At 68.3% G+C, this 55,864-nt stretch carries 49 protein-coding genes, 1 other RNA gene and 1 pseudogene (2 of these 51 cut by a window edge); 14 read left to right on the forward strand and 37 right to left on the reverse strand.

All coding sequences use genetic code 11. The annotated features are described in order from the left end of the window. The 3 genes from BM060_RS05305 to BM060_RS05315 all read left to right on the forward strand — a co-directional run. A protein-coding gene (locus BM060_RS05305; protein WP_074977943.1) for a cytochrome c crosses the window boundary here: on the forward strand, positions 1-822 show its 3' portion. It extends 459 nt beyond the left edge of the window; 822 of the gene's 1,281 nt are visible here — the last part of the coding sequence; its start codon lies off the left edge, out of view; its stop codon occupies positions 820-822. Between the two features lie 120 nt (positions 823-942). Next, a complete protein-coding gene (locus BM060_RS05310) occupies positions 943-3,312 on the forward strand; it encodes a tetratricopeptide repeat protein (protein WP_074977945.1) in 2,370 nt (789 codons plus the stop codon). 100 nt (positions 3,313-3,412) lie between these two features. After that, positions 3,413-3,730 carry a DUF2388 domain-containing protein gene (locus tag BM060_RS05315; RefSeq protein ID WP_043314009.1) on the forward strand — a complete coding sequence of 106 codons (318 nt, stop codon included), beginning with the start codon at positions 3,413-3,415 and terminating at the stop codon, positions 3,728-3,730. A gap of 69 nt (positions 3,731-3,799) precedes the next feature. Here BM060_RS05315 and BM060_RS05320 read toward each other — a convergent pair whose 3' ends face one another. Both BM060_RS05320 and BM060_RS05325 read right to left on the reverse strand, forming a co-directional pair. Then, positions 3,800-4,165: a helix-turn-helix domain-containing protein gene (locus BM060_RS05320; RefSeq protein ID WP_074977948.1), complete on the reverse strand. Its 366-nt coding sequence runs from the start codon at positions 4,163-4,165 to the stop codon at positions 3,800-3,802. A gap of 6 nt (positions 4,166-4,171) precedes the next feature. Then, entirely contained in the window at positions 4,172-4,474 is a 303-nt protein-coding gene (locus BM060_RS05325; protein WP_074977950.1) for a type II toxin-antitoxin system HigB family toxin, read from the reverse strand. A gap of 121 nt (positions 4,475-4,595) precedes the next feature. Here BM060_RS05325 and BM060_RS05330 point away from each other — a divergent pair, with 121 nt between their 5' ends. Further along, entirely contained in the window at positions 4,596-4,922 is a 327-nt protein-coding gene (locus BM060_RS05330) for a DUF2388 domain-containing protein (protein WP_074977952.1), read from the forward strand. A 263-nt stretch (positions 4,923-5,185) separates the two neighbouring features. Here BM060_RS05330 and gcvP read toward each other — a convergent pair whose 3' ends face one another. From gcvP to BM060_RS05380, 10 genes are all read right to left on the reverse strand, one after another. Then, positions 5,186-8,062, reverse strand: coding sequence for an aminomethyl-transferring glycine dehydrogenase (gene gcvP, locus BM060_RS05335; protein WP_074977954.1), 2,877 nt, complete (start codon positions 8,060-8,062; stop codon positions 5,186-5,188). A 100-nt stretch (positions 8,063-8,162) separates the two neighbouring features. Beyond that, positions 8,163-8,552, reverse strand: a complete 390-nt coding sequence (gene gcvH / locus BM060_RS05340) for a glycine cleavage system protein GcvH (RefSeq protein WP_009615120.1) — start codon at positions 8,550-8,552, stop codon at positions 8,163-8,165. Positions 8,553-8,603: 51 nt separating this feature from the next. Beyond that, positions 8,604-9,686, reverse strand: coding sequence for a glycine cleavage system aminomethyltransferase GcvT (gcvT, locus tag BM060_RS05345; protein WP_074977956.1), 1,083 nt, complete (start codon positions 9,684-9,686; stop codon positions 8,604-8,606). Positions 9,687-9,759: 73 nt separating this feature from the next. Further along, complete coding sequence (locus BM060_RS05350) at positions 9,760-11,406, reverse strand: ABC transporter permease (RefSeq protein ID WP_074977959.1); 1,647 nt, start codon at positions 11,404-11,406, stop codon at positions 9,760-9,762. A gap of 112 nt (positions 11,407-11,518) precedes the next feature. After that, positions 11,519-12,520 carry an extracellular solute-binding protein gene (locus BM060_RS05355; protein WP_074977962.1) on the reverse strand — a complete coding sequence of 334 codons (1,002 nt, stop codon included), beginning with the start codon at positions 12,518-12,520 and terminating at the stop codon, positions 11,519-11,521. A 117-nt stretch (positions 12,521-12,637) separates the two neighbouring features. Next, a complete protein-coding gene (locus BM060_RS05360; RefSeq protein ID WP_074978286.1) occupies positions 12,638-13,855 on the reverse strand; it encodes a 2-octaprenyl-3-methyl-6-methoxy-1,4-benzoquinol hydroxylase in 1,218 nt (405 codons plus the stop codon). A gap of 22 nt (positions 13,856-13,877) precedes the next feature. Beyond that, positions 13,878-14,360, reverse strand: a complete 483-nt coding sequence (locus BM060_RS05365) for a DUF4442 domain-containing protein (RefSeq protein ID WP_074977965.1) — start codon at positions 14,358-14,360, stop codon at positions 13,878-13,880. 9 nt (positions 14,361-14,369) lie between these two features. Next, a complete protein-coding gene (gene ubiH / locus BM060_RS05370) occupies positions 14,370-15,554 on the reverse strand; it encodes a 2-octaprenyl-6-methoxyphenyl hydroxylase (RefSeq protein ID WP_074977967.1) in 1,185 nt (394 codons plus the stop codon). A gap of 1 nt (position 15,555) precedes the next feature. After that, positions 15,556-16,890, reverse strand: coding sequence for a Xaa-Pro aminopeptidase (pepP, locus tag BM060_RS05375; RefSeq protein WP_074977970.1), 1,335 nt, complete (start codon positions 16,888-16,890; stop codon positions 15,556-15,558). A gap of 9 nt (positions 16,891-16,899) precedes the next feature. After that, positions 16,900-17,454 (reverse strand): UPF0149 family protein, encoded by a 555-nt coding sequence (locus BM060_RS05380; protein WP_074977972.1) that lies wholly within the window; start codon positions 17,452-17,454, stop codon positions 16,900-16,902. A 172-nt stretch (positions 17,455-17,626) separates the two neighbouring features. Between BM060_RS05380 and BM060_RS05385 the strand changes: the two genes are divergently transcribed. The 4 genes from BM060_RS05385 (at position 17,627) to BM060_RS05400 (ending at position 18,976) form a co-directional block, all read left to right on the forward strand. Then, positions 17,627-17,836, forward strand: coding sequence for a TIGR02449 family protein (locus BM060_RS05385; RefSeq protein WP_009615100.1), 210 nt, complete (start codon positions 17,627-17,629; stop codon positions 17,834-17,836). Beyond that, a complete protein-coding gene (locus BM060_RS05390) occupies positions 17,833-18,147 on the forward strand; it encodes a cell division protein ZapA (RefSeq protein WP_009615099.1) in 315 nt (104 codons plus the stop codon). Before BM060_RS05385 ends, BM060_RS05390 begins: the two co-directional genes overlap by 4 nt. 31 nt (positions 18,148-18,178) lie before the next feature. After that, positions 18,179-18,357: non-coding RNA, 6S RNA (gene ssrS, locus BM060_RS05395), on the forward strand. A 10-nt stretch (positions 18,358-18,367) separates the two neighbouring features. Continuing rightward, the gene (locus BM060_RS05400; protein ID WP_074977974.1) at positions 18,368-18,976 is read left to right on the forward strand and encodes a 5-formyltetrahydrofolate cyclo-ligase; all 609 of its coding nucleotides are present in this window, start codon (positions 18,368-18,370) and stop codon (positions 18,974-18,976) included. Between the two features lie 34 nt (positions 18,977-19,010). Here the strand turns inward: BM060_RS05400 and BM060_RS33230 are convergent, their stop codons facing one another. Further along, the gene (locus tag BM060_RS33230) at positions 19,011-19,142 is read right to left on the reverse strand and encodes a hypothetical protein (RefSeq protein WP_009615095.1); all 132 of its coding nucleotides are present in this window, start codon (positions 19,140-19,142) and stop codon (positions 19,011-19,013) included. Between the two features lie 187 nt (positions 19,143-19,329). On the opposite strand from BM060_RS33230, the pseudogene BM060_RS05405 reads away from it, so the two are divergent. Then, a pseudogene (locus tag BM060_RS05405) lies at positions 19,330-19,782 on the forward strand (EVE domain-containing protein); the annotation flags it as partial. Between the two features lie 364 nt (positions 19,783-20,146). On the opposite strand, the gene BM060_RS05410 reads toward BM060_RS05405, so the two are convergent. The 4 genes from BM060_RS05410 to BM060_RS05425 all read right to left on the reverse strand — a co-directional run bounded on the left by BM060_RS05410 (position 20,147) and on the right by BM060_RS05425 (position 25,628). Beyond that, a complete protein-coding gene (locus tag BM060_RS05410; protein ID WP_074977977.1) occupies positions 20,147-21,271 on the reverse strand; it encodes an ABC transporter permease in 1,125 nt (374 codons plus the stop codon). Positions 21,272-21,274: 3 nt separating this feature from the next. After that, on the reverse strand, positions 21,275-24,016 hold the full coding sequence (gene rbbA / locus BM060_RS05415; RefSeq protein ID WP_074977980.1) for a ribosome-associated ATPase/putative transporter RbbA: 2,742 nt from the start codon (positions 24,014-24,016) through the stop codon (positions 21,275-21,277). After that, on the reverse strand, positions 24,013-25,086 hold the full coding sequence (locus BM060_RS05420) for an HlyD family secretion protein (RefSeq protein WP_074977983.1): 1,074 nt from the start codon (positions 25,084-25,086) through the stop codon (positions 24,013-24,015). The genes rbbA and BM060_RS05420 overlap by 4 nt, the downstream gene beginning before the upstream one ends. Before the next feature lie 137 nt (positions 25,087-25,223). After that, positions 25,224-25,628, reverse strand: a complete 405-nt coding sequence (locus BM060_RS05425; protein ID WP_058072639.1) for a flagellar basal body-associated protein FliL — start codon at positions 25,626-25,628, stop codon at positions 25,224-25,226. A 157-nt stretch (positions 25,629-25,785) separates the two neighbouring features. Between BM060_RS05425 and BM060_RS05430 the strand changes: the two genes are divergently transcribed. After that, positions 25,786-26,766 (forward strand): NADPH:quinone oxidoreductase family protein, encoded by a 981-nt coding sequence (locus tag BM060_RS05430; protein ID WP_074977986.1) that lies wholly within the window; start codon positions 25,786-25,788, stop codon positions 26,764-26,766. Positions 26,767-27,190: 424 nt separating this feature from the next. Here the strand turns inward: BM060_RS05430 and BM060_RS05435 are convergent, their stop codons facing one another. The 7 genes from BM060_RS05435 to BM060_RS05465 all read right to left on the reverse strand — a co-directional run bounded on the left by BM060_RS05435 (position 27,191) and on the right by BM060_RS05465 (position 35,588). Beyond that, positions 27,191-28,714 carry a malonate--CoA ligase gene (locus tag BM060_RS05435; RefSeq protein ID WP_074977990.1) on the reverse strand — a complete coding sequence of 508 codons (1,524 nt, stop codon included), beginning with the start codon at positions 28,712-28,714 and terminating at the stop codon, positions 27,191-27,193. Positions 28,715-28,722: 8 nt separating this feature from the next. Next, the gene (locus BM060_RS05440; protein ID WP_074977993.1) at positions 28,723-30,024 is read right to left on the reverse strand and encodes a malonyl-CoA decarboxylase; all 1,302 of its coding nucleotides are present in this window, start codon (positions 30,022-30,024) and stop codon (positions 28,723-28,725) included. Between the two features lie 23 nt (positions 30,025-30,047). Next, the gene (locus BM060_RS05445; protein WP_074977995.1) at positions 30,048-31,505 is read right to left on the reverse strand and encodes an amidase; all 1,458 of its coding nucleotides are present in this window, start codon (positions 31,503-31,505) and stop codon (positions 30,048-30,050) included. Between the two features lie 160 nt (positions 31,506-31,665). After that, positions 31,666-32,700, reverse strand: a complete 1,035-nt coding sequence (locus BM060_RS05450; protein WP_074977997.1) for an ABC transporter substrate-binding protein — start codon at positions 32,698-32,700, stop codon at positions 31,666-31,668. A 26-nt stretch (positions 32,701-32,726) separates the two neighbouring features. Beyond that, on the reverse strand, positions 32,727-33,533 hold the full coding sequence (locus BM060_RS05455) for an ABC transporter permease (protein ID WP_074978000.1): 807 nt from the start codon (positions 33,531-33,533) through the stop codon (positions 32,727-32,729). Further along, positions 33,533-34,459, reverse strand: coding sequence for an ABC transporter permease (locus tag BM060_RS05460; protein WP_074978003.1), 927 nt, complete (start codon positions 34,457-34,459; stop codon positions 33,533-33,535). Before BM060_RS05460 ends, BM060_RS05455 begins: the two co-directional genes overlap by 1 nt. A 10-nt stretch (positions 34,460-34,469) precedes the next feature. Further along, positions 34,470-35,588, reverse strand: a complete 1,119-nt coding sequence (locus tag BM060_RS05465; RefSeq protein ID WP_074978005.1) for an ABC transporter ATP-binding protein — start codon at positions 35,586-35,588, stop codon at positions 34,470-34,472. A gap of 218 nt (positions 35,589-35,806) precedes the next feature. Here BM060_RS05465 and BM060_RS05470 point away from each other — a divergent pair, with 218 nt between their 5' ends. Continuing rightward, positions 35,807-36,706 (forward strand): LysR substrate-binding domain-containing protein, encoded by a 900-nt coding sequence (locus BM060_RS05470; RefSeq protein WP_009615073.1) that lies wholly within the window; start codon positions 35,807-35,809, stop codon positions 36,704-36,706. 397 nt (positions 36,707-37,103) lie between these two features. On the opposite strand, the gene BM060_RS05475 is transcribed toward BM060_RS05470, so the two are convergent. The 4 genes from BM060_RS05475 to trxA all read right to left on the reverse strand — a co-directional run bounded on the left by BM060_RS05475 (position 37,104) and on the right by trxA (position 41,561). Then, positions 37,104-38,072, reverse strand: coding sequence for a CDP-6-deoxy-delta-3,4-glucoseen reductase (locus tag BM060_RS05475; RefSeq protein WP_024128814.1), 969 nt, complete (start codon positions 38,070-38,072; stop codon positions 37,104-37,106). A 70-nt stretch (positions 38,073-38,142) separates the two neighbouring features. Next, positions 38,143-39,609 (reverse strand): 4-hydroxy-3-polyprenylbenzoate decarboxylase, encoded by a 1,467-nt coding sequence (gene ubiD / locus BM060_RS05480; RefSeq protein ID WP_074978007.1) that lies wholly within the window; start codon positions 39,607-39,609, stop codon positions 38,143-38,145. A gap of 116 nt (positions 39,610-39,725) precedes the next feature. After that, positions 39,726-40,988 carry a transcription termination factor Rho gene (rho, locus tag BM060_RS05485; protein WP_009615070.1) on the reverse strand — a complete coding sequence of 421 codons (1,263 nt, stop codon included), beginning with the start codon at positions 40,986-40,988 and terminating at the stop codon, positions 39,726-39,728. A gap of 246 nt (positions 40,989-41,234) precedes the next feature. Then, entirely contained in the window at positions 41,235-41,561 is a 327-nt protein-coding gene (gene trxA, locus BM060_RS05490) for a thioredoxin TrxA (RefSeq protein WP_009615069.1), read from the reverse strand. A 194-nt stretch (positions 41,562-41,755) separates the two neighbouring features. Here trxA and ppx point away from each other — a divergent pair, with 194 nt between their 5' ends. After that, positions 41,756-43,258 carry an exopolyphosphatase gene (ppx, locus tag BM060_RS05495; protein ID WP_074978009.1) on the forward strand — a complete coding sequence of 501 codons (1,503 nt, stop codon included), beginning with the start codon at positions 41,756-41,758 and terminating at the stop codon, positions 43,256-43,258. Between the two features lie 460 nt (positions 43,259-43,718). On the opposite strand, the gene ppk1 is transcribed toward ppx, so the two are convergent. Then, complete coding sequence (gene ppk1, locus BM060_RS05500; RefSeq protein WP_074978012.1) at positions 43,719-45,929, reverse strand: polyphosphate kinase 1; 2,211 nt, start codon at positions 45,927-45,929, stop codon at positions 43,719-43,721. 22 nt (positions 45,930-45,951) lie between these two features. Continuing rightward, the gene (gene hemB, locus BM060_RS05505) at positions 45,952-46,965 is read right to left on the reverse strand and encodes a porphobilinogen synthase (protein ID WP_074978014.1); all 1,014 of its coding nucleotides are present in this window, start codon (positions 46,963-46,965) and stop codon (positions 45,952-45,954) included. Positions 46,966-47,209: 244 nt separating this feature from the next. On the opposite strand from hemB, the gene BM060_RS05510 reads away from it, so the two are divergent. Further along, the gene (locus BM060_RS05510; protein WP_099049022.1) at positions 47,210-47,773 is read left to right on the forward strand and encodes a DedA family protein; all 564 of its coding nucleotides are present in this window, start codon (positions 47,210-47,212) and stop codon (positions 47,771-47,773) included. Here BM060_RS05510 and BM060_RS05515 read toward each other — a convergent pair whose 3' ends face one another. Beyond that, positions 47,774-49,012, reverse strand: coding sequence for a sterol desaturase family protein (locus BM060_RS05515; protein WP_074978016.1), 1,239 nt, complete (start codon positions 49,010-49,012; stop codon positions 47,774-47,776). 142 nt (positions 49,013-49,154) lie between these two features. Here BM060_RS05515 and elbB point away from each other — a divergent pair, with 142 nt between their 5' ends. After that, positions 49,155-49,808: an isoprenoid biosynthesis glyoxalase ElbB gene (gene elbB, locus BM060_RS05520; RefSeq protein WP_074978017.1), complete on the forward strand. Its 654-nt coding sequence runs from the start codon at positions 49,155-49,157 to the stop codon at positions 49,806-49,808. A 99-nt stretch (positions 49,809-49,907) separates the two neighbouring features. On the opposite strand, the gene BM060_RS05525 is transcribed toward elbB, so the two are convergent. From BM060_RS05525 to BM060_RS05550, 6 genes are all read right to left on the reverse strand, one after another. After that, entirely contained in the window at positions 49,908-50,360 is a 453-nt protein-coding gene (locus tag BM060_RS05525) for a YaiI/YqxD family protein (protein WP_074978018.1), read from the reverse strand. A gap of 68 nt (positions 50,361-50,428) precedes the next feature. Continuing rightward, positions 50,429-52,324: a cytochrome c/FTR1 family iron permease gene (locus BM060_RS05530; RefSeq protein WP_074978019.1), complete on the reverse strand. Its 1,896-nt coding sequence runs from the start codon at positions 52,322-52,324 to the stop codon at positions 50,429-50,431. 77 nt (positions 52,325-52,401) lie between these two features. Beyond that, a complete protein-coding gene (locus BM060_RS05535) occupies positions 52,402-53,031 on the reverse strand; it encodes a LysE family transporter (protein ID WP_074978020.1) in 630 nt (209 codons plus the stop codon). A gap of 366 nt (positions 53,032-53,397) precedes the next feature. Further along, positions 53,398-54,156: a TerC family protein gene (locus tag BM060_RS05540; RefSeq protein WP_074978023.1), complete on the reverse strand. Its 759-nt coding sequence runs from the start codon at positions 54,154-54,156 to the stop codon at positions 53,398-53,400. Positions 54,157-54,195: 39 nt separating this feature from the next. After that, on the reverse strand, positions 54,196-54,756 hold the full coding sequence (locus BM060_RS05545; RefSeq protein WP_074978026.1) for a mechanosensitive ion channel family protein: 561 nt from the start codon (positions 54,754-54,756) through the stop codon (positions 54,196-54,198). Then, positions 54,756-55,864 carry the 3' portion of an ATP-binding cassette domain-containing protein gene (locus BM060_RS05550; protein WP_074978029.1) on the reverse strand. 805 nt of this gene lie beyond the right edge of the window, so 1,109 of the gene's 1,914 nt are visible here — the last part of the coding sequence; its start codon lies beyond the right edge, outside the window — the gene reads right to left on this strand; it ends in the stop codon at positions 54,756-54,758. Before BM060_RS05550 ends, BM060_RS05545 begins: the two co-directional genes overlap by 1 nt.

Below are 55,864 nucleotides of genomic sequence, written 5' to 3' on the forward strand. Positions count from 1 at the left end.
CTGGCCGTCTGGAACGCGCTGTTCCACGACGACCGGCCCTTCCAGCCCAACCCGAAACAGAGCGCGGCCTGGAACCGCGGCGCCTACCTGGTGCAGGGCCTGGCCCACTGCGGCACCTGCCATACCCCGCGCGGCCTGGCCTTCCAGGAGAAGGCCCTGGACGAGAAGGGCAGCGGCTACCTCGCCGGCGCCGCCCTGGGCGGCTGGTACGCCTACAACATCACCAGCGACACCCACGCCGGCATCGGCGGCTGGAGCGACGCCGAACTGGCGCAGTACCTGCGCAGCGGCCGCCTGCCCGGCAAGGCCCAGGCCGCCGGGCCCATGGCCGAGGCCGTGGAGCACAGCTTCCAGTACCTGCGGTCCGACGACCTGCAGGCCATCGCCAACTACCTGCGCAGCGTCAGGGCGGTCGGCGACGGCGAGCGCAAGCCGCGCTTCGCCTGGGGCGGCCCCGCCGACGACGTGGTGACGCTGCGCGGCGAGGACTTCGATGCCCAGACCCGCGACGACGGCGCCCGGCTGTTCCTCGGCAACTGCGCCAGTTGCCACGGCTGGAACGGCCAGGGCACGCAGGACGCCTACTACCCCATGCTCAGCCGCAACACCACGGTGGGCGCGCGGCAGCCGGACAACCTGGTGCAGGTCGTGCTCACCGGCGTGCACCGCGAAAGCGCCGGGCAGGAAGTGTTCATGCCCGGCTTCGCCGGCGCGCTCGACGACCAGCAGATCGCCACCCTGGTCAACTACCTCACGGCGCAGTTCGGCAACCCGGCGGTGAAGGTGGACAGCGCCCGGGTCGCCGCCATCCGCCAGCCCTGAACGCGCCTCATCCTTTCGAGGGGCCGCCGCCACTGCGGCGGAACCGGGTTTGACATACCCCCGGCAGTCACTGAAGCTGCTGCCACCGTGATACATGGCTGCCCGAACAACGGAAGTCGCATGCAGAAGCCTGCCCATAAGAAAGACCGCAAAGGGGCCGCACCGGCCCGACCCACTTCCCCTCCCCGCCTGGCGCGGCGCCTGGCTGCCGCGCTGGTGGCCGTGCTGTTGCTGGCCAGCGCGGGCGCCTGGTGGTACGTCGAGCACAGCGCCCCGTCGCTGCCCGTCGCGACCCCGCCCGCGCCCCCGGCGAAACCCGTGGTGGCCGAGGCGCCGAAGGCCGGCTTCGTCGACGAGCAGCAATGCCAGGGCTGCCACCAGGGCCAGTTCCAGGACTGGCAGGGCTCGCATCACCACAAGGCGATGCAGGTGGCCAACGAAGCCAACGTGCTGGGCGACTTCGCCGACGCCAGGTTCAAGGGCGAGGCCGAAAGCACCCGCTTCTTCCGCAAGGGCGAGGAATTCTGGGTGAACACCCCGGGCGCCGACGGCAAGCCGGCGGACTTCAAGGTGGCCTACACCTTCGGCGTGGCGCCGCTGCAGCAGTACCTGCTGGAATACCCCGGCGGCCGCCTGCAGGCCCTCGGCGTCGCCTGGGATACCCAGAAGCACCGCTGGTTCGAGCTCAACCCCGGGCAGCACGTCGACTTCAAGGACGAGCTGCACTGGACGCGCCCGACGCAGAACGCCAACTTCATGTGCATCGAGTGCCACACCACCGAGTTCAAGCGTAACTTCGACGCCGACAAGAACGCCTTCGCCAGCCACTGGCAGAGCCTGGGCGTCGGCTGCCAGGCTTGCCACGGCCCGGCCTCGCGCCACCTGGAATGGGCGCAGAAGCCCGACGGCGACGCCAGCCGCGGCTTCGACAAGCCGCTGGGCGCCAGCACCGCCGCCAGCGAGCTGGTGGAGAACTGCGCGCGCTGCCACGCCCGCCGCGCGCCCCTGGGCGACGGCTTCCAGCACCGCCACCGGTTCATGGACGACTACCTGCCCAGCCTGCTGACCCGCGAGCTGTACCAGATCGACGGCAAGATCAAGGACGAGGTCTTCGAGTGGGGCTCCTTCACCCAGAGCAAGATGTTCGAGAAGGGCGTGAAGTGCACCGACTGCCACAACCCCCACAGCGGCCAGGTGAAGATCGCCGGCAACGGCCTCTGCCTGCAGTGCCACAACCCGGCCGGCAAGCCGGTGCGCCCGGGCATCGACGGCAAGGGCCTGCTGGCGAAGGACTACGACTCGCCCGAACACCATCACCACCAGAGCGGCACGCCTGGCGCGCAGTGCACGTCCTGCCACATGCCGGGCAAGTACTACATGGTCAACCACTACCGGCATGACCACAGCTTCAGCATCCCCGACCCGCAGCATGCGCAGAAGATAGGCGCGCCGGACGCCTGCATGGGCTGCCACCGCGACAGCGCCTCCAAGGTCAGCGAGCAGTTCCGCCTGTGGTACGCCAGCGACGCCAAGCCGGCCGGCGCCGTGCCGCGCTACGACGACACCCAGTGGAAGGCCCGCAACGGCCAGCCCGGCGCCTCGCGGGCACTGCACCTGCTGCTGGCCAGCAGCGACCTGCCGGCGATCCGCCGCGCCACCCTGCTCGCCGAACTGCCCGCCTATCCCAGCCCGCGCTCCCTGGAACTGGCCGCCCAGGGCCTGAAGGACAACGACCCGCTGGTGCGCAACGCCGCCATAGGCGCGGTCGCCGCCCTGGCCAGCCCGCCGCGCCAGGCGCTGCTGCTGGCCCCGCTGCTGGACGACCCGCTGCGCGCCGTGCGCCTCTCCGCCACCTGGCAACTGGCGCAACTGCCGCCGGAGGTGCGCGCCGGGTTGCAGGCGCCGCTGGCCAAGGGCCTGAAGGAATACGAGGAGGTCCAGCTGAGCCTGGCCGAGCGCGCCGAGTCCAACCTCAACCGCGCCATGCTCTACCAGGTCACCGGCCGCGACGCCGAAGTGGAACCGGCGCTGCGCGCGGCCCTGGTGCGCGACCCCGACTTCTTGCCGGCGCTGGTCAGCCTCTACCAGTGGCTGGAAGCCCGCCAGCGCCCCGACGAAGCCCGCCAGCTGCTGGACGGCGCGCTCAAGCGCCACCCGCAGTCCGGCCTGCTGCACCATGCCCTGGGCCTGGCGCTGATCCGCCAGGGCCAGCGCGACGCGGCGCTCAAGGAGCTGCAGGAAGCGGTGCGCCTGGCCCCGGACAGCGCCCAGTTCCGCTACATCCTGGCCATCGGCCTGCACGACACCGGCCAGGCCGACGCCGCCTGCCGCCAGTTGGAGCAACTGCTGCAACGCCACCCGGCCAACCGCGACGCGCGCCTGGCGCTGATCGCCTACCTACGCGAGATCGGCCAACTGGAGAAGGTGCAGATGCAACTGGCCGAGCTGGAACAGCAGAACCCCGACGACCCGGCGCTGAAGGGAGAATGACGGCGCCGCTCGGAAGTGCCTGATTCCACCAGGCGCTCCGGAACTCGCCGGCGGGCACGCACTCTGAGGGGACGCGAAAGCAGTCACCCAAGGAGCACCCATGCGTATCCCCGGAGCGGCCCTGGCCGTCGCCCTGTCCACCCTCCCCTTCGCCGCCGCCCAGGCCGAAGACGCCGGCTTCTGGCGCGGCGTGCTGTCCACCGGCGCCACCACCGCCTCCAGCTACCTCACCAGCCGCGACGACCACAAACTGGTCGGCCCGCTGGCCGAGGACGCCGGCAGCTTCGTCGCCAGCGCCGGCGCCATCCGCGGCCCCTGGCTGGAAGCCGAGCTGCAGCGGCTGCGCAGCGACTACCCGCAGTTGCAGCAACGCAGCGACATGGAGCTGGCCAGTGCATTGCTGGCCGGCGAACGCTGAGCGGCACTCCCCGGACACGCAAAAGCCCGCAGCTCCTCACGGGGCAGCGGGCTTTTCGATGCGCTCGCCTCAGGCGTACTCGGCGATCAGACTCTCGGCGGGAATCCCCAGGTTGCGATGCAGCTTGCGGATCATCGGCAGCGTCAGGCTGCGCTTGCCGGACAGCACCTCATAGACGCGGTTGGGCTGGCCAATCGAGGGCACCAGGTCCTTGACGGTCAGGCCGCCCTGCTCCATGCGGAACTTGATGGCCTCGATGGGGTGCGGCGCCTCGACCGGGTAGTGCTTGGCCTCATAGGCCTCGACCAGCGTCAACAACACTTCGAAACGATCCCCCTCGGGGGTGCCGGGCTCCGGCTCGTCATCGAAGTAGACGGACAGTTCCTTGAGGCTGGCCTTGTAGTCCTCGTGCGTATGGATAGGTCGGATGTGCATGCTCTCTCACTCCATCTCGACGGTATTCGCGTCGACGGCATCGTACTGCACGTGCGTGCCGATGAACTTGATGTAGACCGCGCCGAACCGGTAGACAACCGCGACGATCAGTCGATAGTCGTTGCCCTTGATGTTGAACACCACCCGACGGCTCTTGAGGATGCTCGCGCTGGCATACCTGGCCTTGATGTCGCCCGGCTGGCTCCAGGTCGCGGCCTTGGCTTCATCGATCCAGGCCTTGAGCGGTTGCTCCGCGTCCGGATGGGCCGTCCAGAAATCGCGCAGGTTGCCGATGGCGATGATTTTCATCGGCACATGCTAGTCCCAAGGCGGGACTAACGCAACCGCGAACCGGTCATCCAGATAACCGGAACCCCTGGTAGCGCCGAGCGCTCAGAAAGGTATGCGGACCTACGGAGGAGCAACTCCCATGCGCATGTTCAAATTGACCGGCATCCTGGCTGTCTTCGCCCTGCTTCCCCTGGCCCCGGCCATGGCCGACAGCTTCTGGCGCGACATCATCTCCTCCGGGGCCACCACCGCCTCGACCTACCTGACCTTCAAGCACGACCACAAGCTGATCCTCGCCGCCCGCGACGACGCCGGCAGTTACGTGGCCAGCGACGGCGCCATCCGCGGCCCGTACCTGGAGGCCGCATTGCAGCGCCTGCGCAGCGATCATCCGGAGCTGCAGCAGCGCAGCGACATGGAGCTGGCCAATGCCATCCTGATGAGCCAGGACGGCGTGGCGCAGTGACGGCGCTTCGTAGGATGGGTTGAGCTTGCGAAACTCATGCGGCCGTGGCGATGGGTATCGCTGCGCTCAACGCCATCCTACGGAGCTACAACCCGCCCGAACCGTAGGGCGAATAACGCGAAGCGTTATCCGCCGCCGGCTGGAACACCAGCGCCCATGGGCTACGGCCTTGTAGGAGCGAGCTTGCTCGCGAACGAGCCCCGCTGCGGTGTCCGTTCGCGAGCAAGCTCGCTCCTACGAAAAGCCTCGGGACGCTTGCCCCTTCACTCCCGGTACTCGTCCACCGGCACGCAGGCGCAGAACAGGTTGCGGTCGCCGAACACGTTGTCCACCCGGTTCACCGCCGGCCAGTACTTGAAGGCGCGGGTGTGCTCGCTGGGGGTCACCGCTTCGGCGATGCCGTAGGGCCGCTCCCAGGGGCCGGTGACGTCGGCCAGGGTGTGCGGGGCGCGCTTGAGCGGGTTGTCCTCGGCCGGCCATTCGCCGGTCTCCACCTTGGCGATTTCCGCGCGGATGCTCAGCATCGCCTCGACGAAGCGGTCCAGCTCGTGCAGCGATTCGCTCTCGGTGGGCTCCACCATCAGCGTGCCGGGCACCGGGAAGGACATGGTCGGGGCGTGGAAGCCGTAGTCCATCAGGCGCTTGGCCACGTCCTCCTCGCTGATCCCGGTCTGCGCCTTGAGCGGCCGCAGGTCGAGGATGCATTCGTGGGCCACGCGCTCGTTGCGCCCGCGGTAGAGCACCGGGAAGGCACCATCCAGGCGCTGGGCCAGGTAGTTGGCGCTGAGGATGGCCACCTCGGTGGCGTCGGCCAGCTGCGGGCCCATCATGGCGATGTACATCCAGCTGATCGGCAGGATGCTGGCGCTGCCCCAGGGCGCGGCGCTGACCGCGTCGTTCAGCGGGTTGGGGCCTTCGATGCGGATCACCGGGTGGTTGGCGACGAACGGCGCCAGGTGTTTCTTCACGCCGATCGGGCCCATGCCCGGGCCGCCGCCGCCGTGGGGAATGCAGAAGGTCTTGTGCAGGTTCATGTGCGACACGTCGGCGCCGATGTCCGCCGGCCGCGCCAGGCCGACCTGGGCGTTGAGGTTGGCGCCGTCCATGTAGACCTGGCCGCCGTGGCTGTGGATAACCTCGCAGATCTCGCGGATGCCCTCCTCGTACACGCCGTGGGTCGAGGGGTAGGTGATCATCAGGCAGGCCAGCTGGGCGCCGGCCTCGGCGGCCTTGAGCTTGAGGTCTTCCAGGTCGACGTTGCCGCCCTTGTCGCACTCGACTATCACCACGCGCATGCTCGCCATGATCGCCGAGGCCGGGTTGGTGCCGTGGGCCGAGGACGGGATCAGGCAGACGTTGCGGTGCCCCTCGCCGCGGCTCTCGTGGTACTTGCGGATCGCCAGCAGCCCGGCGTACTCGCCCTGGGCCCCGGAGTTGGGCTGCATACAGATGGCGTCGAAGCCGGTGATGACGCGCAGCCAGCTCTCCAGCTCGTCGATCATCAGCCGGTAGCCCTCGGCCTGCTCGCGCGGCACGAAGGGGTGCAGGTTGGCGAACTCCGGCCAGGTGATGGGGATCATCTCGCTGGTGGCGTTGAGCTTCATGGTGCAGGAGCCCAGCGGGATCATCGCCTGGTTCAGCGCCAGGTCCTTGCCTTCGAGCTGGCGCAGGTAGCGCAGCATCTCGGTTTCGCTGTGGTGGCGGTTGAACACCGGGTGGCCCAGGTAGCCGGAGCGGCGCTGCAGGGTGCCGGGGATGCCGTCGGAGAGGTCGCCGGCATCCAGCACGGCGATGCTCAGGCCGTGGCCGGCGCCGAGGAAGATGTCGAACAGCGTGGCGACGGTTTCGGCGCTGCAGGTTTCGTCCAGGCTGACGCCCAGGCGGTCCTCGCCGACGATGCGCAGGTTGTAGCGCGCCGCGCGGGCGCGTTCGAGGATGGCCGCCTGCTGCGCGCCCACCTCCAGGGTCAGGGTGTCGAAGAAGTGCGCGTTGACGCGCTTGAGACCCTTGGCGAACAGCCCGGCGGCGAGGATGGCGGTGAGCCGGTGCACGCGCTGGGCGATGCGCTTGAGGCCCTCGGGGCCGTGGTAGACGGCGTAGAGGCTGGCGATGTTGGCCAACAGCACCTGCGAGGTGCAGACGTTGGAGTTGGCCTTCTCGCGGCGGATGTGCTGCTCGCGGGTCTGCAGCGCCATGCGCAGCGCGGTGTTGCCGCGGGCATCGCGGGATACGCCGATGATCCGCCCGGGCATGGCCCGCTTGAATTCGTCGCGGGTGGCGAAGAAGGCCGCGTGGGGCCCGCCGTAGCCCATGGGCACGCCGAAGCGCTGGGCGCTGCCGAGCACCACGTCGGCGCCCAGTTCGCCCGGCGGCGTCAGCAGCAGCAGGCTGAGCAGGTCGGCGGCGACGCAGGCGATGGCCTGCCGGGCGTGCAGGGCATCGATCAGCGGGCGCAGGTCGCGGACCTCGCCGCGGCTGTCCGGGTACTGCAGCAGCGCGCCGAACACGGCGTGCTGGCCCAGGTTGTCCAGTTCGTCCAGCACCAGGTCGAAACCGAAGGCCTCGGCGCGGGTGCGCACCACGGAAATGGTCTGCGGGTGGCAGTTCACGTCGACGAAGAACAGGTTGCTCTTGGCCTTGGCCACGCGCTTGGCCAGGGCCATGGCCTCGGCGGCGGCGGTGGCCTCGTCGAGCAGCGAGGCGCTGGCCAGGTCCAGGCCGGTGAGGTCGATGGTCAGCTGCTGGAAGTTCAGCAGCGCCTCCAGGCGGCCCTGGGCGATCTCCGGCTGGTAGGGGGTGTAGGCGGTGTACCAGCCGGGGTTCTCCAGCACGTTGCGGAGGATCACCGTGGGCGTGACGGTGCCGTAGTAGCCGGTGCCGATCAGGCTGGTCCACAGCTGGTTCTGCTGCGCATAGCCGCGCAACCTGGCCAGGGCGCCCTCCTCGTCCAGCGCCGGCGGCAGCTCCAGCGGGCGGTTCAGGCGGATGGCCGGCGGCACCGTCTGCACGATCAGGTCGTCGAGGCTGGCGACGCCCAGGGCCTCGAGCATCGTCCGTCGCTCCGCCTCGTCGGGGCCGAGGTGGCGGCGCAGGAAGGCATCGGGCTGGTTCAGCTGGGACAGCGAAGGGCTTTTCGACATGGCCTGGACCTCGATCGGGAATGCACGATCCACACAGGATAGGCCAGGCAGGAAGAACAAGGCCCCGACTGAGCGGGGCCTTGTGGGTTCGGCGCGGCGATCAGGCGTCCGCGTCGCAGGCGGCCTGGTAGCCGGCGGCGTCGAGCAGCTTGTCCAGCTCCGCCGGGTTGCTCGGCTTGAGCTTGAAGAACCAGGAGCCGTAGGGGTCGTTGTTGACTTCCTCGGGGGTGTCGGCCAGGACCTCGTTGATGGCGATCACCTCGCCACCGACCGGGGCGTAGATGTCGGAGGCGGCCTTGACCGATTCCACCACGCCGGCTTCCTGGCCAGCGTTCAGTTGCTTGCCGAGCTCCGGCAGCTCGACGAAGACCACGTCGCCCAGGGCTTCCTGGGCATGGTCGGAGATGCCCACGGTGACGGTACCGTCGGCTTCCAGGCGCGCCCACTCGTGGCTGGCGGCGTAACGCAGGTCGGCGGGAATGTTGCTCATCTTGTTTTCCTCGGGGACGGGGCAGCGGCGACGACGGGTCGCCTATGCAATTTAGATCAGGGCCTTGCCATGACGCACGAAATTCGGCTGAACGACGCGCACCGGGTACCACTTGCCACGGATTTCCACCTCGGCGCGGTCGCCGGTGGCCGCCGGCAGGCGGGCCAGGGCGATGGACTTGCCGAGGGTCGGGGAGAAGCTGCCGCTGGTGATCTCGCCCTCGCCGATGCCGGCCACCCGCACCACCTGGTGGGCGCGCAGCACGCCGCGCTCCTCCAGCACCAGGCCGACCAGCTTCGGCTGGTCGCCGGCGGCGCGCTGGGCCTCCAGGGCCTGGCGGCCGATGAAGTCGCGCCCGGCCGGCTCCCAGGCGACGGTCCAGCCCATGTTGGCGGCCAGGGGCGAGACCTCCTCGTCCATGTCCTGGCCGTAGAGGTTCATCCCGGCTTCCAGGCGCAGGGTGTCGCGCGCGCCCAGGCCGGCGGGGGAAATGCCGGCGCCGACCAGTTCGTTGAGGAAGCCCGGCGCCTCGGCGGCCGGCAGCATGATCTCCAGGCCGTCCTCGCCGGTGTAGCCGGTGCGGGCGATGAACCAGTCGCCGTCGGCCTTGCCCTGGAACGGCTTGAGTTCGCGGATCAGGGTGGCGCGGGAGGGGCTCACCAGCTCGGCGGTCTTGTCCCGCGCGTTGGGGCCCTGGACGGCCAGCATGGCCAGGTCCGGGCGCGCCTGCAGCTGGACCTCGAAGCCCTCGGTGTGGGCCTGCATCCAGGCCAGGTCCTTCTCGCGGGTGGCGGCGTTGACCACCACGCGGTAGCCGTACACGCCCAGGTAGACGATGAGATCGTCGACCACCCCGCCGCGCTCGTTGAGCATGCCGCTGTACAGCGCCTTGCCGGGCACCTGCAGACGCTCGACGTCGTTGGCGAGCAGGCGTTGCAGGTACTCCCTGGACTGCGGGCCGGTGACGTCGACCACGGTCATGTGGGAGACGTCGAACACGCCGCAGTCACGGCGGACCTGGTGGTGCTCTTCGACCTGCGATCCATAGTGCAGGGGCATGTCCCAACCGCCGAAATCGACGATTTTCGCGCCGAGGGCGACATGCAGGTCGTAGAGCGGGGTGCGCTGTCCCATGGGTGTTCTCCTTCCGGGAATGGCGGATGCGGAGCGCGAGGGCGGCCCGCACGAAACCGGCGCATTGTAGCCGCTAGGCCGGTGCCTGGACACCTCGGCCGACGGTCGAGTCGCGCCCCGCCGCGCTGGCCGCGGAGCGGCGGATCAGCAGCACCACCGGCAGCAACCCGGCCAGCACCAGGCTCAGCGCCGGCAGCGCGGCGCGGGCCCATTCGCCCTCGCTGGTCATCTCGAAGACGCGCACGGCCAGGGTGTCCCAGCCGAAGGGACGCATCAGCAGGGTAGCCGGCATTTCCTTCAATACGTCGACGAACACCAGCAGCGCGGCGCTCATCAGCCCCGGCGCCAGCAGCGGCAGGTAGACGCGGGCGAACAGCGCCGGCCCCGCCACGCCGAGGCTGCGCGAAGCCTCGGCGAAGGACGGGCGGATGCGCATCAGGGTGCTTTCCAGCGGGCCCTCGGCCACCGCCAGGAAGCGGATCAGGTAGGCCAGCAGCAACGCCCCCAGGCTGCCCAGCAGCAGCGGCTTGCCGGCGCCGCCCAGGGCGCTGGAGAGCGGGATCACCCAGTGGTTGTCCAGCCAGCTGAAGGCCAGCATGATCGCCACCGCCAGCACCGAGCCGGGCACTGCGTAGCCGAGGTTGGCCAGGCCCACCGCGGCGCGCACCGGCTTCGCCGGCGCCTGCCGGCGGGCGAAGGCCAGCAGCAGGCCGACCGCCACGCACAGCGCCGCCGCCGTGGCGCCCAGGCCGAGGCTGTGCCAGAGCAGGCCCCAGTAGCGCTCGTCGAGGTCGAAGCGGCCGCGCTGCCAGCACCAGGCCAGCAGCTGCGCCAGGGGAATGGCGAAGGCGCAGGCGAACACCAGGCCGCACCAGGCGCTGGCGGCGAAGGCCTTGAACCCGCGCAGGCGGTACAGCGGCGCGGTGCGCGGCTTCTCGCTGCCGGCCACGACACGTCCGCGGCTGTGGCGCTCGCCGAGCACCACCAGGAACACCCCGAGCAGCAGCAGGCTGGCCAGTTGGGTGGCGCTGGACAGGCTGTAGAAGCCGTACCAGGTCTTGTAGATGGCGGTGGTGAAGGTGTCGAAGTTGAACACCGAGACGGCGCCGAAGTCGGCCAGGGTCTCCATGATCGCCAGGGCCAGGCCGGCGCCGATGGCCGGCCGCGCCATGGGCAGCGCCACGCGCCAGAAGGCCTGCCAGGGCGACAGCCCGAGCACCCGCGCCGCCTCGGTGAGGCCACGGCCCTGGGCCAGGAAGGCGCCGCGCGCCAGCAGGTAGACGTAGGGGTAGAAGACCAGCACCAGGACCAGGATCACCCCGCCGGTGGAACGCACCCGGGGCAGCCGCAGGCCGCTGCCGAACCATTCGCGCAGCAGCGTCTGCAAGGGCCCGGCGAAGTCCAGCAGGCCGACGAAGACGAACGCCAGCACGTAGGCCGGGATGGCGAAGGGCAGCATCAGCGCCCAGTCCAGCCAGCGCCGCCCGGGGAACTCGCAGAGCGCGGTGAGCCAGGCCAGGCTGGTGCCCAGCAGGGTCACGCCGATGCCGACGCCGAGCACCAGCACCAGGCTGTTGCCCAGCAGGCGCGGCAGCTGGGTGTCCCACAGGTGCGCCCAGATTTCCGTGTCGACCTCGCCCCAGCTCAGCGCCAGAACGACGAGCGGCAACGCCACCAGGGCGGCGATGGAGAAGGTGATGGGGTACCAGCGAAATGCCATGGCTAGCTATTCGCGCTTTTTGTAGGAGCGAGCTTGCTCGCGAACGCCCCGGCACGCGGTTCGGGTTCGCGAGCAAGCTCGCTCCTACAGGGGCGTCGGTTCCGCGCGGGGCTCAGTTCCAACCCGCCCGGTCCATCAGCTTGATGGCTTCGGCCTGGCGCTTGCCGGCGACTTCCACCGGGATGCTGTCGGCCTTGAAGCTGCCCCAGGCCGCCACTTCCTCCGAGGGCGCGACCTTCGGGTTGGCCGGGAATTCCTGGTTCAGCGAGGCGAACAGCGCCTGGGCGTCGGGGCCGGTCATCCATTCCACCAGGGCCTTGGCCTGCTCGGGGTGCGGCGCGTGCCTGGTCAGGCCGATGCCCGAGAGGTTGACGTGCACGCCGCGGTCGCCCTGGTTCGGCCAGAACAGTTTCACCGGCAGGTCCGGCTTCTGCTGGTGCAGGCGCCCGTAGTAGTAGGTGTTGACGATGCCGACGTCACACTGGCCGGCGGCGATGGCCTGGAGCAGCGCGGTGTCGTCGGAGAACACGTCGGTGGCCAGGTTGCCCACCCAGCCCTTGAGGATCTGCTCGGTCTTCTGCTCGCCGTGGGTCTCGATCAGGGTGGCGGTCAGCGACTGGTTGTAGACCTTCTTCGCCGTGCGCAGGCACAGGCGGCCTTCCCACTGCTTGTCGGCCAGGGCCTCGTAGGTGCTCAGCTCCTCAGGCTTCACCCGCTGGGTGGAGTAGGCGATGGTCCGCGCGCGCAGCGACAGGCCGGTCCAGCTGTCGGTGCCGGAGCGGTACTGCGGGGGGATGTTGGCGTCGAGGATCGGCGAGTCGAACGGCTGCAGGATGCCCATCTTCTCGGCCTGCCAGAGGTTGCCGGCGTCGACGGTGAGCAGCAGGTCGGCCGGGGTGTTGGCGCCCTCGGCCTTGATCCGCGCCATCAGCGGCGCTTCCTTGTCAGTGATGAACTTGACCTGCACGCCGGTTTTCTTCGTGTAGGCGTCGAACACCGGCTTGATCAGCTCGTCGATGCGCGAGGAGTAGACCACCACCTCGTCGGCGGCCTGGGCGGTGCCGGCCAGTGCGGTGAGGGCGAGGGAAGCGAGAAGGCCTTTGCGTACCGACATGCTGGCGGCTCCTGGGTAGCGGAATGAGGTTCCAGATGATAAGGAACCTCATTTAGCCCCGGAGCCGACCTTTGTGACCGGGTGTTTCACCACGCCGCGACACGGAGTCGCGGCGCCTCAGACCCTCGCCAGCGTCGGCAGGTCGCCGGACAGGCCCAGGGCCTGGCGGACGAACAGGCCCTTGGCCTCGTGGTGGCGGTCGACCAGGCGCAGGCCGGCGTTGCGCAGCCAGCGCACCGGCAGCGGGTCGGCCTGGAACAGGCGCTGGAAGCCTTCCATCGCCGCCATCATCGCCAGGTTGTGCGGCATCCGCCGGCGTTCGAAGCGGCTCAGCACGCGCTCGTCGGCGATGCGCTCGCCACGGGCGTGGGCGTGCATCAGCACCTCGGCCAGCACCGCGGCGTCGAGGAAGCCCAGGTTGACGCCCTGCCCGGCCAGCGGGTGGATGGTGTGCGCGGCGTCGCCGATCAGCGCCAGGCCCGGCTCCACGTAGCGCTTGGCGTGGCGCTGGCGCAGCGGGATGCACAGGCGCGGGTCGACCTGCTCGATGCCGCCCAGGCAATGCTCGAAGGCCCGGCCGAGGGATTCGCGGAAGCCGTCGTCGCCCAGCGCCATCAGGCGTTCGGCCTGCTCCGGGGTGGTCGACCAGACGATCGAGCACCAGTGCCTGTCGCCCTCGCGGGACAGCGGCAGGAAGGCCAGCGGGCCGTCGTCGGTGAAGCGCTGCCAGGCGGTGGCCTGGTGCGGTTTTTCGCAGCGTACGCTGGTGACGATGGCGTGGTGCAGGTAGTCCCACTCGCGGGTGGCGCAGCCGGCCAGGCGGCGCACGGCGGAGTTGGCGCCATCGGCGGCGACCACCAGTGGCGTGCGGACCTGCCGGCCGTCGGCCAGGGTCAGCAGCCAGTCGTCGCCGGAGTGGCGCAGTTGCTCCAGGCGCGCGCCGGGCAGTAGGCCGAGGGTGGTGTCGTGCAGGCGCTCCAGCAGGGCGTCCTGCACCACGCGGTTCTCGACGATGTGGCCGAGCACCTCGGCGTGCACGCTGGCCGCGCTGAAGTGCACCTGGCCGGTGCCGGAGCCATCCCACACGTGCATCTCGCGGTAGGGCTCGGCGCGCCGCGCGAGGATGCCGTCCCAGGCGTGCAGGCGCTGGAGGATGCGCCGGCTGGCCTCGGACAGGGCGCTGACCCGCGGCTCGAAGCGCGCCGTGCGATCAAAGGGCTTCACGCTCAGCGGCGAGCCGTCGAGCAGGAGGATTTCCAGGCCGCTGCCCTGCAACGCCAGGGCCAGCGCGCTGCCGACCATCCCCGCCCCGACAATCACCAGATCCGCGTGCATCTGCATTCCTTTTTCCATGTCGTCAGCCGGCCTTGCGCAGGCGCGGCTTGAGCCTGATGTAGAGGGTCTTCTGCACCCGCGCGACCAGCGTGCCCTCGCCGTCGCGCACCTCGGCGTGCAGCTTGGGCAGGCACTTGCCGCCGTCGGCGGTCTGCGCCCGGACTTCGTCCAGCAGTTGCTGGTCGATGCGGAACTCGGCGTACACCGGCCCCTTGCCCGGGGTGATGAATTCGATGTTGGCGGCCTTGTCCCAGACGATGTAGTCGCGCCCCAGGTTCTCCATCAGCATGAGCATGAAGAAGGGGTCGGTCATGCTGTACAGGCTGCCGCCGAACTGGGTGCCGACGTAGTTGCGGTTGAACCAGGACAGCACCATCTTCACCCGCACCTCGCGGAAGTCCGGGGCGATGTGGCGCACCCGCACGCCGGCGCCGATGTAGGGCGGGTAGAGGTTGAGGCCGAAGCGCAGCAGGCGGGCGCGGCGGGCCATCTTGCCTGAGGACATCGCCGCTCCCTAGACCGGCCGCGCGCCCAGGCCCATGGCCTGGCGGGCGAACCAGCGCTTGGCCGGCGGTAGCAGGTCGAGGCCGAGCAGGCCCAGGTTGCGCCCGGTGGCCAGCATCGGCTGGGCGTTGGAGAACAGGCGGGTGACGCGGTCGGAGAAGCCGACGGTCATCTGCTGGTCCAGGCGCTGGCCTTCCAGGTAGCGCTGCAGCACGGCGAAGTCGCCGGGCGCGGCGTCGGCGCCGAGCAACTGGTCGGCCAGGGCCTGGGCATCGCGCAGCGACAGGTTGAAGCCCTGCCCGGCGATGGGGTGCAGGCTGTGCGCGGCGTTGCCGAGCACCACCAGGTGCGGGCGCACCTGTTCCTCGGCCTCGCTGAGGGTCAGCGGGTAGCAGTAGCGCGCGCCGACCTGGCGGAAGCCACCCAGGCGGTAACCGAAGGCTGCCTGCAGTTCGTCGAGGAACTGCCGCTCGGGCAGATCGCGCAGGCGCTCGGCGTCGCGCGGCGGGCGCGTCCAGACCAGCGCGCAGCGGTTGTCCGGCAGCGGCAGCAGGGCCATGGGCCCGTGTTCGGTGAAGCGTTCGAAGGCCTGGCCGCGGTGTTCCTCGCTGGGGCTGACGTTGGCGATCAGCGCGGTCTGCCCGTAGGGCGCCTCGCGCACGCCGATGCCCAGTTGCTCGCGCAGGCCGGAGCGGCCGCCGTCGGCGAGCACGGCGAGGTCGCAGTCCAGGATCGAGTCGTCGTCCAGGGTCAGCCGGTAGCCGTTGTCCAGCGCCTGCATACGGCGCACTTCGGCCGGGCAGCGCCAGCTCACCACTTCGTGGTCCAGGGCCTGCCACAGGCACTGGCCGAGCCAGGCGTTCTCCACCACGTAGCCCAGCGCCGGCACACCCTCCTCCATTGCGGTCAGGCGTGCTGAGCCGAAGCGCCCGCGGTCGGACACGTGGATCTGGCTGATCGGCTCGCCGCGCTGGGCGATGCGCTGCCACAGGCCGAGGCGTTCATAGATCTGCCGGCTGCCGAAGGACAGCGCCGAGGAACGGGCGTCATAGCTGGGCTGGTAGGCGTCGCCGGGGGCGAACGGCTCGATGAGCACGATGCGCCAGCCGCGCTCGCGGGCGCCGGCCTGCAGGATCAGCGCCAGGCTGGCGCCGACCAGGCCGCCGCCGATGATCGCCAGGTTCGCACGTTGCATCTCAGGCCGCCTGGGCCTTTGCTTCGGCCATCAGCGCCTCGATGGCGGCGACGGTTTTGGGCACGCCGTTGGTCAGCACTTCGCAACCGCTCCTGGTCACCACCACGTCGTCCTCGATGCGCACGCCGATGCCGCGCCATTTCTTCGGCACGTCGGTGTTGTCCGGCGCGATGTAGATGCCCGGCTCGACGGTCATCGACATGCCCGGCTCGAGCACGCGCCATTCGCCGCCGACGCGGTATTCGCCGACGTCGTGCACGTCCATGCCCAGCCAGTGGCCGGCGCGGTGCATGTAGAAGGCCTTGTAGGCTTCGCTGGCGATCAGTTCGTCGACGTCGCCCTTGAGCAGGCCGAGCTTCACCAGGCCGGCGGTGATGACGCGCACGGTGGCCTCGTGGGCTTCGTTCCAGTGGCGGCCGGGGGCGATGTAGTCGAAGGCGGCCATGTTGGCCTCCAGCACCAGCTCGTAGATGGCCTTCTGCTCGGGGCTGAACACGCCGTTGGCCGGGAAGGTGCGGGTGATGTCGCTGGCGTAGCAGTCGATCTCGCAGCCGGCGTCGATCAGGATCAGGTCGCCGTCCTTGATCTGCGCGTCGTTCTCCCGGTAGTGCAGGATGCAGGCGTTGCGCCCGGTGGCGACGATCGAACCGTAGGCCGGCATCTTCGCCCCGCCCAGGCGGAAGGCGTATTCCAGCTCCGCCTCCAGGTGGTATTCGTAGAGCCCCGGCCGGCAGGCCTGCATGGCGCGGATGTGGGCGCCGCAGGAGACCTCGGCGGCGTAGCGCATCACCTTCACTTCGCCGGCGCTCTTGTACAGGCGCAGGTCGTGCAGCAGGTGATCGAGGGCGACGAACTCGTTCGGCGGCTGCGCGCCCTGGCGGGCCTTGGAGCGGATCACGTTGATCCAGTCCATCAGCCGGCGGTCGAACTCGGGGTTGGCGCCCAGCGCGTAGTAGACGCGGTCGCGGCCCTCGATCAGGCCGGGGAGGATGTCGTCGATGTCGCCGATGGGGAAGGCGTCGTCGGCGCCGAAGTCCTTGATCGCGCCGTCCTGGCCGGCGCGCAGGCCGTCCCACAACTCGCGCTCGGGGTCGCGCTCGCGGCAGAACAATACGTACTCACCGTGCTCGCGGCCGGGGATCAGCACCATCACCGCTTCCGGCTCGGGGAAGCCGGTGAGGTACTGGAAGTCGCTGTCCTGGCGGTAGACGTGCTCGACGTCGCGGTTGCGGATGTACATCGGCGCCGCGGGCAGGATGGCGATGCTGTTGGGCTCCATCTGCGCCATCAGCGCCTTGCGCCGACGGGCGTATTCCGGTTTGGCGATACGGATCATGCAGCTACCTCAGTGCAGGGAGGGTTTGTCGGCCGGCGCCGGCACCTTGCCGAATTCGGAGAACAGCAGCAGCGGGGCGACCCGCAGGTATTCCTGGACTTCCATGTAGTCCGTCTCGCCGTCCTCGGACTCTTCCAGCTGGCCCTGGACCTGGGCGATGGCGGCGATGTCCTGGAGCACTTCGTCGGCCTCGTCGGACAGGCTGGCCTGGCGCAGCGCCAGGCCAAAGCCGGCGAGGAAGCCCTGGCACCACTGGCCCAGGGCCTGGGCGCGCTCGGCCAGCGGGGCGTCGTCATTGGGCAGCATCAGCACCACGGCCATCTCGCCGGCGCCGAGGTCCTGCTGGACCATGCCCAGCAGGCCGGACAGGGCGGCCTGCAGGCGTTCGCCCGGCTCGCCGCCGAGCAGTTCGGAAGCGGCCTGCAGCCACTCGCCCTGGTCGAAGCCGGCGCCGGCGCAGACGCGCCCGAGCAGATGGCCGTGCAGTTCCGCCGGGGAAATCGGCAGGGGTGCCTCGGCGAGCAGGTTGGCGAAAGCGGTGTAGGCGGAATTTACTGTGGACATGCGCGGGACCTGAATATCGACGCTAGGCGCCACCAGGCGCTATGCATAGAATGAGAGTGGCTATCCTAGCACCGCCGGGCGCGCTCAGACCATGCGATGGCATGTCGGGCAGAGCCGTGCGGTGCCGCACCTTGTATAGTTTCCGGTCATCCCCTTGCCCAAGCGAGAGCCCATGGAAGACGCCGACCTGCAAACGCTGATCGCCAAATTCGACCTCCTGCTCCAGCGCCTGGAACAGCTCAAGGCGGAGAACCGGCTGCTGCGGGCCAACGAGAAGAGTTGGCGCGAAGAGCGCGCTCATCTGATCGAGAAGAACGAATTGGCGCGCCACAAGGTCGAAGCGATGATTTTGCGCCTGAAAGCCCTGGAGCAGGACTCATGAGCCAGACGAACACCCTGAACGTGCAGATTCTCGACAAGGAATACTGCATCACGTGCCCCGCCGAGGAGCGCGTCAACCTGGAAAGCGCCGCGCGCTACCTGGACAGCAAGATGCGCGAGATCCGCTCGAGCGGGAAGGTCATCGGCGCCGACCGCGTCGCCGTGATGGCCGCGCTGAACATCACCCACGACCTGCTGCACAAGCAGGAGCGCATGGACAACGAGCACAGCAGCACCCGCGAACGCGTGCGCGAACTGCTCGAGCGCGTGGACCGCGCCCTTACCACCGATCAGCCCGGGCGGGAAGACTGACCCCGGAGAAAACCCTGGGGTATACTGGCCACGCTCCCTGGTGTGTTGGCCAGTCGGTGATGTCCCTGAGCCGATAATCGCAACAACGGAGGTTGCCAGTTGGGCTGGTGTGCATGTCCGCACGACGGAAAGCCTTAAAGCCTACTGCAACCGCCACCTTGAACTTTCGGGTTCAAGGGCTAACCCGACAGCGGCATGTCCGGGGAGCTTTCCTCCTACCATGATCCACGCCCAAGACCTTTCCCGCATCGCCCTGCGCCGTCTGTTGCGCCAGGCCCGCCGCAAGCTCAGCGCGCAACAGCAACGCCAGGCCGCCCGCGACCTGCAACGCCGCATGGCGCAACACCCGCTGTTCCGCCGCGCCCGCCACATCGCCCTGTACCTGCCCGCCGACGGCGAGATCGACCCGCGCCCGCTGCTCAAGGCCGCGCAGAAACGCGGCAAGGCCACCTACCTGCCGGTGCTCAGCCGCTGGCCGCACACCCACATGACCTTCCAGCGCGTCGGCAACGGCGAGCGCTGGCGGAAAAACCGCTACGGCATCGCCGAGCCGCTGCCGGACCGCGGCCGCCAACGCGAGCCCTGGGCGCTGGACCTGGTGCTGCTGCCGCTGGTGGGTTTCGACGAACGGGGTGGACGCCTGGGCATGGGCAAGGGTTTCTACGACCGCACCCTGGCGTACCTGGGCAGGCGCAAAATCTGGCGCAAACCGACACTTTTGGGCCTGGCGCACGAATGCCAGAAGGTGGACAGGCTGGACCTGGCCAGTTGGGATGTGCCGCTGCAGGGCATCGTCAGCGACGCCGGCTGGTACGGCGCGCTCGCATAGGCGCCGCGTTCCCTGCGGCGCCAGGCGGGGTGAATCAGGGCTGTTTGGTCACCTGGACCGGGACCTCGCCCTGGCGATCCCACAGGCTCTGGGTGTAACCGGTGGTGACAACGCCCAGGCCGAAAAGAATCACCAGCACCCACAACAGATCGGGCTTACGCTTCATCGATTGCCTCCCCCTTCCAGGCAAACTGTCAACGATGGCCGGCGGTGGTTTTTGGTCCGTCCGGCGCGTGCCAAGCTGAAAAACGGCGGCATTCTCCGACAATGGAAAGCGTCTCGCAATTCCATGCCTGGTCCAGTCGTCGGAGTCAGCCGCTTCCCACAAAAACGGCGAAACTGGAGCAAGAGTCATGCCGTACTGGCTGATGAAATCCGAACCCGACGAACTGTCGATCCATGACCTGCAGCGCCTGGGCAAGGCGCGCTGGGATGGCGTGCGCAACTACCAGGCACGCAACTTCGTGCGCAGCATGCAGCCCGGCGACCTGTTCTTCTTCTACCACTCCAGCTGCCCGCAGCCGGGCGTGGCCGGCATCGCCCGCATCGAGGGCGAGGCCTACCCCGATCCCACGGCGCTGGACCCGCAGAGCCCCTACCACGACGCCAAGGCCAGCGCCGAGAAGAACCCCTGGAGCGCGCGGGACGTGAGCTTCGTGGAGGCGTTCAGGGAAGTGCTGCCGCTGGCTGCCATCCGCGCCGCTGCTGGGCTGGAGGAGCTGGCCCTGGTGCAGCGCGGCAGCCGTTTGTCGGTTATGCCGGTGAGCGAGGAGCAGTGGGAGATCATCCTTGGGTTGGCGCGACGCGAGGACGCAGGCCGGTCGTCGGGTGGATTGGGGATGATGGCTCGGTGGGGATGCTCTTCGTAGGAGCGAGGGGGACGCCTAGTTCTTGCTCGCGAACAGTGTTTGCCGGTGACCGCTTGGTGTTCACCCCGAAGAGCGCCCTCTCCCTAACCCTCTCCCTGAAGGGAGAGGGGACCGTTGGGCAGACACGGATGTTCTGGAGTTAGCCGGCAACACCGAAGGTTTCCAGCTGAAACCAGTCCCTCTCTCGGCACGGACAAGCCCCCTCTCCCTTCAGGGCGGGGCGCGCAGCCGAGGGCTGGGGAGAGGGCTGCGGAGTCCATCCAATACACCGCACCAACCGGCAGACACCCGTTCACGAGCATCAAGCCATCTGCGAAATAGTCCTGCGGAACCGCCACAACGCCCCGCAGAAAAACGCCGCGCCAATACCAATGATCGCCAGCAACTGCGGCCAGACGATGGCCAGCCCGGCGCCGCGGAACAGGATGGCCTGGGCCAGGCTGACGAAGTGCGTGGTCGGGGCGAACAGCATGATGTTCTGCACCAGCTCCGGCATGCTCTCGCGCGGCGTGGTGCCGCCGGAGAGGATCTGCAGCGGCATCAGGGTGAGGATCACCAGCAGGCCCAGCTGCGGCATCGAGCGCGCCACGGTGCCGAGGAAGATGCCCATCGAGGTGGTGGCGAACAGGTGCAGCGCCGCGCCCAGCAGGAACAGCGCCAGCGAGCCGCTGATCGGCACGTCCAGCCAGCCGCGCACCACCAGCTGCAGCGACAGCGCGGCCGCCGCCAGCACCACCACGCCCATCGACCAGACCTTGGCCAGCATGATCTCGAAGGCGGTCAGCGGCATCACCAGCAGGTGCTCGACGGTGCCGTGCTCGCGCTCGCGGATCAGCGCGGCGCCGGTGAGGATGATCGACAGCATGGTGATCTGGTTGATCACCTCCATCACCGCGCCGAACCAGGCCTGGGTCAGGTTCGGGTTGAACTCCATGCGCACCGCCAGCTCCGCCGGCATGCCCGGCTCGCTGCGGTAGCGGCTGACGAACTCGCGCACCTCGGTGGCAATGATGTTCTGGATGTAGCCGGCGCCGGAGAAGGCCTGGGCGGTCTGGGTGGCGTCGACGTTGACCTGCACCGCCGGCTGGCGGCCGGCCAGCACGTCGCGCTGGAAGTCCGGCGGGATGTCCAGGGTGAAGGTGTACAGGCCGGTGTCCATGCCGCGGTCCATCTGCGCGTGGCCGATCATTTCCGGCGTGCGGAAGTACGGTGCCTGGAAGGCGTTGATGATCCGCGAGGAGAGCTGCGACTGGTCCTCGTCGACCACCGCGATGGGCGCGTGGTGCAGGGTTTCCGGCACGCCGGTGGCGGAGCTGTAGACGCCCAGGGTGAAGGCCCAGGCGATCAGGATCAGCATCGCGTAGTCGCGGCCGAGGCTGCGGAATTCCTTGACGCCCAGGTTGAAGATGTTCGCCAGTTTCTTCATCGCTCAGTCCTCCTGCTTCTTCAACAGGAGCACGCTGAGCAGCGTCAGCACGCCGATGGCCGCCAGCAGCGGCAGGTAGTAGAGCCACAGGTCGCTCAGGCCCAGGGCCTTGGAGAAGGTGCCGCGGCTGATGATCAGGAAGTGCGAGGTCGGGTAGAGCTTGCCGATCAGCGCCGCTGCGCCCTCCAGCGAAGACACCGGGTGGATCAGCCCGGCGAACTGGATGGCCGGGATCATGGTGGCGATGGCGGTGCCGAACACCGCGGCGATCTGGCTCTTCATGAAGGTCGACAGCAGCAGGCCGAGGCCGGTGCTGGTGATCACGTACAGCAGCGCGCCGAGGCTCAGCGCCAGCAGGCTGCCCTTGAGCGGCACACGGAACAGCAGCACCGCCATGGCCAGCATCAGCACGAAGTTGACCATGCCCATGCCGATGTAGGGCAACTGCTTGCCGAGCAGGAACTCCAGGCGCGTCACCGGCGTGACGTAGAGGTTGGTGATCGAGCCCAGCTCCTTCTCGCGCACCACGCCCAGGGCGGTGAGCATCGCCGGGATCATGATCAGCAGCAGCGGGATCACCGCCGGGACCATGGCCTTGAGGCTCTCCACGTCGGGGTTGTAGCGGTAGCGCACCTCGGTGCTGGCCGCCGCGCTGGCCTCGGCGTTGCCGCTCTGCCGGGCCAGCTCGGCCAGGTAGCTGCTGTGCAGGCCCTGCACGTAGCCCTGCACGGTGTTGGCGCGGGTAGGCATGGCGCCGTCGATCCACACGCCGATGGCCGGATCGTCGCCGCGCTTGAGGTCGCGGCCGAAGTGCGGCGGGATTTCCAGCGCCAGGCTCAGCTCGCCGCTGCGCAGGCGCCGGTCGAGGTCGTCGGGGTCGCGGATCGCCGGGTGCTCGACGAAGTAGCGCGAGCCGGCGATGTTCAGCGCGTAGGCCTGGCTGGTGGTGGTCTGGTCGCGGTCGAGCACGGCGTAGGACAGGTCCTCGACGTCCATGTTGATGCCGTAGCCGATGATGAACATCAGCAGCGCCGTGCCCAGCAGCGCCAGGGTCAGGCGGATGGGGTCGCGGCGCAGTTCCATGGATTCGCGCCGCGCATAGCTGAACAGGCGCAGCGGGCTGAAGCGCTGGCGCTGCGGCTTGTGCGGCGCCTGCTCGGCGGTGCTGGCCGGCGCCTGCGGCTCGGGCGGCGGCGCGGCGCTGCCGGCGGCCTCTTCCAGGTAGGCGATGAAGGTCGCCTCCAGGGTCGGCAGGCCGCGCTTGTCGATCAGGCCCTGCGGGGTATCGCTGTCGAGCACCTTGCCGGCGTGCATCAGCGAGATGCGGTCGCAGCGCTGGGCCTCGTTCATGAAGTGGGTGGAGATGAAGATGGTCACCCCGTCGCGCCGCGACAGCTCGACCATCAGTTGCCAGAAGCCGTCGCGGGCCACCGGGTCGACGCCCGAGGTGGGCTCGTCGAGGATCAGGATTTCCGGCTTGTGGATCACCGCCACGGCCAGCGACAGGCGCTGGCGGATGCCCAGCGGCAGGCTGTCGGGCAACTCGTCGCGGACCTTGCCGAGGTCGAAGCGCGCGAGCATCTCCTCCACCCGCGGGCCTATCTGCTCGCTCGGCAGGTGGAACAGCTTGGCGTGCAGTTCCAGGTTCTGCAGCACCGTCAGCTCGGCGTACAGCGAGAAGGCCTGGGACATGTAGCCCACCCGGCGGCGGGTGGCCATGTCCTTGGCGTTCACCGGCTGGCCGAACAGCGCGCAACTGCCCTCGCTGGCCGGCAACAGGCCGGTGAGCATCTTCATGGTGGTGGACTTGCCGCAGCCGTTGGAGCCGAGGAAGCCGAAGATTTCCCCGCGCTCGATGCGGAAGCTGACGTGGTCCACCGCGACGAAGTCGCCGAAGCGGCAGGTCAGCCCCTCGGCCTCGATGGCGATCTGCGGCGCGCCCTCGCTGTGCTGGCGCGGCGGAATCACCAGCTCGTGGTGGCCGGCTCGCTTGCGCTCGGGCAACAGCGCGACGAAGGCCGCCTCCAGGCTTTGCGTGCCGGTGTGCTCGCGCAGCTCGGCGGGGGTGCCGGTGGCCAGCACCTTGCCCTCGTCCATCGCCACCAGGGTGTCGAAGCGCTCGGCCTCCTCCATGTAGGCGGTGGCCACCAGCACGCTCATGCCCTGGCGGCCGGCGCGGATGCGCCCGATCAGCTCCCAGAACTGGTTGCGCGACAGCGGGTCGACGCCGGTGGTGGGCTCGTCGAGGATCAGCAGATCGGGGTCGTGGATCAGCGCGCAGCACAGCCCGAGCTTCTGCTTCATGCCGCCGGAGAGCTTGCCCGCCGGGCGCTCGGCGAAGGGCGCAAGGCCGGTGCTGTGCAGCAGGTCGGCGATGCGCCGTTCGCGCTCGGCCTTGTCGTGGCCGAACAGGCGGCCGAAGAAGTCGACGTTCTCGAACACCGAGAGCGTCGGGTAGAGGTTCTTGCCCAGGCCCTGGGGCATGTAGGCGATGCGCGGGCACACCGCGCGGCGGTGGCGGGCGTCGCGCATGTCGCCGCCGAGCACGTGCACCTGGCCGTCCTGCAGCTTGCGCGCGCCGGCGATCAGCGCCAGCAGGCTGGACTTGCCGACGCCGTCCGGGCCGATCAGGCCGACCATGCAGTTGGCCGGGATGTCCAGGCTCACGTCGTCCACCGCGCGGGTCTGCCCGTAGCGCAGCGACACGCCGGCCAGGCTGGCCACCGCGGCGTGCGGGGCGCTCATTGCGGAACCTTGATCTGCAGGTTGTCCGGCCATTGCGCTTCAGGGTCCAGGCGCAGGTAGGCCATGCCGGGCACGCCGGTCTTCACGTAGGTGATGTATTTCTCCAGCAGCACCGGGTCCAGGCGCGCCTTGACGCGGAACATCAGCTTCTCGCGCTCGTTGGCGGTTTCCACGGTCTTGGGCGTGAACTGGGCGACGCTGGCGACGTAGGAGACCTTGGCCGGGATCACGTACTGCGGCACCGCGTCTATCACCAGGTGCACTTCCTGGCCAAGCTCCACGCGGCCGGCCTGGGCCGAGGGCAGGAAGAAGGTCATGTAGACGTCGGTCAGGTCGACCATGTTGAGCAGCTTGCCGCCGGCGGCCAGCACCTCGCCGGGCTGCGCCACGCGGTACTGCACGCGGCCGTCGCGGGGGGCGCGCAGCAGGCTGTCGTCGATGTCGGCCTGCAGCCGGGCGACGCTGGCGGTGGCCGCCTCGATGGCCGATTGCGCCTCGATCACCTGGGAACGCCCGGCCTCGATGGCGGCCTGGGCCGAGATCACCTGGGAACGCGCGGCGGACAGCGCGGCCTGGGCGCTCTGCAGCACGGCGCGGTCGTCATCCAGTTGCTGTTGCGGCAGGGCGTTGCGCCTGACCAGTTGCTCGGTGCGGGTGAAACGCTTCTGCGCGGCGGTGAGTTCGGCCTGGCGCTGGGCCACCACCGCCTCGGCGGTGCTCTTCTCGCTGTTGCGCTGGGTCACCACGGATTCGGCGGTGAGCTTGGCGTTCTGCGCCCGGCGCACCTCGGCCTGGGCCTGGGCCAGCTGCGCTTCCAGCACCTGGGTGTCCATGCGCGCGACCACTTCGCCGGTCTTGACGAAGTCGCCCTCGTCCACCTTGATCTCGGCCACGCGGCCGGGCAGCTTGGTGGCTACGTCCACCTCGGTGGCCTCGATGCGCCCGTTGCCGCTGGCGAAGCCTTCGCCCAGGCCGTTGGGCTTGAGCGTCTGCCAGGCCAGCGCGGCGACCACGGCACAGGCCGCGAGCACGCCGCCACGGAACAGCCAGCGTTTCGAATTTCCCTTCATCGTACCCCCTGGTCAACGCTCATCAGAGCGATCTTGTAGGGATCTTCAGCGAAGGGAGGGGAAAAGGCCTTGATACAGGTCAGAGCCGCCCGAAAAGACCTGGATACCGGGCGAAAACACGCGAGACCTGTGCCTTGTCAGGGCTGCACGATCAGGTTGTTGAACAGCAGATCGTCCACCAGTGGCTTCCCTTCCTCTTCTTTGAGGACCGTCTGTACCTGCTTGAGCGCCTCCTGGCGCAGTTTCTCCTTGGCCTCGACGCTGCCGAGGGTCTCGTCGGTCTGCTGGGCGAACAGCATGATCAGCTGGTTGCGGATCAGCGGCTCGTGGTGCTCGACCTTCTCCTCGGCCTCCTTGCCGGTGACCTTCAGGGCGATGTCGGCCTTGTAGTACTTCAGTTTCGGGCCGCTGCCGTAGTTGCCCACCAGGGCCGGGGTGAGGTCGACGAACAGCGGTTTGTTGGCGTCTTCCGGCTTGGCCTCCTCGGAAGCCATCAGGGGGCTGAGGAACAGGGCCAGCGACAGGGCGATCAGGGCTTTCAAGGCGACTTCTCCATGCACGATGCCGGCAAGCATAGCCATACCGGGCGCGCGGCCCAAGCCCGGCGGTTATGCACGGGCATAAGCCGGGACCATACTGATTTGCCCCCCGCCCCGTCACTCCTACACTGCCGGGCATTACACGAAAGGAGTACCTCCGATGAAAGCCTTGCTGTGCAAAGCCTTCGGCCCCGCCGAAACCCTGGTGCTGGAAGAAGTCGCCAGCCCCGAGCCGAAGAAGAACGAAGTGCTGCTGGACGTCCACGCCGCCGGAGTGAACTTCCCCGACACCCTGATCATCGAGGGCAAGTACCAGTTCAAGCCGCCCTTCCCCTTCGCCCCGGGCGGCGAGGCCGCCGGCGTGGTCGCGGCGGTGGGCGAGAAGGTCAGCCACGTGAAGCCCGGCGACCGCGTCATCGCCCTGACCGGCTGGGGCAGCTTCGCCGAGCAGGTGGCGGTGGGCGCCTACAACGTGATGCCGATCCCGGCGGGCATGGACTTCACCACCGCCGCCGCCTTCGGCATGACCTACGGCACCTCGATGCACGCGCTCAAGCAGCGCGGCAACCTGCAGCCGGGCGAAACCCTGCTGGTGCTCGGCGCCTCCGGCGGCGTGGGCCTGGCGGCGGTGGAAATCGGCAAGGCCATGGGCGCGAAAGTGATAGCCGCGGCCAGCAGCGACGCCAAGCTGGAAGTGGCCAAGGCCGCCGGCGCCGACGTGCTGGTCAACTACAGCGAAGGCAGCCTGAAGGACAAGCTCAAGGAAATCACCGGCGGCCAGGGCGTGGACGTGATCTACGACCCGGTGGGCGGCGAGCTGTTCGAGGAAGCCTTCCGCAGCATCGCCTGGAACGGCCGCCTGCTGGTGGTCGGCTTCGCCAGCGGCACCATCCCCTCGCTGCCGGCCAACCTGCCACTGCTCAAGGGCGCCTCGCTGGTGGGCGTGTTCTGGGGCGCCTTCGCCCAGCGCCAGCCGCAGGACAATGCGGCGAACTTCCAGCAGCTGTTCCAGTGGTTTGCGGAGGGCAAGTTGAAGCCGTTGGTTTCGCAGACCTATTCGTTGGAGAAGGCTGGGGAGGCCATCAACCATCTCGGGCAGCGTAGGGCTGTTGGGAAGGTGGTGGTGCAGGTGCGCGCCTGATGTGATGGTGTTTGGGGGAGTCCGCTCCCTCTCCCTAACCCTCTCCCTGAAGGGAGAGGGGACCGTTCGGTGTGAAGTGTGATTTCGGCGCTCGTCGGCCAGGCCGGTGTTGCCGGATGGCAGGAAAACCACCGGCGGCACGGATAGCTCCCTCTCCCTGAAGGGAGAGGGGGCCGTTGGGCAGAGGCGGGTGTTTTGGAGTTAGCCGGTTAGCCCGGTAGGTTCCGGCTGAAACCATTACTTCTCTCGGCACGGACTAGCCCCCTCTCCCTTCAGGGAGAGGGCTGGGGAGAGGGTTGCGGAGTCCATCCAATACACCGAGCTCACCGGCGAGCACTGTTCGCGAGCAAGCTCGCTCCTACGAAAAGCCGTTATCGCGCTGGGACCATCGGCGGATAACCGCGAACGGTTATCCGCCCTACGTTCAGGAGTACAACTGCTTGAAGCGCTCGCGCAGCTGGTTCTTCTGCACCTTCCCCATCACATTGCGCGGCAACGCGTCCACGAACACCACCCGCTTGGGCTGCTTGTAGCGCGCCAGGTGACCGTCCAGGCCCGCCAGGATGTCCGCCTCGCTCGGCGCCTCGCCGGGCTTGGCCACCACCACCGCCGTCACGCCTTCGCCGAAGTCGCGGTGCGGCACGCCTATCACCGCCGATTCGGCCACGCCCGGCAGGGTGTCGATGAGTTGTTCCAGCTCCTTCGGGTACACGTTGTAGCCGCCGCTGATGATCATGTCCTTGCTGCGTCCGACGATCTGCACGTAGCCCTTGTCGTCGATGAAGCCGATGTCGCCGGTCATGAAGAAGCCGTCACTACGCAGTTCCTCGGCGGTCTTCTCGGGCATGCGCCAGTAGCCGCGGAACACGTTGGCGCCGCGTACTTCGATCATCCCCGGCTCGCCCTGCGGCAGCAGCTTCGCCTCTTTCTCGCCCGGGTCGGTGATGCGCAGTTCCACGCCCGGCAGCGGGAAGCCGACAGTGCCGGCAATGCGTTCGCCATTCAGCGGGTTGGAGGTGTTCATGCCGGTCTCGGTCATGCCGTAGCGCTCCAGGATGGCCACCCCGGTGCGTTCGTGGAAGGCCTTGTGCGTCTCGGCGGTGAGCGGTGCGGAGCCGGAGACGAACAGGCGCATATGCGCCACCGCCTCGCGGGTCAGGCCGGCCTGGTCGAGCAGACGGGTGTAGAAGGTCGGTACGCCCATCAGCAGGTTCACCTGCGGCAGCAGACGCAACACCTGCGCGGCGTCGAACTTGTCCACGTAGAGCAGCGAACCGCCGGCCATCAGTAGGCTGTTGATGGCCACGAACAGGCCGTGGATGTGGAAGATCGGCAGCGCGTGCAGCAGCCAGTCCTCGCTGCTGATGGCCCAGGCCTCGACCAGCGCGCGGGCGTTGGAGACCAGGTTGCCGTGGCTGATCATGGCGCCCTTGGAGCGCCCGGTGGTGCCGGAGGTGTAGAGGATGGCGGCGAGGTCGTCGGCGCTGCGCTCGATGTCCAGGAAGCGCCCCGGCTTGCCTTCCACATGGGGCATCAGGCTGCCTTCGCAGCGCTGGCCGAGGCTCGCCACGCGGGCCACGCCGCACTGCTGCGCCAACGCCTTGGCCTGTTCCTCGAAGGCCGGGGTGCAGACGAACAGCGAAGGCTCGGCGTCGCCGAGGAAGTAGCTCAGCTCGTCGCTGGTGTAGCCGCTGTTCAGCGGCAGGTAGACCGCGCCGGCGCGCAGGGTGCCGAGGTAGAGCATGACCGCCTCGGGGCTCTTGTCCACCTGCACGGCGACGCGGTCGCCCGGCTGCACGCCGAGTTCCACCAGGGCGTGGGCGAACTGCGCGCTGCTGCGCAGCATCTCGGCGTAGCTGTAGCCGCCGCCGTCCGGGGTGCGGAGGAAGGGTTTGTTCAGGTCTTCGGGCAGGTGCTCGCCGACGGCGGCGAAAAGGCTCTGGTTCATGGCGGTTCCTAGCGGCGTGGCTTGGCCGGTGGGGCGAGATGTCGCTTGACCTCGTTGGCGGCGATCACCGTGCCCTGGTTGGCGTAGGCTTCGTGGTTTTTCTCGATCTGACGCAATTCGTAGCGGTAGTTGACCATCAGCCCGGCGGCCTGGCGCAGGCCGCCGGCGGAGAGGTCGCCGCGCCAGTTCAGGCGTTCCAGACGGGCGCCGTTGCCCAGGTGGAAGCGCGCCACCGGGTCCAGCGGCTGGCCCTGGGCGTTCCTGGCCTGCAGGAAGTATTCGGCGGCCAGCGCCAGCAGCGGCTGCTCCAGGCGCGGCGGTGGCGGCGCGTCGGGCTTGAGCGCTTTCAGGCATTCGGCGACCTCGGGGCGCTCGGCCTGGCTGTCGAGCCAGCGGCGCAAGCCAGGCACCGGCGAGAGGGTGACGTACTGCTTGAGGCCAGGCACTTCGCGGGCCAGTTCCTCCACCACCTGCTTGATCAGGAAGTTGCCGAAGGAGATGCCGCGCAGGCCCTCCTGGCAGTTGCTGATGGAGTAGAACACCGCGGTGTCCGGGGCTTCGGCGGTCTCGCCGTGGGCTTCGAGGATTTCCGCGATGGCGGCGGGCATCTGGCGGGTCAGCGCCACCTCGACGAAGATCAGCGGCTCCTCCGGCAAGGCCGGGTGGAAGAACGCGAAGCAGCGGCGGTCGGCCGGTTGCAGGCGGCTGCGCAGGTCGTCCCAGTCCTTGATGGCGTGCACCGCCTCGTAGCGGATGATCTTTTCCAGGATCGCCGCCGGCGTCGACCAGTCGATGCGCCGCAGCACCAGGAAGCCGCGGTTGAACCAGGAGGCCAGCAGGTGCTGCAGGTCGTAGTCCACCGCCGCCAGTTGCGGCCGCGCCTTGAGCTCCTGCAGCAGCCGGCGGCGCATGGCGATCAGCTCGGCGGTGCCGCCGGGCGCCTGGTTGAGGCGGCGGAACAGCTCCTGGCGCGGCGGCTCGCAGGCTTCGAAGAGCGCGGTGACCTGCTCGGCGCCGGGGTTCTCCAGGTAGCGCCGGCAGGCTTCGGCCAGGGCTTCGCGGGGCGGCGCGAAGTCGTCCAGCAGGTTGTCGAAGAAGGCTTTCTGCTGCTCCGCCGGGCAGTCGCGGTAGGCGCACAGCACCTGGCGCGCCAGGGCCACGCCGGAAGCCTCGCCGTGGCCGGAGAGCAGCCGGCGGCTGGCCTCCACCAGCGAGGCGGCGCTGATCGGCGCCGGCTCGCGGGATTCCAGCAGCTGGCGGCCGCGTTCGCTGATGCTCTGCAGCAGTTCCTGGAAGAAGCTGACGTTCATCGAACCTCCTTCTTCGGCGCGCCTCACTGCGCCAGCAGCGGCGGCGGGCAGCGCCGGTACCATTGGGTGGCCTGCTCGTAGGCATGGGCCAGTTGCAGCACGGCCAGGTCGGCCTGGTGCCGACCGATGATCTGCAGGCCCATGGGCAGGCCCTGTTCATTGAAGCCTACCGGCACGTTGGCGACAGGGCAGCCGGACAGGGTGGCGGGGATCACCACTTCCATCCAGCGGTGGTAGGTGTCCATGGCGCGGCCGGCGACTTCCTTCGGCCAGTGCAGGTTCTTGTCGAAGGGGAACACCTGGGCGCTGGGCAGCAGCAGGTAGTCGTAGCGCTCGAACAGGCGCTGGATGGCGCGGTACCAGTCGCTGCGCGCCACCGTGGCCTGGTACACGTCCATGGCCGACAGGCGCAGGCCGTTCTCCACTTCCCAGTGCGCTTCCGGCTTGAGCAGTTCGCGCTTGGCCGGGTCGGCATAGGCGGCACCGAGGGAGCCGGCGACGAACCAGTGGCGCAGGGTGCGCCAGCAGTCCCACAGGCGCTCGGCGGAGAAGCCCAGTTCGCAGGATTCGACCTCGCAGCCGATGGCCTGGAAGTCGGCGAACGAGCGCTGGCACAGTTCCAGCACGCCGCGCTCCATGGCCAGGTGGCCGCCGAGGTCGCCCAGCCAGCCCAGGCGCGCGCCCTTGAAGTCGCGCTCCAGCGGGCCGGCGAAGGCCTTGCCGGACTCGGCGATGGACAGCGGCGCGCGGGCATCGGCGCCGGCCTGCACCGACAGCAGCAGGGCCACGTCGCGCACGCTGCGGCCCATGGGACCTTCGTAGCCGAGCTGGTCGAAGAACAGGTCGGCGGCGTCGTCGAAGGGCACTCGGCCCTGGGACGGGCGGAAGCCGACGATGTTGTTGAACGCCGCCGGGTTGCGCAACGAGCCCATCATGTCGCTGCCGTCGGCCACCGGCACCAGTTGCAGGGCCAGGGCCGCCGCCGCGCCGCCGCTGCTGCCGCCGGCGGTGCGGCTGGGGTCGTAGGCGCAGCCGGTGGCGCCGAACAGCGGGTTGTAGCTCTGCGAGCCGAGGCCGAATTCCGGGGTGTTGCTCTTGCCGATGAGGATGGCGCCGGCGGCGCGGATGCGCTCGACCATGATGCCGTCGCGCTCGGGTACGTAGTCGCGGTACAGCGGCGAACCCAGGGTGGTGCGGATGCCCTTGGTCAGCGACAGGTCCTTGATGGCGTGGGGCAGGCCGTGCATCCAGCCGCGGTATTCGCCGCGGGCCAACTCGGCGTCGCGTTGGTCGGCCTGGGCCAGCAGCGCCTCGGCCGGTTGCAGGCTGACCAGGGCGTTGACCGCCGGGTTGAAGCGCTCGATGTGCGCCAGGTAGTCGCCCATCACCTCGCGGCAGGAGACCTGGCGCAGTCGGATGAGCTGCGCCAGTTCATGGGCCTGGAGCTGGACGAGGGGGCTGATATTCGGGTTCTGGCTCATGTGACGCGGCCTTTTGTTATCTGGGTTCCCGCGTTCGCGGGAATGACGGAACGATATTTGTGCAGATGCGACTTTCGACGGGGTGAGCGAAGCCACGGCGCCTCGCGGCGCCCTGCCCTACCCCGTCACCCCCGCGAACGCGGGGGCCCAGCGCCTTCGGTCAGCGCATCAGGTTGGTCCACAGGCGGTCGGCCAGGCGGATGGCGCCCTCGCCGCAGGTCTTGCTGAAGACCACCTTGGTGCCCTCGGGGATGTGCAGCTCCGGCGCATCCTTCAGGCTCGGGTCGAGGAAGGCGTCGGTGCCCTTGATCGGGCTCTGGTGCTTGAGGAAGTTCTGGGTGATCGCCGAGTTCTCCGGCTGGCTCATGAAGGCGATGAACTGGCGGGCGGCGTCAGGATTCTTGCTGCCCTTGGGGATCACCAGGTTGTCCACCCAGGCCATCACGCCTTCCTTGGGGTAGAGGTACTTCAGGCTAGGCTTCATCTCCCGGGCGCGCAGCGACGAGCCGCCCCAGAACAGCGACATGGAGGTCTCGCCGGAAGCGAGGTTCTCGCGCACCGAGCCGGCCTTGGAGCTGTACGTCTTGACGAAGGGCTTCTGCGCCTTGAGCAGGTTCAGCACCTGCTGCACCTGTTTCGGGTCCTCGCTGCACAGCGGCACGCCCAGGTACAGGCTGGCGGTGTCCATCACCTCGTTGACCGAGTCGAGCATGTTGATCTTGCCCTGCAGCTCCTGCGGCGGCTGGAACAGCAGCGAGTAGCTGTCGGCCGGGCCCTTGTAGGTGGCGGTGTCGTAGACCACGCTGGTGGTGCCCCAGATGAAGGGCACCGAGTAGCCGCCTTCCGGGTCCCAGGTGGGCTTCTGCAGGTTGTCCTCGATGTTCGCGTAGTACGGCTGCTTGATCGGGTCGAAGCGCTCCAGCAGGTTCTCGTGGACCAGAATCGGCACGAACTGGTGCGAGGGGATGGCCACGTCGTAGCCGCTGCCGCCCTGCTTGAGCTTGGCCAGCAGCGTCTCGTTGGAATCATAGGAATCCACCGTGACCTTGATGCCGGTCTGCTTCTCGAACTTCTCCAGGATCTGCGGCGAGAAGTAGCCGCTCCAGCTGATGACGTTGACCTGTCCGGCGGCGTGGGCCGCGCCGGCCAGGCTCAGCGACAGGGTGGCGGCGATGACTGCGATCGACTTGCTCATGTTGACTCCCGGTTGTGGCGTGGCGCTCAGGCTTTGGCTTTGCCGAGCAGGAAGGAAAGGCTGACGAAGAACACGGAAACCCCGAGGATCAGCGTCGACACCGCGTTGACGTCGGGCGTGACGCCCATCCGCAGCAGGCCGAAGATGAAGATCGGCAAGGTGGTGGTGCCGGCCTGGGAGACCATCATCGAGATCACGAAGTTATCCAGCGAGACGATGAAGGCCAGCATCAGCCCGGAGAAGATCCCCGGCATCAGCAGCGGCAGGGTGACCTTGCGGAAGGTCCGCCAGGGCCCGGCGTAGAGGTCGGCGGCGGCCTGTTCCAGGGACAGGTCCATGTCCTCCAGGCGGGCGCGGATCGGCAGGTAGGCGAAGGGGATGCAGAACACCGTGTGGGCGATGATCAGGTTGCCGTAGCCCAGCGACACGCCGAGGCTGGAGAACAGCGCCAGGGTGGCCACGCCGACGACGATCTCCGGCAGCACCAGCGGCAGCATGATGGCGCCCATGGACAGGCGCATGCCCTTGAACCTGGCCCCGCGCGAGGTGCCCAGCGCGGCCAGGGTGGCGATGGCGGTGGCGATCATGCTGGCGCACACGGCGATCAGCAGGCTGTTGCCGGCCGCGCTGCGCAGCGCCTGGTTGGCGAAGGCGGCGCGGTACCAGTCGAGGCTGAAGCCGGTCCACACGGTGGCGGACTGGTTGGCGTTGAACGAGTAGACCACCAGCACCACGATGGGCGCGTACAGGTAGAGGTAGAACAGCAGGCTGAAGCCGCCGAAGCCGGGGAAGTCCTGCACGCCGAGACGGCGCTTGCGCAACAGGCTCAGCATCACACACCTCCCCGGGCCACGCGCAGGCGCTCGGCGCGCATCGCGTAGAAGGTCAGGGCGAGCATCACCGCCGCCATCAGCACCAGCGACAGGGCGGCGCCGAAGGGCCAATTACGGGCGTCGGCGAACTGCCGGAAGATCAGGTTGCCGAGCATCATCTTGGTGCCGCCGCCGAGCAGTTCCGGGGCGATCATCGCGCCCAGGCAGGGCACGAAGGTGAGGATGGCGCCGGCCAGGATGCCCGGCCGGGCGATCGGCAGCACCACCTTGCGCAGGGTGCGCAGGCGCCCGGCGTAGAGGTCCTGGGCGGCTTCCAGCAGACGCATGTCCATCTTCTCCAGGGTCGAGTAGATCGGCAGCACCACGAAGGGCGCGTAGGTGTAGACCAGGCCCAGCAGCACCGCGCCGTCGTTGTACAGCAGCGGCAGCGGCTGGTGGATCAGGCCCAGGCCCATGAGGCCGTTGTTGATCACCCCGGTGCCGCGCAGCAGCAGGATCCAGGCGTAGGTGCGGATCAGCAGGTTGGCCCAGAACGGCACGGTGATCAGGAAGATCAGCAGGCCGCGCCGCCGCGCCGGCTGCATGGCCAGCCAGACCGCCACCGGGAAGCCCACCAGCAGGGTGATGACAGTGGTGGCCGTGGCGATGCCTAGCGAGCGCAGGGCGATGATCAGGTAGGAGTCGGCGAAGGCCAGGCTGTCGTCCAGCTGGCGCTCGAACAGCAGCGAAACGTAGGCGTCGCTGCTGAACACGTGATTGACGCCGCCATAGGGGTTGGCCTGCATCAGCGAGTAGGCGGCGACGATGAGGATCGGCACCACCAGGAACAGGCCGATCGCCAGCAGCGCCGGCGACACGCCGAGCAGGCCGGCCAGGGCCCGGCGCCGCTCCAGGGCGTTGCCGGGGCGTACGGTGAGAGTGGTCATGGCGGGTTCCTCAGTCCAGCAGCACGCTGGCGCTGTCGCGGTCGAACTGCAGGCCCAGGCGCTCGCCGGCGGCGAAGCGCTGGCTCTGCCCGGCGCTGTTGGGCGTGCGCACGCGCAGGCGGGTGCCGTCGGCCAGCTGCACCTGGTACTGCAGGTCGGTGCCCAGGTAGACCTGTTCGGCCAGGGTGCAGGGCGTGGCGTCCGGGGTGTCGGCGCCGACCAGGCGCAGGCGCTCGGGGCGGATCGACAGGGTCACCTCGGCGCCTTCGCGCAGGCCCTCGCGGCCCGCCGCGCGCAGCGTCTGGCCGCCGGGGATGCGGAACAGCGCCTGCTCGCCGGCCAGCTCGGCGACCTGCGCCGGGAGGAAGTTGGTCTCGCCGATGAAGTCGGCGACGAAGCGGTTGCGCGGCTGTTCGTAGATGTCCGTCGGCCGGCCGACCTGCTGCACCTCGCCATTGGCCAGCACGGCGATGCGGTCGGACATGGTCAGGGCTTCTTCCTGGTCGTGGGTGACGAAGATGAAGGTGATCCCGGTCTTGGCCTGGATCGCCTTGAGTTCCTCGCGCATGGCCTGGCGCAGCTTCAGGTCCAGCGCCGAGAGCGGCTCGTCGAGCAGCAGCACCTTGGGGTGCGGAGCCAGCGCGCGGGCCAGGGCCACGCGCTGTTGCTGGCCGCCGGAGAGCTGTGTCGGGCGGCGCTCGGCGAAGCGTTCCATCTGCACCAGGGCGAGCATCTCGCGCACCCGCTCGGCGACGGCCGCCTTGCCCAGGCGCTGGCCCATGGGGTGCGACTCCAGGCCGAAGGCCAGGTTTTCGGCGATGGTCATGTGCGGGAACAGCGCGTAATGCTGGAACACGGTGTTGACCGGGCGATCGTAGGGCGCGCGGTCGGCGATGTTCTCGCCGTAGAGGAGGATTTCCCCGGCGGTGGGGAACTCGAAGCCGGCGATCATCCGCAGCAGGGTGGTCTTGCCGCAGCCGGAGGGCCCGAGCAGGGTGAAGAATTCGTTGTCGCGGATGTCCAGGTCGACGCTCTTCAGCGCCACCGGGCCGCTGTCGGGGTCGCCGTAGACCTTGCGCACCGAACGGATGGAGACGGCGGCCGTCTGCAGGCTGTGCAGGGCACTCATGGATGTACCTCCGGTTCCCTCCCCCGCTGGCGCGGTGCGCGCGGAGGCTTGTATTTGTTGTGGCAGGAATGGGGAAAGCGCTGCAGCGTGTGCCGGTGACCGGCTGGTTTTATGGTGAGGCTGCTGGGGCCGAGTGTGGCCAGATTGCGGTTGAGCAAAAAGCTCAATTTTCTTACATTCGATATTAAATAATTTAACAACGCACGAGGCCCACCCTCATGTCACTCCCCCGCTTGCCGCCGCTCAACGCCGTGCGCGCCTTCGAAGCGGCCGCGCGCCTGGGCAGCTACGTCGCCGCCTCCAGGGCGCTGCACGTCACCCAGCCGGCCATCGGCCGCCACGTGCGCCTGCTGGAGGACTGGCTGGGCGTTCAGCTGCTGGAGCGCACGCCGCGCGGGGTCAGCCTGACGCCAGCCGGGCAGCGTTACTACGCGAAGATATCCACAGCCCTGCAGCAGATCGCCGAGGCCAGCCTCGAACTGGTGCCCGGCGGCTCGGCGCGCTGGCTGAAGATCCTGGTGGTGCCGGCCTTCGCCAAGCGCTGGCTGATGCCGCACCTGGAAACCCTGCGCCAGCAGCGCCCGGGGCTGAAGGTAGCGATCGAACCGAACCCGACCTTCACCGAGGTGGACGGCAACAGCGCCGACCTGGGCATCGCCTACGGCATGCCCGGGCAGTATCCGCAGAGCCAGGCCACGCTGCTGCACCCGCAGGTGTTCCCGGTGTGCTCGCCGGCCTACCTCGCCGCCCATGGCCCGCTGGACAGCGCCGAGGAGCTGGTGCGCCACGATCTGATCCACGTCCACGACGGCGAATGGTGGAACGCCTGGTTCGCCGCCAACCAGCTGGACATCCGCGTCAGCCCCGACGTGCTCTACGTCAGCAACGACCACGCGCTGTCCATGGCCGAGGCCGGCGCCGGCATCGCCCTGGCCAACGACGTGCTGGTGCGCAAGGAGCTGGAATCCGGCGCGCTGGTGCGGCCGCTGCCTAACCAGGTGCGCCTGGAGAGCTACCAACTGCTGATTCCGCCGGGGCCGAGCAGCGCCGATATCGAGTGGTTCGGCGATTGGCTGGCGCAAACCCTTGCCGCGGAGTTTCCTTCGGCGTTGCCGTAGGGCGTCCGCCCTACTCTCCTCGGAAATCGCGGACGGAGTCCGCTCCTACGCTCCGGGGAAACACCATCGTAGGAGCGGACTCCGTCCACGATGGGTGGGCCCGAAACCCGGCCCATGAGGGAGCAGTCCCGTAGGATGGGTTGAGCCTGTGCGAAACCCATGCTGCCGCGGTGATGGGTATCGCTTCGCTCAACGCCATCCTACGACGGTATTTCCCTGAAGGCCGCGCCGAACTGTTTTTTGTAGGAGCGAGCTTGCTCGCGAACAAACGCGGTGCCATGCGGTTCGCGAGCAAGCTCGCTCCTACGAGAAGCCTCGCCGGCCAGCACCGTGCCCCATGTAGGAGCGCGCCCTGCGCGCGAATCGCGGGCAGGGCCCGCTCCTACAGGGGTGTGCCTTAATCGCGTGGCGCGTAGGCGAAGACGTCGGCGCGCATCTGGTGGGCGTCCATGCCGGCGGCCACCAGGGCGTCGAGGGTGGCGTAGACCATCGCCGGCGAGCCGCTGGCGTAGACGGTCAGGCTGCCCAGGTCGGGGAAGTCCTCGCACACCGCCTCGTGCAGCAGGCCGCAGCGACCCTGCCAGCCGCACAGGTCGCTGACCACCTTGTGCAGGTGCAGGTTGGCCAGGCCCTTCCATTCGTCCCAGTGCGGCAGCGCGTAGAAGTCCTCGGGCCGGCGCACGCCCCAGTACAGGTGCACCGGGTGGGCGAAGCCCTGGGCGCGGCAGTGCTCGATCAGGCTGTGCATCTGCGCCATGCCGGTGCCGGCGGCGATCAGCACCAGCGGGCCCTCGGGCAGCTCGGCCAGGTGGGCGTCGCCGAAGGGCAGCTGCACGCGGGCGATGCGCTCGCGCTGCAGTTGCCCGAGCAGTTCGATGGCGCTGTTCTCCCGCGCCAGGATGTGCAGTTCCAGGTCGCGGCCCTCGTGGGGCGCCGAGGCCAGGGAGAAGGCCGAGTGGTTGCCGTCCTCGCGCTCGATCAGCAGGTATTGCCCGGCGTGGTAGCGCGGCGGCTTGCCGGCCGGGGCGCGCAGGCGCACGCGCCAGACGTCGCCACCCACCGCCTCGCACAGCGTCAGTTGGCAGGCCAGCTTGCGCAGCGGCAGCTCGCCCGGGGCGAGCACGCCGTCCCAGTGCAGCACGCAGTCTTCCAGGGGCTCGGCCAGGCAGGTGAAGAGTTCGCCATGGTCGCGCACCTCGCCGTCCTGGCGCACGCTGCCTTCCACCAGCAGCGCGGCGCAGACGTGGCAGTTGCCGTTGCGGCAGCTCTGCGGGCAGTCGTAGCCCAGGCGCCGCGCGCCGTCGAGGATGCGCTCGCCCGGGCGCAGTTCGAGCTGGGCGCCGGAGGGTTGCAGGGTCACACGCATGGCTTCGCCTCCGCCCTCATCCGTGCGGCGAATTCGCGAGCGAGCTCGCTCCTACGAAGGGCGCTGCGCATCAATCGATCCCCAGGCTGGCCCAGATTTCGTCGACGCGACGGCTCACCGCCTCGTCCTTGACGATGGCGCGGCCCCATTCGCGGCTGGTCTCGCCGGGCCACTTGTGGGTGGCGTCCAGGCCCATCTTCGAGCCCAGGCCGGAGATCGGCGAGGCGAAGTCGAGGTAGTCGATCGGCGTATTGTCGATCATCACCGTGTCGCGCTTGGGGTCCATGCGCGTGGTTATCGCCCAGATCACGTCGTTCCAGTCCCGCGCGTTGATGTCATCGTCCGTGACTATGACGAACTTGGTGTACATGAACTGTCGCAGGAACGACCACACACCCAGCATGACGCGCTTGGCGTGGCCGGGGTACTGCTTCTTCATGGTCACCACCGCCATGCGGTACGAGCAGCCTTCGGGCGGCAGGTAGAAGTCGGTGATCTCCGGGAACTGCTTCTGCAGGATGGGCACGAAGACTTCGTTCAGCGCCACCCCGAGGATCGCCGGCTCATCCGGCGGGCGGCCGGTGTAGGTGCTGTGGTAGATCGGCTTCTGGCGGCGGGTGATGCGCTCGACGGTGAACACCGGGAAGCGGTCCACCTCGTTGTAGTAGCCGGTGTGGTCGCCGTAGGGGCCCTCGTCGGCCATCTCGCCGGGATGGATCACCCCTTCCAGGACGATCTCGGCGCTGGCCGGCACCTGCAGGTCGCTGCCGATGCACTTCACCAGTTCGGTGCGGTGGCCGCGCAGCAGGCCGGCGAAAGCGTATTCGGAGAGGGTGTCGGGCACCGGCGTCACGGCGCCGAGGATGGTCGCCGGGTCCGCGCCCAGGGCCACGGCCACCGGGTAGGGCTGGTCCGGGTGCTTCTGGCACCACTCGCGGTAGTCCAGGGCGCCGCCGCGGTGGCTGAGCCAGCGCATGATGACCTTGTTGCGGCCGATCACCTGCTGGCGGTAGATGCCGAGGTTCTGCCGTTCCTTGTTCGGCCCGCGGGTGACTGTCAGGCCCCAGGTGATCAGCGGCGCGACGTCGCCGGGCCAGCAGGTCTGCACCGGCAGCTTGCCCAGGTCGACCGCCTCGCCCTCTTCGATGACTTCCTGGCAGGGCGCGTCCTTGAGCACCTTGGGCGCCATGCTGATGACCTTCTTGAAGATCGGCAGCTTGCTCCAGGCGTCCTTCAGGCCCTTGGGCGGCTCCGGCTCCTTGAGGAAGGCCAGCAGCTTGCCGATCTCGCGCAGTTCGGAGACGTCCTCGGCGCCCATGCCCAGGGCCACGCGCTCGGGGGTGCCGAACAGGTTGCCGAGCACGGGCACGTCGAAGCCGGTGGGTTTCTCGAACAGCAGGGCCGGGCCCTTGGCCCGCAGGGTGCGGTCGCACACCTCGGTCATTTCCAGCACCGGGGACACCGGCACCTGGATGCGCTTGAGCTGGCCGCGCTGCTCCAGGGCGGCGATGAACTCGCGCAGGTCGCGATACTGCATGGAAGTCTCGATGGCGTAGGCGAAGATGCGACAGTTTAGCCTTTAACACCACTTCGCAGAAACACGAAGGCCGGGTTTCCCCGGCCTCGTGGCTTGCAGCGATCAACCAGCGGCGCTTACTTGCTGCGCTTCATCGAGTCGAAGAACTCGTCGTTGGTCTTGGTCTGCTTGAGCTTGTCCAGCAGGAACTCGACGGCGGCGATCTCGTCCATCGGGTGCAGGATCTTGCGCAGGATCCACATGCGCTGCAGCTCTTCCTCGCCGGTCAGCAGCTCTTCGCGGCGGGTGCCCGAGCGGTTGATGTTGATCGCCGGGAACACGCGCTTCTCGGAGATGCGACGGTCGAGGATGAGTTCCGAGTTGCCGGTACCCTTGAATTCCTCGTAGATCACCTCGTCCATCTTCGAGCCGGTCTCGATCAGCGCGGTGGCGAGGATGGTCAGCGAGCCGCCTTCCTCGATGTTGCGCGCGGCGCCGAAGAAGCGCTTGGGCTTCTCCAGGGCGTGGGCGTCGACACCACCGGTGAGCACCTTGCCGGAGCTGGGGATCACGGTGTTGTAGGCACGCGCCAGGCGGGTGATGGAGTCGAGCAGGATGATCACGTCCTTCTTGTGCTCGACCAGGCGCTTGGCCTTCTCGATCACCATCTCGGCGACCTGCACGTGGCGGGTCGGCGGTTCGTCGAAGGTGGAGGCGACCACTTCGCCGCGCACGGTGCGCTGCATCTCGGTCACTTCTTCCGGGCGCTCGTCGATCAGCAGGACGATCAGGTGGCACTCGGGATTGTTGCGGGCGATGTTCGCCGCGATGTTCTGCAGCATGATGGTCTTGCCGGCTTTCGGCGGTGCGACGATCAGGCCGCGCTGGCCCTTGCCGATCGGCGAGCAGAGGTCGATCACCCGGCCGGTGAGGTCCTCGGTGGAGCCGTTGCCGGCTTCCATGGTCAGGCGCTTGGTCGGGAACAGCGGGGTCAGGTTCTCGAACAGGATCTTGTTCTTCGCGTTCTCCGGACGATCGAAGTTGATCGAATCGACCTTGAGCAGGGCGAAGTAGCGCTCACCTTCCTTCGGCGGGCGAATCTTGCCGACGATGGTGTCCCCGGTGCGCAGGTTGAAGCGGCGGATCTGGCTGGGCGAGACGTAGATGTCGTCCGGGCCGGCCAGGTACGAGGAGTCGGCGGAGCGCAGGAAGCCGAAGCCGTCCTGGAGAATCTCCAGCACGCCGTCACCGGAGATTTCCTCGCCGCTCTTCGCGTGCTTCTTCAGCAGCGCGAAGATGATGTCCTGCTTGCGCGAACGGGCCATGTTTTCCAGGCCCATGGCATCGGACATTTCCAGCAATTCGGTAATCGGCTTTTGCTTGAGTTCGGTCAGATTCATAAGAAGGAGGTGTTAGATAGATATGAGGAAAGGGGAAACAAGCATGTGAGCTCGTTAATGCCGTGCCGCAGAGTGACGACAGGATCGCTTGGAAATTCGAATAGGAAGTGCGTCGGCGACGGCTTGCAGGGGACAACGTAAAACAACGTTGCAGGCCCGAATGTAACACCCGCGCCAAGGGGCGTCTAGGGGACGGAATGAAAAAAGCCCCGCGTCGTGCGGGGCTTTTCCGGGGGCTGTCTCGACTCAGATGTTGCTGTCGAGGAAGGCCGCCAGTTGCGACTTGGACAGGGCGCCGACCTTGGTGGCCTCGACGTTGCCGCCCTTGAACAGCATCAGCGTCGGGATACCGCGCACGCCGTACTTCGGCGGGGTTTCCTGGTTCTCGTCGATGTTCAGCTTGCAGACTTTCAGCTTGCCCTGATAGTCCTTGGCGATCTCGTCCAGTACCGGCGCGATCATCTTGCACGGACCGCACCACTCGGCCCAGTAGTCCACCAGCACAGGACCATCGGCCTTCAGCACGTCCTGCTCGAAGCTGGCATCGGTAACGCTGACGATATGTTCGCTCATGAAATCTCTCCGTGGGAATCGGATGCGAAAAAAAGTGGGCCCATCATAGCCCGCCTTGGCCGCCTTCCGAAAGGCGCAGGCGATTGAGTGTCGCTATCGCCGGCCCCGGCGAAACCGATCGACGGCCCGGCGTTCGTTGGCACCGAAGGGCTATCGTGGCAGGATGTCGGGGTTAACAAACGGACCTTCGCACCATGCCCCATACCCCCGCCAAGACCTTCCCGCTGATCGCCGCCCTGGACCTGGGTTCCAACAGCTTCCACATGGTTTTGGCCAAGGCCGATCATGGCGAGATCCGCATCCTCGAGCGGCTCGGCGAGAAGGTCCAGCTGGCCGCCGGCATCGGCGAGGACCGCCTGCTCAACGAAGAAGCCATGCAGCGCGGCCTGGACTGCCTGCGGCGCTTCGCCCAGCTGATCAACGGCATGCCGCCGGGCTCGGTGCGGGTGGTCGGCACCAACGCCCTGCGCGAGGCGCGCAACCGCAACGAATTCACCCGCCGCGCCGAGGAAATCCTCGGTCACCCGGTGGAAGTCATCTCCGGCCGCGAGGAAGCGCGCCTGATCTACCTGGGCGTCTCGCACACCCTGCCGGACACCACCGGGCGCCGCCTGGTGGCCGACATCGGCGGCGGCAGCACCGAGTTCATCATCGGCCAGCGCTTCGAATCGCAGCTGCGCGAGAGCCTGCAGATGGGCTGCGTCAGCTACACCCAGCGCTATTTCAAGGACGGCAAGATCACCCCGGCCCGCTACGCCCAGGCCTACACCTCGGCGCGCCTGGAACTGATGGGCATCGAGAACAGCCTGCGCCGCCTGGGCTGGGACGAGGCCCTCGGCGCCTCCGGCACCATCCGCGCGGTGGGCCTGGCGATCCAGGCCGGCGGCCACGGCAACGGCGAGATCAACCCCGACGGCCTGGCCTGGCTCAAGCGCAAGGTGCTGAAACTGGGCGACGTGGACAAGCTCGACCTGGACGGCATCAAGCCGGACCGCCGGCCGATCTTCCCGGCCGGCCTGGCCATCGTCGAAGCGCTGTTCGACGCGCTCGACCTCAAGCAGATGCACCACTCCGAAGGCGCCCTGCGCGAAGGCGTGCTCTACGACCTGCTCGGCCGCCATCACCATGAAGACGTGCGCGAGCGCACCATCAGCGCGCTGATCGAGCGCTACCACGTCGACCTCGACCAGGCCGCCCGCGTCGAGGCCAAGGCCCTCCAGGCGCTGGAGCAGGTGGCCGAGCCCTGGAGCCTGCAGGACGACTGGCACCGCGAGCTGCTCGGCTGGGCCGCGCGCACCCACGAGCTGGGCCTGGACATCGCCCACTACCACTACCACAAGCACGGCGCCTACCTGATCGAGCACTCGGACCTGGCCGGCTTCTCCCGCGAGGACCAGCAGGTGCTGGCGCTGCTGGTGCGCGGCCATCGCCGCAACATCCCGGCGGACCGCTTCGCCGAGCTGGGCCCTGAGGGCGACAAGCTGATCCGCCTGTGCATCGTGCTGCGCTTCGCCATCCTCTTCCACCACATCCGCGGCACCCAGGAAATGCCGGACGTCACCCTCAAGGTGGGTTCGAAGAGCCTGGAAGTGCGCTTCCCCAAGGGCTGGCTGGAAGCCAACCCGCTGACCCAGGCCGACTTCGAACAGGAAGCCGGCTGGCTGCAGCGCGTGGGGTACCAGTTGAGCGTGAGCTGAGGGAGCCGACTGCGCCGAGGCGCTCTTCGTAGGATGGGTTGAGCCTGCGAAACCCATGCGGTGCTGGTGATGGGTATCGCTTCGCTCAACCCATCCTACGACGGCCACGGCCCCACCCCCGCCATTCCCCTGTAGGAGCGCGCCCTGCGCGCGAATCGCGGGCAGGGCCCGCTCCTACAAGAAGCCGCACCAACCTGGACCGTAGGAGCGGAGCTTCTCCGCGATAGCCGCAACCTCCGGCGCGATTCGCGGATGAGATCCGCTCCTACGAAACGCCTCACGCCGCGCCCAATGCCGGAGCGCGTCCTGCCGCGCAATCGCTTTTCGTAGGAGCGAGCTTGCTCGCGAACCGCCCCCGCTGCGGACCCGGGTTCGCGAGCAAGCTCGCTCCTACAAGGGTGATGAACCCATGAAAAAGCCCCGGCGCTTGCGCGGCGGGGCTTTTCGGGGCCGGGGCGGCTCAGCGCGCGCTGATCACCGGCGTGCACAGGCGCTCCAGCAGCATGGCCTGGGCGTTGCGCGGGTTCTGGTTGCCGGTGGGGTTCAGGCGCTGGTAGCTGCCATCGGGCTGCAGCACCCAGGCCTGGGTATTGTCGGCCAGGTACAGCTCCAGCTCCTTCTTCACCCGCTGCACCAGCTTCTTGCCTTCCACCGGGAAGCAGGTCTCCACGCGCATGTCGAGGTTGCGCTCCATCCAGTCGGCGCTGGAGAGGTAGAGCTTCTCGTCGCCGCCGTTGAGGAAGTAGTAGATGCGGCTGTGCTCGAGGAAGCGGCCGATGATCGAGCGCACCTGGATGTTGTGCGACACTCCCGGCACGCCCGGGCGCAGGCAACACATGCCGCGCACCACCAGGTCGATCTTCACCCCCGCCTGGCTGGCCTTGTACAGCGCACGGATGACCTTCGGGTCGGTCAGCGAGTTGACCTTGGCCATGATGTGCGCCGGCTTGCCTTCGGCGGCCTGGGCCGCCTCGCGGTTGATCATCTCCAGCAGGTTCTTCTTCAGCGTGAAGGGCGCGTGCAGCAGCTTCTTCATGCGCAGCGTCTTGCCCATGCCGATCAGTTGGTTGAACAGCTTGTGCAGGTCCTCGCACAACGCCACGTCGGCGGTGAGCAGGCTGTAGTCGGTGTACAGGCGGGCGTTGCCGGCGTGGTAGTTGCCGGTGCCCAGGTGCGCGTAGCGGCGCAGCTCGCCGTCCTCGCGGCGGAGGATGAGCATCATCTTGGCGTGGGTCTTGAAGCCGACCACGCCGTAGATCACCACCGCGCCGGCCTGCTGCAGGCGGCTGGCCAGTTGCAGGTTGGACTCCTCGTCGAAGCGCGCGCGCAGCTCGATCACCGCGGTGACCTCCTTGCCGTTGCGCGCCGCCTCCACCAGGGCGTCGACGATTTCCGAGTTGGCCCCGGAACGGTACAGGGTCTGCTTGATGGCCAGTACGTTCGGGTCCTTGGCGGCCTGGCGCAGCAGGTCCACAACCGGGGTGAAGGACTCGAAGGGGTGCATCAGCAGCACGTCCAGCTTGGCCAGCACGCCGAACATGTTCTCCTTCTTCTGCAGCAGCTTCGGAATGGTCGGGGTGAACGGCGGGTACTGCAGCTCCGGATGGCTGGCCAGGCCGGTGACGCTGAACAGGCGGGTCAGGTTGACCGGGCCGCTGACCTTGTACAGTTCGCTCTCGGCCAGGCCGAACTGCTTGAGCAGGTAGTTGGACAGGTGCGCCGGGCAGGTGTCCACCACCTCCAGGCGCACGGCGTCGCCGTAGCGCCGCGAGAACAGCTCGCCGCGCAGCGCGCGGGCCAGGTCCTCGACGTCCTCGGCGTCCACCGAGAGGTCGGCGTTACGCGTCAGGCGGAACTGGTAGCAGCCCTTGACCTTCATGCCGGAGAACAGGTCGTCGGCGTGGGCGTGGATCATCGAGGAGAGGAACACATAGTTGTCGCCCTCCCCGGCCACGTCCTCGGGCAGGCGGATGATCCGCGGCAGCGAGCGCGGCGCCGGGATGATCGCAAGGCCGGAGTCGCGGCCGAAGGCGTCCATCCCCTCCAGCTCGACCACGAAGTTCAGGCTCTTGTTCACCAGCAGCGGGAACGGGTGGGTCGGGTCGAGGCCGATGGGGGTGATGATCGGGGCGATCTCGTCGCGGAAGAAGCGCCGCACCCAGGCCTTGATCTTCGGCGTCCAGTAGCGCCGGCGGATGAAGCGCACGCCGTGCTTGGCCAGCTCCGGCAGCAGGATGTCGTTGAGGATGGCGTACTGGCGGCCGACCTGCTCGTGCACCTGCTCGCTGATCCGCGCCAGGGCCTGGTGCGGCAGCAGGCCGTCGGCGCCGGCCTGCTCGCGGGCGAAGGTGATCTGCTTCTTCAGGCCGGCGACGCGGATCTCGAAGAACTCGTCGAGGTTGCTGGAGAAGATCAGCAGGAACTTCAGGCGTTCGAGCAGCGGGTAGGACTCGTCCAGCGCCTGCTCCAGCACACGGATGTTGAACTGCAGCTGCGACAGCTCGCGATGAATGTAGAGGGCGCTGTCGTCGACGTTCACCGCCACCGCCGGGGCGGCGGGCGCCTCCACGGGGGGTTCGGCGACCACGGGGACCTCGACGGTCTCCAGGGTCTCGCTGACAGTCACTTCGGTTTCGATCAGGTCGGTAGCGTTCTGGCCTTCGGTATTCATCGCAAGTCTCGTCGCGGGGGCGTCAGCGCCCCCTTTTCAGTTGTTCTGCCGCACGTTTGGCGAAGTAGGTCAGGATGCCATCAGCGCCGGCGCGCTTGAAGGCCAGCAGCGATTCGAGAATCACCGCCTCGCTGAGCCAGCCATTCTCGATGGCCGCCATGTGCATCGCGTATTCGCCGCTGACCTGGTAGACGAAGGTCGGCGCGCGGAATTCGTCCTTGGCCCGGCGGACGATGTCCAGGTAGGGCATGCCCGGCTTGACCATGATCATGTCGGCGCCTTCGGCGAGGTCGGCGGCGATCTCGTGCAGCGCCTCGTCGCTGTTGCCCGGGTCCATCTGGTAGGTGGCCTTGCTGCCCTTGCCGAGGTTGGCGGCGGAGCCGACCGCGTCGCGGAACGGGCCGTAGTAGGCGCTGGCGTACTTGGCCGAATAGGCCATGATGCGCACGTTGGTGTGCCCGGTGGACTCCAGCGCCTCGCGGATGGCGCCGACGCGGCCGTCCATCATGTCCGACGGGGCCACCACCTGGGCGCCGGCCTCGGCGTGGGACAGCGCCTGCTTGACCAGCACGTCCACCGACTCGTCGTTCATCACGTAGCCGTTCTCGTCGAGGATGCCGTCCTGGCCGTGGCTGGTGAACGGGTCCAGGGCCACGTCGGTGATGATGCCCAGCTCCGGGAAGCGCTCGCGCAGGGCGCGGGTGGCGCGCTGGGCGATGCCCTCGGGGTTGTAGGCCTCGGCGCCGTCGAGGGACTTCTTCTCCAGCGGCGTGACCGGGAACAGCGCCAGCGCCGGGATGCCCAGTTCCACCAGTTGCTCGGCTTCCTCCAGCAGCAGGTCGATGGACAGGCGCTCGACGCCCGGCATCGAGGCGATGGCCTCGCGCTGGTTCTTGCCGTCGAGGACGAACACCGGAAGGATGAGGTCGTCGACGCTCAGCACGTTCTCGCGCACCAGGCGACGGGAGAACTCGTCGCGGCGGTTGCGGCGCAGGCGGGTGAAGGGGAAGGCACGTTCGGCGGAAATGAAGCTCACGGCGTACTCCAAGGCCCGGACAACAGGCACAGTGTGACAGTTATAGTCCGGGATTATGACCGATTGGTAACAAGGGGTAACAGTGACCCAGGGTCGCGGCAACCGGTCGCAGGGGCCCGAAGCCGCAGCATACGACCAAAGTAGGCGGCCCGGGCCATGCAAAGGCCAGCAAGCCGCCAGCAGGTGCCTTCCCCCCGGACGACAACCGCGTTAGGCTGCGCGTTCATTTTGCTGCGTTGCCTCGATAATGCTCCAACAATTCCTGCAGGATTTCGGCTATGTGGCCCTGTTCCTCGGCACCTTCTTCGAGGGCGAGACCATTCTGGTGCTGGCCGGCTTCCTTGCCTTCCGCGGCTACATGCAGCTCGAATACGTGATCGCCGTGGCCTTCCTCGGCAGCTACGCGGGCGACCAGCTCTGGTACTTCCTCGGCCGCCGCCACGGGCGCAAGCTGCTGGCGCGCAAGCCGCGCTGGCAGAAGCTCGGCGACCGCGCCCTGGAGCACGTGCGGCGGCGCCCGGACCTGTGGGTGCTGAGCTTCCGCTTCGTCTACGGCCTGCGCACGGTGATGCCGGTGGCCATCGGCCTGTCCGGCTATCCGCCGGGCCGCTACCTGCTGCTCAACGGCCTGGGCGCCATCGTCTGGGCCAGCGCGCTCGGCTCGGCGGCGTACTACTTCGGCAGCGTGCTCGAAGGCGTGCTGGGCAACATCAAGAAGTACGAACTCATGGTCCTCGGCGGCCTGCTCGCCATCGGCCTGCTGCTGTGGCTGCACCGGCGCATCAAGAACAGCCGCAACGGCAACTGATCAGGCCGGCTGCGCCTGCCGCCCCTCGTGGCGCAGGCCCCACAGCGCCAACAGGCTGAGGGCGGCATGGGCGCCCAGCAGCGCCAGCGCCCACCCCGGCAACGCCAGGCCGGCCGCTGCGGCGGTGATCGCCACCCAGGGCAGGTTCAGCAGCAGGCGCAGCCCTTCCAGCCGTGGCGCCCAGGCGCGGTTCTCCAGCCAGGCGCCGATGACGAACAGGCCGCAGGCCATCCACGCCCAGCCCAGCAGCAGCGCCGGCAGCGGCCAGCCCTCCCCCAGCCCCAACAGCAAAGTGCCGCCGACCACGTAGCCGGCGAACTGCACGGTCGCGTACCACTGCCGGCCGCGGGACAGCGGTACTTCGAACTTGCGGAAGGCGGCCAGGTCGGGCTTCTGCAGCGGATAGCGCGCCGCCACGTCGGCCGGGCGCCAGCCGGTGCGCATGAACCAGATGCGCAGCTTGTCCCACCAGTTGCCCGCCCGCCGTGCGTCGTTCCACAGCGCGGCATAGACCTGCAGGTTGGCCCACAGCGGGTTCCAGCTGGCCAGCGGCACGGTCACGCCGAACACCACCGGCTCCTCGTCCAGCTCTTCCTGGAAGGTGCCGAACAGGCGGTCCCAGAGGATGAACACGCCACCGTAGTTACGGTCCATGTAGACGGGGTTCTGCGCATGGTGCACGCGGTGGTTCGACGGGCTGACGAAGAACCATTCGAACCAGCCCAGCTTGGGAATGTGCCGGGTGTGCACCCAGAACTGGTAGAGCAGGTTAAGCGCCGCCACGCTGACGAACACCAGCGGCGGCACCCCGGCCACAGCCATCGGCAGGTAGAAGATCCAGCCGAACAGGAAGCCCGTGCTGGTCTGCCGCAGCGCCGTGCTGAGGTTGTATTCTTCGCTCTGGTGGTGCACCGCGTGGGCCGCCCAGAGGATGCTGCGCTCGTGGCCCAGGCGGTGGTTCCAGTAGTAGCAGAAGTCGTAGAAGACGAAGGCGAACACCCAGACCCAGGCGCTTTGCGCGGACAGCTCGAAGAGCGCCAGGTGCTGCCAGGCGAACACGTAGGTGACCAGGCCGATGCCCTTGGTCAGCAGGCCGCTGGTGGTGGACAGCACCCCGGCGCTGAGGCTGTTCAGGGCGTCGCTCAGGCGATAGGTGGAGGTGCCGCGCCAGCGGTCGGCCAACAGCTCCAGCGCGATCAGCAGGAAGAAGAACGGCACCGCGAAGAGGATGTAGTTCATGGCGCGACCGAATCGTTATGCTTATGGATACCGATCCTAGTCCTCTGGCGCCCGGCTACAACGGCCGCCGGTGACAACCCGGCCGGCATATGGCGACAGCCACGTCGCCGCCACCGGCCAACCCCGAACCAGGAGTACCTGCATGCACAAGAAAGTTGCCGTCATCCTCTCCGGCTGCGGCGTCTACGACGGCGCCGAGATCCACGAAAGCGTGATCACCCTGCTGCGCCTGTCCCAGCGCGGCGCGCAGGTGCAGTGCTTCGCCCCGGACATCGCCCAGCACCACGTGGTCAACCACCTCACCGGCGAGGAAATGCCGGAGAGCCGCAACGTGCTGGTGGAATCCGCGCGCATCGCCCGCGGCGAGATCAAGGACGTGCGCGAGGCGAAGGTCGAGGACTTCGACGCGCTCATCGTCCCCGGCGGCTTCGGCGCAGCGAAGAACCTGTCCAACTTCGCCTTCGAGGGCGACCAGTGCGAGGTCGAGTCGGACGTGCTGGCCCTGGCCAAGGCCTTCGCCGCCGCGCACAAGCCGGTGGGCCTGATCTGCATCGCCCCGGCCATGGCCGAGCGCATCTACGGCCCGGGCATCGAATGCACCATCGGCTGCGACGCCGACACCGCCGCCGCCCTCACCCGCATGGGCGCCAAGCACGTCGACTGCCCGGTGGACGAGATAGTCGAGGACAGCCGCCACAAGCTGGTGACCACCCCGGCGTACATGCTGGCGCAGAACATCGCCGAGGCGGCCAGCGGGATCAACAAGCTGGTGGATCGGGTGCTGGAGTTGGCCTAAGGCAGGCTTGGAGCTGGAGGCTGGAGGCTGGAGGCTGGAGGCTGGAGGCTGGAAGTCGTACGGCTTCTAGCTTTCGGCTTCAAGCTTCCAGCGTCTCTTTTAGCTTCTGCTCAACCGCGTCAACAACCGATCCAGCGCATTGGCGAAAGCCTGCCGATCCTTGTCGCCATAAGGCGCCTGGCCGCCGCCCATCTGCCCCTGGTCGCGCAGGTCGGTGAGCAGGTTGCGCATGGCCAGGCGTTCGCCCATGTTCTTCGCGTCGAACTCGCGGCCGCGCGGGTCCAGGGCGTCCACGCCCTTCTTCACCAGGCGGTCGGCCAGCGGCACGTCGCTGCAGATCACCAGGTCGCCCGGCTCGGCCTGCTCCACCAGGTAGTCGTCGGCGGCGTCCATGCCGCTGGGCACCACCACCAGGCTGACGCAGGCGAACGGCGGCTTGGCCACCGGCTGGCCGGCGACCATCACCACTTCCAGCTTGCGCTTCAGGGCGAACTTCGCCACCAGTTCCTTCGCCGCGCGCGGGCAGGCGTCGGCATCGATCCAGATACGCATCGGACTCGTTTCCCGAAAATGACGACGGCCAGTATCACACTGGCCGTCGGGGTTTGCCGCGCGCCGCCTCAGGGCAGCGCCGCGGCCTTGCGTTTCTCCGCCAGCAGGCTGCGCCCGTAGAGCACGGCCACCGCCAGCAGCGCCAGGGCCTGGGCCGATAGCGAGTAGGCGTCGGCCTTGATGCCCAGCCAGTCGAAGTCGAAGAAGGGCACCGGACGGGTGCCGATCACCCCGGCTTCCTGCAGGGCCACCACGCCGTGCCCGGCGAACACCACCGAGAGCGCGCAGAGCAGCGCGGCGTTGACGGTGAAGAACAGCTTCAGCGGCAGTTTCGCCGAGCCGCGCAGGATCACCCAGGCCAGGCCGACCAGCAGCACCGCGGCGCAGCCGGCGCCGGCGATGACAGCCTGGTGCCCGGCCGGGCCGGCCTGCAGCCAGAGGGTTTCGTAGAACAGGATGACCTCGAACAGCTCGCGGTACACCGAGAAGAACGCCAGCACGGCGAAGCCGAAGCGCCCGCCGCCGCCCACCAGGCTGCTGCGGATGTAGTCCTGCCAGGCCGCGGCGTGGCGGCGGTCGTGCATCCACACGCCGAGCCAGAGCACCATCACGCAGGCAAACAGCGAGGTGAAGCCCTCCATCAGCTCGCGCTGGGCGCCGCCGATGTCGATCACGTAGGCCGCCAGCGCCCAGGTGGCGAAGCCGGCGACGAAGGCCAGGCCCCAGCCGACGTGCACGCCGCGAGTGGCGGCTTCCTGCCCGGTGTTGCGCAGGAAGGCGAGGATGGCGGCGAGCACCAGGATGGCTTCCACGCCCTCGCGCAGCAGGATCAGCAGGGCCGAGACGAAGCTGATGGTGCTGCTCAGGGAGTCGCCGCTGAGTGCCTTGGCGGCTTCGCCAAGCTTGCCCTTGGCGCGCTCCAGCTGCTGCGCCACCTGGGCTTCGGGCAGGCCGTCGCGCAGCGTCTGGCGGTAGGCCATGAGTTCTTTCTCGGTGGCCTTGCGCAGGGTGGCGTCGACGTTGTCCAGCGAGCTTTCCACCAGTTCGAAACCTTCCAGATAGGCGGCGACCGAGAGGTCGTAGGCCTGGTCGTGGTCGCCCTGGCGGTAGATGGCGAAGCTCTTGTCGAGGGTCGCGGCGGTGTAGTCGATCAGTTGCGCCGGGCCGCGGTGTTCCAGCGGCGGGTGGGCGCGCAGGGCGCGGAAGCTCTGCGCGGCGGCGTCGCCGTCACGGGCGGCCACTTCGGCCGGGGTCTGGGTGGCCAGGCTCGCCAGCGGGTAGGCGTGGGCGCCGTCGGGCTGGGCCTCGGCGGCGCTCAGGCCGGCCACGTAGGCGGCCAGGTCCCAGCGCTGGCGCTCGTCCAGCTGGTCGGCGAAGGCCGGCATGTCGGTGCCGGCGATGCCCAGGCCGATCACCGTGCGCAGGTCGTAGAGGCTCAGCTGGTCCAGGCGCGCGCGGGCCGTGAGGTCGGCCGGCGGCGGCTGCAGGCCGATGCCCGCCGGGCCGTCGCCCTTGCCGGCGTCGCCATGGCAGATCGAGCACTGCTGGGCGAAGAGGGGCGCGCCGCGGGCCGGGTCGGGGGTGATGGCGGGGGTCTGCACCACCTGGTAGACATCCGCCAGTCGCGCTTCCAGGTGCCGCGCCTGCTGCGCCACCAGGGCGCCGGGCTGGCGCTGCTCGATGGCGCGGCGCAGGCCGGCCACCTCGCGCTCCAGCTCGGCCCGCTCGGGGCGCGCCGGCAAGGCCAGCAGCAGCGCCTGCAGCTGGCCGGCGAACTCCAGTTGTTCCTTGTATTCGGCGGCGTCGAGCACCTGCCCGGCGTTCACCGTCGGCGGATAGTCGGCTGCCAGGTAGCTCAGCAGGTGCAGGGCCTGGGAGGGGTCGACCGGCGCGTCGGCCAGGGCCGTGAGGCTGGCGCCGCAAAGCAGCGGCAGCAGCCAGATGAGAAGCGTTGGAAGGCGCATGGCGGAAGGCGAATGAGAATGGAGGGCGCCAATACTACTCCGCCACTATTCGGGCGCCTAGGCGGCGCCCGTCGGCTTCACACCGGGGCGCGGCGGACGGTGGCCAGCAGCGCGGCGGCGCCGAGGAACAGGCTGGCGAAGGTGCGGTTCATCAGCCGCCGCTGGCGCGGCGAGCGCAGCGCGCGCAGCACCCGCGCGGCCAGCCCGGTGTAGCCGGCCATGACGATCAGGTCGACGCAGATCATGGTGGCGCCCATGATCACGTACTGCATCGCCATCGGCCGGTGCGGGTCGACGAACTGCGGCAGCACGGCGAGCATGAAGATCACCGCCTTGGGGTTGCTGGCGTTGACCAGGAAGCCGCGCAGCACCAGGCTCAGCGGGCGGCCGATGGGGCGCTCGGCGTCGGCCTGCATCACCTGCGGGGCGGCGCTCCACTGGCGCCAGGCGAGGTAGGCCAGGTAGACCACGCCGAACCACTTGATGACGCTGAAGGCCAGCGCCGAGGTGGCCAGCAGCGCGCCGACGCCGGCGGCGACCACGGCGATCTGCAGGGCCAGGCCGATCTGCAGGCCCAGGGCGTTCCAGTAGCCGCGCCAGAAGCCGTACTGCAGGCCGCAGGACATCGAGGCGATGGCCCCGGCGCCGGGCGACAGGCTGATCACCCAGCAGGCGATGAAGAAGGCGAACCAGGTACTGGCGAGCATGGTGGACCTCGTGGCGAAAAATCTTGTTACGGGTAACCAGTGTGCCCGAGTCGCACGTTGCCGTGTAGGGCGCCGACGAAGTCCGTAGGAGCGACTGTCTATTGGGTTCCCGCGTTCGCGGGAATGACGTCGGAAAACACGAATCTTAATCCCGTCATTCCCGCGAACGCGGGACGCGGCTCCATCGCGAACAGCGCTTGCGCTGGCCCGAAGGGGAATAACCCAGAAAACAACGTAGGAGTGGATCTCATCCGCGAATCGCGCCGATACCTCCGGCATTCCCCTGTAGGAGCGCGCCCTGCGCGCGAATCGCGGGCAGGGCCCGCTCCTACAGGTGTGGAGGAAGCCCGGCGCGGAGCCGGCCGATCAGCTCGGCAGGTCCTTGCGCAGTTTCACCGGCTCTTCGCCGCGCTTGCGCGCCAGGGCGCCGCGCAGGCGGATGTTGAGGGCTTCCACCGCCAGCGAGAAGGCCATGGCGAAGTAGACGTAGCCCTTGGGCACGTGGACCTCGAAGGCCTCGGCCACCAGCACGGTGCCGACCACGATGAGGAACGACAGCGCCAGCATCTTCAGCGACGGGTGCTTGTCGATGAAGTCGCTGATGGTGCCGGCGGCGAGCATCATCACGCCGACCGAGATGACGATGGCGGCGATCATCACCGGTACGTTCTGCACCAGGCCCACGGCGGTGATCACCGAGTCCAGGGAGAAGATGATGTCGATGATCGCGATCTGCACGATCACCGCCATGAAGCCGCGGCTCTTGGCGCTGCCCTGCCCGCCTTCCTCGGCGCCTTCCAGGCTGTGGTAGATCTCCATGGTGCTCTTGAACAGCAGGAACAGGCCGCCGAAGAACAGGATCAGGTCGCGCCCGGAAACGCCCTGGCCGAACACCTCGAAGAGGTCGGCGGTCAGGCGCATCACCCAGGTGATCGACAGCAGCAGGAGAATCCGCGTACCCATCGCCAGCGCCAGGCCGAAGAACCGCGCCTTGGGCTGCTGCGCCGCCGGCAGGCGGCTGACCAGGATGGAGATGAAGATGATGTTGTCGATGCCCAGGACGATCTCCAGGGCGGTCAGGGTCAGAAAGGCAACCCAGATTTCAGGGCTAGCGAGCCATTCCATAGTGCGTGGGTATCCGTGTGGGAACAGGGGTTGTGGTTGTTATCTTCCGCTGCTCAGCCCGGGCCCTTTCCAGCGCCGGATGGCCTTCTGGAAGAACAGGCTATTGGGCACCTGCAGCAGGGCGCTGGTGCCGTCCTCGAAGGTTTCCTCGAGGGTGGTGTAGAGCAGGTTGATGGCGCTGACGCGGCCCTTCACGCCGGGCTTGTCGGCCGACTCGATGACCTCCACCAGGTCGCCCAGGCGGAACGGCCCGACGGTGAAGATCAGCACCGCGCAGAACAGGTTGGAGAGCACGCTCCAGATGGCGAAGAAGGCCACCGCGGCGACCGCGACGAAGCCGGTCAGCGCGGTCCACAGCACCTGGGCGGAAACCCCCAGGCGCTCCAGCACCATCATCAGCGCCGAGCCCATGATCAGCCAGCGCAGGCCGCCACGCAGCGGCAGCAGCAGTTCGTGGGGGATCGGGTAGCGCAGGGCCAGGCGGTTCAGCCCGCGCGCCACCATGCGCTGCAGCACCCAGGCCAGCAGCAGGATGAGGATGATCTGCAGGCCGCGCAGCAACGGATCGCTCCAGGCGACGAGCAGCGGCAGGTCTTCCATCACTCGGCCCCTTCGAGTTGGGCCTGGAGGTTCTCCAGGGTTTCCAGGGCCACCAGCCAGGCTTCCTCGACCTCGGCCTCGCGCGTCTTGAGCGCCGCCTGCTGGGCCAGCAGGTCACGCAGCTCGTCCTTGCGCGCATTCTCGTAGAGGGCGCTGTCGCCGAGCTTTTCTTCCAGCGCGGCGAGCTTCTCGTGCAAGCCGCCCAGCTCCTTCTCCAGCTTGTCCGCCTCGCGCTTGTGCGGCGCCAGTTGCTGGCGCAATGCGGCGGCGGCCTGGCGCTGGGCGCGCTTGTCGGTCTTCTCGGCGGCCGCCGCGCCGGCATTGGCGACCGGCGCCTGACGCGCGCGGAAGTCCACCAGCCAGCGGGCGTAGTCGTCGAGGTCGCCGTCGAAGTCCTGCACGCGGCCGTCGGCCACCAGCAGGAACTGGTCGGTGGTGCTCTTGAGCAGATGGCGATCGTGGGACACCACCACCACCGCCCCGGAGAACTCCTGCAGGGCCATGGTCAGGGCCAGGCGCATCTCCAGGTCGAGGTGGTTGGTCGGTTCGTCGAGCAGCAACAGGTTGGGCTTCTGCCAGGCGATCAGCGCCAGCGCCAGGCGCGCCTTCTCGCCACCGGAGAAGTTCAGCACCGGCTCGTCGCAGCGCGCGCCGCGGAAGTCGAAGCCGCCGAGGAAGTCACGCAGGGTCTGCTCGCGCTCGCCCGGGGCGATGCGCTGCAGGTGCAGCAGCGGGCTGGCCTTGGCGTCCAGCGAGTCGAGCTGGTGCTGGGCGAAGTAGCCGATGGCGAGGTTCTCGCCGCGCGCCAGGTGTCCGCCGAGCAGCGGCAGGTCGCCGGAGAGGGTCTTGATCAGCGTCGACTTGCCGGCGCCGTTGGGGCCCAGCAGGCCGATGCGCGCGCCGGGCACCAGTTGCAGCTTGACCTTCTCCAGCACCGTCTTCTCACCATAGCCCAGGCGCGCCTCGGACAGGTCGAGCAGCGGGCTGGAAATCTTGTCCGACTCGCGGAAGACGAAGTCGAACGGCGAATCGACGTGGGCCGGGGCCAGCTCCTCCAGGCGTTCCAGGGCCTTGATGCGGCTCTGCGCCTGGCGCGCCTTGGTGGCCT

This window comes from Pseudomonas citronellolis (genome assembly GCF_900112375.1).
GTDB lineage: Bacteria > Pseudomonadota > Gammaproteobacteria > Pseudomonadales > Pseudomonadaceae > Pseudomonas > Pseudomonas citronellolis.

Bases quoted from the DNA above. Each gene is read 5' to 3' on its own strand.
- BM060_RS33230 (WP_009615095.1), bottom strand. From the start codon at position 19,142: ATGAAGCGTAAGCCCGATCTGTTGTGGGTGCTGGTGATTCTTTTCGGC.
- BM060_RS05535 (WP_074978020.1), bottom strand. From the start codon at position 53,031: ATGCTCGCCAGTACCTGGTTCGCCTTCTTCATCGCCTGCTGGGTGATC.
- gcvT (WP_074977956.1), bottom strand. From the start codon at position 9,686: ATGGGACAGCGCACCCCGCTCTACGACCTGCATGTCGCCCTCGGCGCG.
- gcvP (WP_074977954.1), bottom strand. From the start codon at position 8,062: ATGTCGAAAAGCCCTTCGCTGTCCCAGCTGAACCAGCCCGATGCCTTC.
- gcvH (WP_009615120.1), bottom strand. From the start codon at position 8,552: ATGAGCAACATTCCCGCCGACCTGCGTTACGCCGCCAGCCACGAGTGG.
- BM060_RS05435 (WP_074977990.1), bottom strand. From the start codon at position 28,714: ATGAACCAGAGCCTTTTCGCCGCCGTCGGCGAGCACCTGCCCGAAGAC.
- BM060_RS05385 (WP_009615100.1), top strand. From the start codon at position 17,627: ATGGAAGACGCCGACCTGCAAACGCTGATCGCCAAATTCGACCTCCTG.
- BM060_RS05515 (WP_074978016.1), bottom strand. From the start codon at position 49,012: ATGAACTACATCCTCTTCGCGGTGCCGTTCTTCTTCCTGCTGATCGCG.
- elbB (WP_074978017.1), top strand. From the start codon at position 49,155: ATGCACAAGAAAGTTGCCGTCATCCTCTCCGGCTGCGGCGTCTACGAC.
- BM060_RS05330 (WP_074977952.1), top strand. From the start codon at position 4,596: ATGCGCATGTTCAAATTGACCGGCATCCTGGCTGTCTTCGCCCTGCTT.
- pepP (WP_074977970.1), bottom strand. From the start codon at position 16,890: ATGATCCGTATCGCCAAACCGGAATACGCCCGTCGGCGCAAGGCGCTG.
- BM060_RS05390 (WP_009615099.1), top strand. From the start codon at position 17,833: ATGAGCCAGACGAACACCCTGAACGTGCAGATTCTCGACAAGGAATAC.
- BM060_RS05365 (WP_074977965.1), bottom strand. From the start codon at position 14,360: ATGTCCTCAGGCAAGATGGCCCGCCGCGCCCGCCTGCTGCGCTTCGGC.
- ubiH (WP_074977967.1), bottom strand. From the start codon at position 15,554: ATGCAACGTGCGAACCTGGCGATCATCGGCGGCGGCCTGGTCGGCGCC.
- BM060_RS05545 (WP_074978026.1), bottom strand. From the start codon at position 54,756: ATGGAAGACCTGCCGCTGCTCGTCGCCTGGAGCGATCCGTTGCTGCGC.
- BM060_RS05315 (WP_043314009.1), top strand. From the start codon at position 3,413: ATGCGTATCCCCGGAGCGGCCCTGGCCGTCGCCCTGTCCACCCTCCCC.
- BM060_RS05530 (WP_074978019.1), bottom strand. From the start codon at position 52,324: ATGCGCCTTCCAACGCTTCTCATCTGGCTGCTGCCGCTGCTTTGCGGC.
- BM060_RS05380 (WP_074977972.1), bottom strand. From the start codon at position 17,454: ATGTCCACAGTAAATTCCGCCTACACCGCTTTCGCCAACCTGCTCGCC.
- BM060_RS05430 (WP_074977986.1), top strand. From the start codon at position 25,786: ATGAAAGCCTTGCTGTGCAAAGCCTTCGGCCCCGCCGAAACCCTGGTG.
- BM060_RS05455 (WP_074978000.1), bottom strand. From the start codon at position 33,533: ATGCTGAGCCTGTTGCGCAAGCGCCGTCTCGGCGTGCAGGACTTCCCC.
- BM060_RS05460 (WP_074978003.1), bottom strand. From the start codon at position 34,459: ATGACCACTCTCACCGTACGCCCCGGCAACGCCCTGGAGCGGCGCCGG.
- BM060_RS05350 (WP_074977959.1), bottom strand. From the start codon at position 11,406: ATGGCATTTCGCTGGTACCCCATCACCTTCTCCATCGCCGCCCTGGTG.
- BM060_RS05310 (WP_074977945.1), top strand. From the start codon at position 943: ATGCAGAAGCCTGCCCATAAGAAAGACCGCAAAGGGGCCGCACCGGCC.
- rho (WP_009615070.1), bottom strand. From the start codon at position 40,988: ATGAATCTGACCGAACTCAAGCAAAAGCCGATTACCGAATTGCTGGAA.
- BM060_RS05410 (WP_074977977.1), bottom strand. From the start codon at position 21,271: ATGAAGAAACTGGCGAACATCTTCAACCTGGGCGTCAAGGAATTCCGC.
- BM060_RS05420 (WP_074977983.1), bottom strand. From the start codon at position 25,086: ATGAAGGGAAATTCGAAACGCTGGCTGTTCCGTGGCGGCGTGCTCGCG.
- BM060_RS05525 (WP_074978018.1), bottom strand. From the start codon at position 50,360: ATGCGTATCTGGATCGATGCCGACGCCTGCCCGCGCGCGGCGAAGGAA.
- BM060_RS05400 (WP_074977974.1), top strand. From the start codon at position 18,368: ATGATCCACGCCCAAGACCTTTCCCGCATCGCCCTGCGCCGTCTGTTG.
- BM060_RS05540 (WP_074978023.1), bottom strand. From the start codon at position 54,156: ATGGAATGGCTCGCTAGCCCTGAAATCTGGGTTGCCTTTCTGACCCTG.
- BM060_RS05440 (WP_074977993.1), bottom strand. From the start codon at position 30,024: ATGAACGTCAGCTTCTTCCAGGAACTGCTGCAGAGCATCAGCGAACGC.
- ubiD (WP_074978007.1), bottom strand. From the start codon at position 39,609: ATGCAGTATCGCGACCTGCGCGAGTTCATCGCCGCCCTGGAGCAGCGC.
- trxA (WP_009615069.1), bottom strand. From the start codon at position 41,561: ATGAGCGAACATATCGTCAGCGTTACCGATGCCAGCTTCGAGCAGGAC.
- BM060_RS05360 (WP_074978286.1), bottom strand. From the start codon at position 13,855: ATGCACGCGGATCTGGTGATTGTCGGGGCGGGGATGGTCGGCAGCGCG.
- BM060_RS05475 (WP_024128814.1), bottom strand. From the start codon at position 38,072: ATGCGTGTGACCCTGCAACCCTCCGGCGCCCAGCTCGAACTGCGCCCG.
- BM060_RS05450 (WP_074977997.1), bottom strand. From the start codon at position 32,700: ATGAGCAAGTCGATCGCAGTCATCGCCGCCACCCTGTCGCTGAGCCTG.
- BM060_RS05320 (WP_074977948.1), bottom strand. From the start codon at position 4,165: ATGCACATCCGACCTATCCATACGCACGAGGACTACAAGGCCAGCCTC.
- BM060_RS05325 (WP_074977950.1), bottom strand. From the start codon at position 4,474: ATGAAAATCATCGCCATCGGCAACCTGCGCGATTTCTGGACGGCCCAT.
- BM060_RS05465 (WP_074978005.1), bottom strand. From the start codon at position 35,588: ATGAGTGCCCTGCACAGCCTGCAGACGGCCGCCGTCTCCATCCGTTCG.
- ppx (WP_074978009.1), top strand. From the start codon at position 41,756: ATGCCCCATACCCCCGCCAAGACCTTCCCGCTGATCGCCGCCCTGGAC.
- BM060_RS05445 (WP_074977995.1), bottom strand. From the start codon at position 31,505: ATGAGCCAGAACCCGAATATCAGCCCCCTCGTCCAGCTCCAGGCCCAT.
- BM060_RS05355 (WP_074977962.1), bottom strand. From the start codon at position 12,520: ATGTCGGTACGCAAAGGCCTTCTCGCTTCCCTCGCCCTCACCGCACTG.
- rbbA (WP_074977980.1), bottom strand. From the start codon at position 24,016: ATGAGCGCCCCGCACGCCGCGGTGGCCAGCCTGGCCGGCGTGTCGCTG.
- ppk1 (WP_074978012.1), bottom strand. From the start codon at position 45,929: ATGAATACCGAAGGCCAGAACGCTACCGACCTGATCGAAACCGAAGTG.
- BM060_RS05470 (WP_009615073.1), top strand. From the start codon at position 35,807: ATGTCACTCCCCCGCTTGCCGCCGCTCAACGCCGTGCGCGCCTTCGAA.